This is a genomic window from Bradyrhizobium lablabi (genome assembly GCF_018129385.1).
Lineage (GTDB): Bacteria > Pseudomonadota > Alphaproteobacteria > Rhizobiales > Xanthobacteraceae > Bradyrhizobium > Bradyrhizobium lablabi_C.
On sequence record NZ_JAFCLN010000003.1, the window covers coordinates 501,626 to 559,136 of the forward strand.

Annotated in this window: 50 protein-coding genes and 1 pseudogene (1 of these 51 only partly in view); 20 read left to right on the plus strand and 31 right to left on the minus strand. The window is 63.9% G+C overall.

Features of this window, described 5'->3' with window-relative positions; genetic code table 11:
• Positions 1-417 carry the 5' portion of a response regulator transcription factor gene (locus tag JQ628_RS09125; RefSeq protein WP_212222246.1) on the minus strand. 228 nt of this gene lie to the left of the window's left edge, so only the first 417 of its 645 coding nucleotides appear in the window; it begins with the start codon at positions 415-417; the stop codon falls past the left edge of the window.
• An 83-nt stretch (positions 418-500) separates the two neighbouring features.
• Here JQ628_RS09125 and JQ628_RS09130 point away from each other — a divergent pair, with 83 nt between their 5' ends.
• Both JQ628_RS09130 and JQ628_RS09135 read left to right on the plus strand, forming a co-directional pair.
• Positions 501-1,838 (plus strand): histidine kinase, encoded by a 1,338-nt coding sequence (locus tag JQ628_RS09130; RefSeq protein WP_212222040.1) that lies wholly within the window; start codon positions 501-503, stop codon positions 1,836-1,838.
• 187 nt (positions 1,839-2,025) lie between these two features.
• Positions 2,026-2,277, plus strand: a complete 252-nt coding sequence (locus tag JQ628_RS09135; protein ID WP_212222042.1) for a hypothetical protein — start codon at positions 2,026-2,028, stop codon at positions 2,275-2,277.
• Here the strand turns inward: JQ628_RS09135 and JQ628_RS09140 are convergent.
• The 9 genes from JQ628_RS09140 to coxB form a co-directional block, all read right to left on the minus strand.
• Positions 2,237-2,620, minus strand: coding sequence for a nuclear transport factor 2 family protein (locus tag JQ628_RS09140; protein ID WP_249127627.1), 384 nt, complete (start codon positions 2,618-2,620; stop codon positions 2,237-2,239). The genes JQ628_RS09135 and JQ628_RS09140 overlap by 41 nt on opposite strands.
• 146 nt (positions 2,621-2,766) lie before the next feature.
• The gene (locus JQ628_RS09145) at positions 2,767-3,516 is read right to left on the minus strand and encodes an SURF1 family protein (protein WP_212222046.1); all 750 of its coding nucleotides are present in this window, start codon (positions 3,514-3,516) and stop codon (positions 2,767-2,769) included.
• A complete protein-coding gene (locus JQ628_RS09150; protein ID WP_212222048.1) occupies positions 3,513-3,902 on the minus strand; it encodes a DUF983 domain-containing protein in 390 nt (129 codons plus the stop codon). Before JQ628_RS09150 ends, JQ628_RS09145 begins: the two co-directional genes overlap by 4 nt.
• A gap of 202 nt (positions 3,903-4,104) precedes the next feature.
• Entirely contained in the window at positions 4,105-4,998 is an 894-nt protein-coding gene (locus tag JQ628_RS09155) for a cytochrome c oxidase subunit 3 (RefSeq protein ID WP_212222050.1), read from the minus strand.
• Between the two features lie 138 nt (positions 4,999-5,136).
• On the minus strand, positions 5,137-5,760 hold the full coding sequence (locus JQ628_RS09160; protein WP_212222052.1) for a cytochrome c oxidase assembly protein: 624 nt from the start codon (positions 5,758-5,760) through the stop codon (positions 5,137-5,139).
• A gap of 18 nt (positions 5,761-5,778) precedes the next feature.
• A complete protein-coding gene (locus tag JQ628_RS09165; protein WP_212222054.1) occupies positions 5,779-5,940 on the minus strand; it encodes a CoxF protein in 162 nt (53 codons plus the stop codon).
• A gap of 20 nt (positions 5,941-5,960) precedes the next feature.
• Positions 5,961-6,899, minus strand: a complete 939-nt coding sequence (locus tag JQ628_RS09170; RefSeq protein ID WP_212222056.1) for a heme o synthase — start codon at positions 6,897-6,899, stop codon at positions 5,961-5,963.
• Between the two features lie 73 nt (positions 6,900-6,972).
• Positions 6,973-8,598 carry a cytochrome c oxidase subunit I gene (gene ctaD, locus JQ628_RS09175; protein WP_212222058.1) on the minus strand — a complete coding sequence of 542 codons (1,626 nt, stop codon included), beginning with the start codon at positions 8,596-8,598 and terminating at the stop codon, positions 6,973-6,975.
• 81 nt (positions 8,599-8,679) lie between these two features.
• Positions 8,680-9,516: a cytochrome c oxidase subunit II gene (coxB, locus tag JQ628_RS09180; protein WP_212222060.1), complete on the minus strand. Its 837-nt coding sequence runs from the start codon at positions 9,514-9,516 to the stop codon at positions 8,680-8,682.
• 513 nt (positions 9,517-10,029) lie between these two features.
• Here coxB and JQ628_RS09185 point away from each other — a divergent pair.
• Positions 10,030-10,578: an invasion associated locus B family protein gene (locus JQ628_RS09185; RefSeq protein WP_212222062.1), complete on the plus strand. Its 549-nt coding sequence runs from the start codon at positions 10,030-10,032 to the stop codon at positions 10,576-10,578.
• Between the two features lie 170 nt (positions 10,579-10,748).
• Here the strand turns inward: JQ628_RS09185 and JQ628_RS09190 are convergent, their stop codons facing one another.
• Positions 10,749-11,267, minus strand: a complete 519-nt coding sequence (locus JQ628_RS09190; protein WP_212222064.1) for a GNAT family N-acetyltransferase — start codon at positions 11,265-11,267, stop codon at positions 10,749-10,751.
• An 87-nt stretch (positions 11,268-11,354) separates the two neighbouring features.
• Between JQ628_RS09190 and tldD the strand changes: the two genes are divergently transcribed.
• Positions 11,355-12,779, plus strand: a complete 1,425-nt coding sequence (gene tldD, locus JQ628_RS09195) for a metalloprotease TldD (RefSeq protein WP_212222066.1) — start codon at positions 11,355-11,357, stop codon at positions 12,777-12,779.
• Here the strand turns inward: tldD and JQ628_RS34470 are convergent.
• Both JQ628_RS34470 and JQ628_RS09200 read right to left on the minus strand, forming a co-directional pair.
• A complete protein-coding gene (locus JQ628_RS34470; protein WP_349628037.1) occupies positions 12,757-15,054 on the minus strand; it encodes an AAA-like domain-containing protein in 2,298 nt (765 codons plus the stop codon). The genes tldD and JQ628_RS34470 overlap by 23 nt on opposite strands.
• 7 nt (positions 15,055-15,061) lie before the next feature.
• Positions 15,062-16,543: pseudogene (locus JQ628_RS09200) on the minus strand (AAA-like domain-containing protein); the annotation flags it as partial.
• Positions 16,544-16,703: 160 nt separating this feature from the next.
• Here JQ628_RS09200 and lepB point away from each other — a divergent pair.
• The 3 genes from lepB to JQ628_RS09215 all read left to right on the plus strand — a co-directional run bounded on the left by lepB (position 16,704) and on the right by JQ628_RS09215 (position 18,626).
• Positions 16,704-17,477: a signal peptidase I gene (gene lepB / locus JQ628_RS09205; protein WP_212222070.1), complete on the plus strand. Its 774-nt coding sequence runs from the start codon at positions 16,704-16,706 to the stop codon at positions 17,475-17,477.
• A 126-nt stretch (positions 17,478-17,603) separates the two neighbouring features.
• A complete protein-coding gene (locus tag JQ628_RS09210) occupies positions 17,604-17,939 on the plus strand; it encodes an MmcQ/YjbR family DNA-binding protein (protein WP_212222248.1) in 336 nt (111 codons plus the stop codon).
• 123 nt (positions 17,940-18,062) lie between these two features.
• Positions 18,063-18,626, plus strand: a complete 564-nt coding sequence (locus JQ628_RS09215) for a nucleotidyltransferase family protein (protein WP_212222072.1) — start codon at positions 18,063-18,065, stop codon at positions 18,624-18,626.
• Positions 18,627-18,782: 156 nt separating this feature from the next.
• On the opposite strand, the gene JQ628_RS09220 is transcribed toward JQ628_RS09215, so the two are convergent.
• The 3 genes from JQ628_RS09220 to JQ628_RS09230 all read right to left on the minus strand — a co-directional run bounded on the left by JQ628_RS09220 (position 18,783) and on the right by JQ628_RS09230 (position 21,573).
• Complete coding sequence (locus tag JQ628_RS09220) at positions 18,783-19,337, minus strand: PAN domain-containing protein (protein ID WP_212222074.1); 555 nt, start codon at positions 19,335-19,337, stop codon at positions 18,783-18,785.
• A 277-nt stretch (positions 19,338-19,614) separates the two neighbouring features.
• Positions 19,615-20,985 carry a glutamate--cysteine ligase gene (locus JQ628_RS09225; RefSeq protein WP_212222076.1) on the minus strand — a complete coding sequence of 457 codons (1,371 nt, stop codon included), beginning with the start codon at positions 20,983-20,985 and terminating at the stop codon, positions 19,615-19,617.
• Positions 20,986-21,081: 96 nt separating this feature from the next.
• Positions 21,082-21,573 carry a MarR family winged helix-turn-helix transcriptional regulator gene (locus tag JQ628_RS09230; protein ID WP_212222079.1) on the minus strand — a complete coding sequence of 164 codons (492 nt, stop codon included), beginning with the start codon at positions 21,571-21,573 and terminating at the stop codon, positions 21,082-21,084.
• 131 nt (positions 21,574-21,704) lie between these two features.
• Here JQ628_RS09230 and gstA point away from each other — a divergent pair, with 131 nt between their 5' ends.
• Positions 21,705-22,319 carry a glutathione transferase GstA gene (gene gstA, locus JQ628_RS09235; protein WP_212222081.1) on the plus strand — a complete coding sequence of 205 codons (615 nt, stop codon included), beginning with the start codon at positions 21,705-21,707 and terminating at the stop codon, positions 22,317-22,319.
• A 216-nt stretch (positions 22,320-22,535) separates the two neighbouring features.
• On the opposite strand, the gene JQ628_RS09240 is transcribed toward gstA, so the two are convergent.
• From JQ628_RS09240 to JQ628_RS09255, 4 genes are all read right to left on the minus strand, one after another.
• Positions 22,536-24,764: an FAD-dependent oxidoreductase gene (locus tag JQ628_RS09240; protein WP_212222083.1), complete on the minus strand. Its 2,229-nt coding sequence runs from the start codon at positions 24,762-24,764 to the stop codon at positions 22,536-22,538.
• Between the two features lie 149 nt (positions 24,765-24,913).
• A complete protein-coding gene (locus JQ628_RS09245; RefSeq protein WP_212222085.1) occupies positions 24,914-26,122 on the minus strand; it encodes an acetyl-CoA C-acetyltransferase in 1,209 nt (402 codons plus the stop codon).
• Positions 26,123-26,186: 64 nt separating this feature from the next.
• The gene (locus JQ628_RS09250) at positions 26,187-27,977 is read right to left on the minus strand and encodes an acyl-CoA dehydrogenase C-terminal domain-containing protein (protein ID WP_212222087.1); all 1,791 of its coding nucleotides are present in this window, start codon (positions 27,975-27,977) and stop codon (positions 26,187-26,189) included.
• Between the two features lie 152 nt (positions 27,978-28,129).
• Positions 28,130-28,522, minus strand: coding sequence for a nuclear transport factor 2 family protein (locus JQ628_RS09255; RefSeq protein ID WP_212222089.1), 393 nt, complete (start codon positions 28,520-28,522; stop codon positions 28,130-28,132).
• A gap of 138 nt (positions 28,523-28,660) precedes the next feature.
• Here JQ628_RS09255 and JQ628_RS09260 point away from each other — a divergent pair, with 138 nt between their 5' ends.
• From JQ628_RS09260 to JQ628_RS09280, 5 genes are all read left to right on the plus strand, one after another.
• Positions 28,661-29,248, plus strand: a complete 588-nt coding sequence (locus tag JQ628_RS09260; protein ID WP_212222091.1) for a PadR family transcriptional regulator — start codon at positions 28,661-28,663, stop codon at positions 29,246-29,248.
• Positions 29,249-29,576: 328 nt separating this feature from the next.
• Positions 29,577-33,161, plus strand: coding sequence for a tetratricopeptide repeat protein (locus tag JQ628_RS09265; protein ID WP_212222093.1), 3,585 nt, complete (start codon positions 29,577-29,579; stop codon positions 33,159-33,161).
• A 394-nt stretch (positions 33,162-33,555) separates the two neighbouring features.
• On the plus strand, positions 33,556-34,209 hold the full coding sequence (locus JQ628_RS09270; RefSeq protein WP_212222095.1) for a hypothetical protein: 654 nt from the start codon (positions 33,556-33,558) through the stop codon (positions 34,207-34,209).
• 314 nt (positions 34,210-34,523) lie between these two features.
• Entirely contained in the window at positions 34,524-35,456 is a 933-nt protein-coding gene (locus tag JQ628_RS09275; protein ID WP_212222097.1) for a sulfite exporter TauE/SafE family protein, read from the plus strand.
• Entirely contained in the window at positions 35,453-36,232 is a 780-nt protein-coding gene (locus tag JQ628_RS09280) for a TIGR02186 family protein (RefSeq protein ID WP_212222099.1), read from the plus strand. Before JQ628_RS09275 ends, JQ628_RS09280 begins: the two co-directional genes overlap by 4 nt.
• On the opposite strand, the gene JQ628_RS09285 is transcribed toward JQ628_RS09280, so the two are convergent.
• From JQ628_RS09285 to JQ628_RS09295, 3 genes are all read right to left on the minus strand, one after another.
• Positions 36,229-37,587 carry an NRAMP family divalent metal transporter gene (locus JQ628_RS09285; protein WP_212222101.1) on the minus strand — a complete coding sequence of 453 codons (1,359 nt, stop codon included), beginning with the start codon at positions 37,585-37,587 and terminating at the stop codon, positions 36,229-36,231. The genes JQ628_RS09280 and JQ628_RS09285 overlap by 4 nt on opposite strands.
• Positions 37,588-37,667: 80 nt before the next feature.
• Positions 37,668-38,441, minus strand: a complete 774-nt coding sequence (locus JQ628_RS09290; RefSeq protein ID WP_212222103.1) for an MBL fold metallo-hydrolase — start codon at positions 38,439-38,441, stop codon at positions 37,668-37,670.
• Entirely contained in the window at positions 38,438-39,355 is a 918-nt protein-coding gene (locus JQ628_RS09295) for a DMT family transporter (protein ID WP_212222105.1), read from the minus strand. Before JQ628_RS09295 ends, JQ628_RS09290 begins: the two co-directional genes overlap by 4 nt.
• A gap of 96 nt (positions 39,356-39,451) precedes the next feature.
• Between JQ628_RS09295 and JQ628_RS09300 the strand changes: the two genes are divergently transcribed.
• Positions 39,452-40,315 (plus strand): LysR family transcriptional regulator, encoded by an 864-nt coding sequence (locus JQ628_RS09300; RefSeq protein WP_212222107.1) that lies wholly within the window; start codon positions 39,452-39,454, stop codon positions 40,313-40,315.
• 160 nt (positions 40,316-40,475) lie between these two features.
• On the opposite strand, the gene pdeM is transcribed toward JQ628_RS09300, so the two are convergent.
• The 4 genes from pdeM to JQ628_RS09320 all read right to left on the minus strand — a co-directional run bounded on the left by pdeM (position 40,476) and on the right by JQ628_RS09320 (position 46,215).
• Positions 40,476-41,165, minus strand: a complete 690-nt coding sequence (pdeM, locus tag JQ628_RS09305) for a ligase-associated DNA damage response endonuclease PdeM (RefSeq protein ID WP_212222250.1) — start codon at positions 41,163-41,165, stop codon at positions 40,476-40,478.
• A gap of 21 nt (positions 41,166-41,186) precedes the next feature.
• Positions 41,187-43,721 carry a ligase-associated DNA damage response DEXH box helicase gene (locus tag JQ628_RS09310; protein WP_349628038.1) on the minus strand — a complete coding sequence of 845 codons (2,535 nt, stop codon included), beginning with the start codon at positions 43,719-43,721 and terminating at the stop codon, positions 41,187-41,189.
• A 233-nt stretch (positions 43,722-43,954) separates the two neighbouring features.
• Positions 43,955-45,181 (minus strand): ABC transporter substrate-binding protein, encoded by a 1,227-nt coding sequence (locus JQ628_RS09315; RefSeq protein ID WP_212222110.1) that lies wholly within the window; start codon positions 45,179-45,181, stop codon positions 43,955-43,957.
• Positions 45,182-45,288: 107 nt separating this feature from the next.
• Positions 45,289-46,215, minus strand: a complete 927-nt coding sequence (locus JQ628_RS09320) for a class I SAM-dependent DNA methyltransferase (RefSeq protein WP_212222112.1) — start codon at positions 46,213-46,215, stop codon at positions 45,289-45,291.
• 131 nt (positions 46,216-46,346) lie between these two features.
• On the opposite strand from JQ628_RS09320, the gene JQ628_RS09325 reads away from it, so the two are divergent.
• From JQ628_RS09325 to JQ628_RS09345, 5 genes are all read left to right on the plus strand, one after another.
• Positions 46,347-47,387, plus strand: a complete 1,041-nt coding sequence (locus JQ628_RS09325; RefSeq protein WP_212222252.1) for a ligase-associated DNA damage response exonuclease — start codon at positions 46,347-46,349, stop codon at positions 47,385-47,387.
• A complete protein-coding gene (locus JQ628_RS09330; RefSeq protein WP_212222114.1) occupies positions 47,384-49,039 on the plus strand; it encodes a cisplatin damage response ATP-dependent DNA ligase in 1,656 nt (551 codons plus the stop codon). Before JQ628_RS09325 ends, JQ628_RS09330 begins: the two co-directional genes overlap by 4 nt.
• 93 nt (positions 49,040-49,132) lie before the next feature.
• Complete coding sequence (locus JQ628_RS09335) at positions 49,133-49,438, plus strand: DUF6460 domain-containing protein (protein WP_212222116.1); 306 nt, start codon at positions 49,133-49,135, stop codon at positions 49,436-49,438.
• A gap of 25 nt (positions 49,439-49,463) precedes the next feature.
• Positions 49,464-50,198 carry an MBL fold metallo-hydrolase gene (locus tag JQ628_RS09340; RefSeq protein ID WP_212222118.1) on the plus strand — a complete coding sequence of 245 codons (735 nt, stop codon included), beginning with the start codon at positions 49,464-49,466 and terminating at the stop codon, positions 50,196-50,198.
• A 73-nt stretch (positions 50,199-50,271) separates the two neighbouring features.
• A complete protein-coding gene (locus JQ628_RS09345) occupies positions 50,272-51,531 on the plus strand; it encodes an MATE family efflux transporter (protein WP_212222254.1) in 1,260 nt (419 codons plus the stop codon).
• Positions 51,532-51,669: 138 nt separating this feature from the next.
• Here the strand turns inward: JQ628_RS09345 and JQ628_RS09350 are convergent, their stop codons facing one another.
• The 3 genes from JQ628_RS09350 to JQ628_RS09360 all read right to left on the minus strand — a co-directional run bounded on the left by JQ628_RS09350 (position 51,670) and on the right by JQ628_RS09360 (position 54,661).
• Positions 51,670-52,767 carry a quinone-dependent dihydroorotate dehydrogenase gene (locus tag JQ628_RS09350; RefSeq protein WP_212222120.1) on the minus strand — a complete coding sequence of 366 codons (1,098 nt, stop codon included), beginning with the start codon at positions 52,765-52,767 and terminating at the stop codon, positions 51,670-51,672.
• Positions 52,764-53,108 (minus strand): DUF952 domain-containing protein, encoded by a 345-nt coding sequence (locus JQ628_RS09355; protein ID WP_212222256.1) that lies wholly within the window; start codon positions 53,106-53,108, stop codon positions 52,764-52,766. Before JQ628_RS09355 ends, JQ628_RS09350 begins: the two co-directional genes overlap by 4 nt.
• A 188-nt stretch (positions 53,109-53,296) precedes the next feature.
• Positions 53,297-54,661 (minus strand): NAD(P)H-dependent oxidoreductase, encoded by a 1,365-nt coding sequence (locus JQ628_RS09360; RefSeq protein ID WP_212222122.1) that lies wholly within the window; start codon positions 54,659-54,661, stop codon positions 53,297-53,299.
• A 158-nt stretch (positions 54,662-54,819) separates the two neighbouring features.
• On the opposite strand from JQ628_RS09360, the gene JQ628_RS09365 reads away from it, so the two are divergent.
• Positions 54,820-55,959: a DJ-1/PfpI family protein gene (locus JQ628_RS09365; RefSeq protein WP_212222124.1), complete on the plus strand. Its 1,140-nt coding sequence runs from the start codon at positions 54,820-54,822 to the stop codon at positions 55,957-55,959.
• 3 nt (positions 55,960-55,962) lie between these two features.
• Here the strand turns inward: JQ628_RS09365 and JQ628_RS09370 are convergent, their stop codons facing one another.
• Complete coding sequence (locus JQ628_RS09370) at positions 55,963-57,387, minus strand: FAD-binding protein (RefSeq protein WP_212222126.1); 1,425 nt, start codon at positions 57,385-57,387, stop codon at positions 55,963-55,965.
• Positions 57,388-57,511 lie beyond the last annotated feature (124 nt).

Below are 57,511 nucleotides of genomic sequence, written 5' to 3' on the forward strand. Positions count from 1 at the left end.
CACGGCTTCGGCGAGATCAGGCGAAATGAAATTGTCGCCCGCCGCCACCTTGCGCACCGCCTTCACCAGGACGCGCGGATCGTCCGCCTTCGAGACGTAGCCCTGCGCGCCCATGTCGACCGCGCGCACCACGAAGGCGGGATCGTTGTTCATGCTGAACATGATGATGCGGGCATCCGGATCGTCTTTCCGGATCCGCCGCATCAGTTCGAAGCCGGAAACATCCGGGAGATTGATGTCGATAATGGTGACGTCGGGCTTCTTCTGCACGAAGGCGCGATGACCCGATTTGGCGTCATTGGCTTCCTCGATCCTGACTGAGGCATCGCCCGCAAACAGCGCCCGGCAGCCCGACAGCACCACGGGGTGGTCGTCGACAATCAGTACCTTCGTGGAAGATTTGACGGTATCCTGCATCATTCCGCTGCCTCATCAACAAGATAGGAAATCCTGGCAGCCGCCAGAAGAGAGAATTCCACGTGCAACTTAGAATCTTCCAAATGTGGAACGGCCTCTCCCTGCGAATGCGGTTGTTCCTGCCGCTGGGAATCATGTTCCTGGCGGCGCTGATCCTCGGCGGGGTTGCGCTGCAACTTTTTGCCACCGAGCAATTGGCCGATGAAACCGTGCAGGCGACAAGATCCGCCAAAGTGGTGGCCGATGCCCTGAACAGCGCGCTGGCATCGGCCGACAATCCGAAAGCGGTGCTGGACACGTTCGCGCAAGGCCTCGGTACGTCCGAGGCCATTCGCTTTCGCCCCTCCGGAACCGCCGCCGATGCCGCGCCGGTCGAGGTTCGCACGCCGCTCGGCCGCGTGCCGCAATGGTTCATTCACCTGCTCACGATTCCCGAGATCGGCGCCGCCTTTCCGATCATGCTGGACGGCAAGCACGCCGGCGATATCGTGTTCTCACCGGATCTTACGGCGGACATTTTCGAGAAATGGGTAGGCTTCCTTGCGATCGTCGGCTCCGGCCTCGTGCTGACGCTGCTGACCGGATTGATCGCCTATGTCACCGCCGGCTCGACGCTGGGTCCTTTGCAGGCCCTGAGCGCCGGCCTGACGCGGATGCGGCAGGGGCACTATCACAGCCCCATCCCGCCGTCGGGGCCGCCGGAAATCCGCAGGAGCTGCGAAGCGGCCAATGAACTTGCCAGTACGCTCGATGCGCTGAGCCGCGACAACCGCGGCCTGCTGCGCAAGATGGTGTCGCTACAGGACGACGAGCGCCGCGACCTCGCGCGCGAGCTGCATGACGAGCTCGGACCGCTGCTGTTCGGCATTCGCGCCAACAGCGTGGCGGTGCTGGAATCGATCCGGTCCGGCGATGAAAGGCTGGCAGCTTCCACGCAAGCCATACTGCAATCGGTCGAGGCGTTGCAGCAGGCCAACCGGCGCATTCTCGATCATTTGCGGCCGCTCTACATCCGGGAGCTGGGACTGGAGAAGAGCGTCCAGACGCTGATCAATAATGCCCGCTCGCAGGCGCCGGAAATCAGGCTGGAGGCGCGGATCGATCCCCGGCTAAACGATGTCGATGGCCTGCTCTCGCAAACCGTCTATCGCGTGATCCAGGAAGGCACCACCAATGCGCTGCGGCACGCCAATGCCTCATCGGTCAACGTCGAGGCGGCGATCCATGGCGATGAAGTGTCGATCGGGATTTCCGACAACGGAATAGGTTTTCCGGCCGATAGTCCTTTCGGGCGGGGCCTGACCGGCATGCACGAGCGCATCAGGGCACTGAGCGGGACTTTCGAGCTGCTGCGGGAAGGCGGCAGGACCGTCGTCCGTTGCCGTCTGCCGATCAACGACCCGTCGCTGCGCCGCGGCTGACGGACCATCGACAGAGGCGCAACGAAGGGCCGGACCGAACCTGAGAGATCCGGCACCGGCTCATCGCCACCCGCATCCCTCAATGCAGGTGAACCACCGGGCGCTGGCGCGCCCTCTCCTCCTCCATGCAGCGCGGAGACAACAGACGGCATGGCCTGCTGTTCCAGCCATCCGGGAAAAAGTTGCAATGAAGGGGATCGCCGCTAACATGGATCCGCTGGATCGCCTGGGGGACAGAGCCGGAATGCCTGAGTACCGTGCCTACGCAGTCGGCCATGATGGCCACATCTTCGATTCCGCGGCGCTGATCTGCAAGGACGACCAGGAGGCCATCGCGCAGGCAAAAGCGGCATTCGTCAATTGCACGATCGAGGTGTGGAGCGGCGCGCGCTTTGTCGTCAGGCTGGAACGCCCGGACCAGCCGAATCGTCCCCGGTGACATCGGGCGCAGGGCTGCAAACCGTCTGGCGTATCTTGCCTTCCGGAGAGAAGGCGAACGAAATCCGGACCGGTTCGCCTTCAAAGCTCAGATAGTCGAGCACGACGCCGTCGGCAGCCGGCGTGATTTCCTCGAGCCCGAAGGCGTTCGGCACGAAGGCAATGAGCCGCGGCCGCCAATAGGCTTCCAGCGCGGCGCGGCCCTGGATCAGCGTGGTGCCGCCGCAGGAGCATTCCAGGCCGGCATCGTCGGCATACAGATCGAGAAGACCTGCGAGATCGCGCCTGCGACAGGCGTCGAGCCAGTCCACGACGACAGCTACGGGATCAAAGTTTCCAGGCATGTTCGACATATCGTCCGCATGGTTGCATCTACCGGAGTTTTGGGGGAAGGCCGACGGAATATCGAAAAAATCGTGAATGGACCCTGAAGAGGCGCGTCAGAAAGGGTTCAGGGAGGAACCGTCAATTGCCATGCCCGGAGCGGACATCAGCTCCTGCGCTGGGCGCGCCACCACACGCCGAAGGCGATCACGACCGCGGCTGCCAGCGTGAACCAGGTGATGGCGTATTGCAGGTGGTCGTCTTTCAGATGCACCTTCAGCGGGCCGGGCTTTGGAATGCCGCTGTCATGGACCGGCGATTCCAGGTCGATGTAGAACGGCGCGACGGTCTTGCCGCCCTCGCCCCAACCGAGCGCGCGCGCCATGGCCAGATGATCGCGCACGAACCACAGGCGCTTTGCCGGATTTTCCGCCGGCGTCATCGTGCCGGCGCGCTCGGGAAACCGGATGTAGCCGGTCAAGGTCACCGGCTGGCCGGTGACCAGCCTGGCCACCGCACGGTCCTGCTGGGCACGATCCTGCATGGTGTTCTGGACGAAGCCGGCATTGACCGCGATGGTCTCGCCACCGGCAAGCCTTGCGGGCAGGAACGCCCAGGTGCCGGGGCCGGAGACATCCTCACGCACCGCCGAGCCGGAGCTATAGACCATCGCATCCGGCAGCCTTGCATAGGTAGCCGCGAAGGTGACGCGGCGGAATTCGTCCGTTGAGGGGGTGAGCGTGCTCCAGCTTGAGGCCGATGGCAGCGGCACCGGCGCAGCGGCGAGCCGCTCGTCGAGCGCAGCGATCAGCGCATGTTTTTCGACCCGGCGCTGCAACTGCCAGAAGCCGAGGCCGAGGAGGACCGCCAGCATCACCACCGTGAACAGCGAGAAGCCGATATGCCGTTTGCTCATTTCGGCGTGCGATCGATCAGCCGGCCCTCGGCAGCCTTGTGATGGAATTGCAGCGCGATCAGCAGCGACTTCATCGAGCGCAAAGGCAGCAGCGTGGTGGCGAGAATCAGCGGCAGCCACAGCACGGCGTGCAGCCAGAACGGCGGCTGATACTTGATCTCCACGATCAGGGCGGCACCGACCACGATGGCGCCCGCCAGCATGATGATGAAGACCGCCGGACCGTCGCCGGAATCGATGAAGGCGTAGTCGAGCCCGCAGGCTTCGCAATTCGGCCGCAGCGTCAGGAAGCCGGCATAGAGCTTTCCCTTGCCGCAGCGCGGGCAGCGGCAGGCGAGGCCGCGCAGCGCGCTTTCGGTGACGGTGGGCGGGGTCTGGTCGGACATGCGGCGGCTCCTCTTACCCTCTCCCCTTGTGGGAGAGGGTGGACACGATGCGTCAGCATCGTGGACGGGTGAGGGGTCTGTCTCCGCGGATAGAGACCCCTCATCCGTCGCGGACTGCGTCCGCGACACCTTCTCCCACAAGGGGAGAAGGAAAAGCAAAAGGGCGGCCTTTCGGCCGCCCTTTCTAACACGATGACGGCATCTAGTGCGCGGCGTGGCCGGCGACTTCCGCGCCGCGGCCCCAGACATAGATGCAGACGAACAGGAACAGCCAGACCACGTCGACGAAATGCCAGTACCAGGCGGCGAATTCGAAGCCGAGGTGTTGCTTGGGCGTGAAGTGGCCGGCATAGGCGCGGAACAGGCAAACCAGCAGGAAGATGGTGCCGACCAGCACGTGGAAGCCGTGGAAGCCGGTCGCCATGAAGAAGGTCGCGCCGTAGATGTTGCCGGAGAAGCCGAATGTGGCGTGGGCGTACTCATAGGCCTGCACGCAGGTGAAGAGGGCGCCGAGCACCACGGTGAGGATCAGGCCGTATTTCAGGCCCTGGCGGTCGTTCTCCAGCAGCGCATGGTGCGCCCAGGTGACCGTGGTGCCCGACGTGAGCAGCAGCAGCGTGTTGAGCAGCGGCAGGTGCCAGGGGTCGAAGGTCTCGATGCCCTTCGGCGGCCAGGTGCCGGGCACGGCGCAGGCGCCCGCGGCGGTGCCGGGGCCGCAGCCGAAGATGGCGTCGCGGGTGGCGTGGACGGCATCGGCCGGGAACAGCGCGGAATTGAAGAAGGCCCAGAACCAGGCGACGAAGAACATCACTTCGGAAGCGATGAACAGGATCATGCCGTAGCGGTGGCTGATCTGCACCACGCGGGTGTGGTCGCCCTTGTACTGGGCTTCCTTGATCACGTCGGCCCACCAGCTCGCCATGGTGTAGAGCACGCCCACCGCGCCGGCGCCGAAGATGATCGGAGCGGCGGCGAACATGTGGTGCATCCAGGCGATGGCGCCGACCGCCATCACGAAGGCCGAAACCGAGCCGACGACCGGCCACGGGCTCGGATCAACCAGATGGTAGTCGTGATGCTTCGCTTGCGCCGCCATTGCAGTGTCTCCGTTAGTGCCGTGCCCTCGGCACGTATGTCTCAAGAATCAAATTCCGTCTGAGCATGATCTCCGCGCAAACGCTTCGCGTTTGTCGCAGGGAAAGCCGGTACCCGTTTTTCCGGATCATGCCGTGGTTCACAAGGCACCCTTGCGCTTGTCCGTCTCGGTGGAAGCTTGCGGCTTCGGCGTCGGTTCGCGCACGGGGTAGAAGGTGTAGGATAGCGTAATGGTGTTGAGGCCGTCGTTCTCGCTATCCGCCGCAAGGGCCGGATCGACATAGAACACGACCGGCATCTCGCGCTTTTCGCCCGGGCCCAAGGTCTGGTCGGTGAAGCAGAAGCAGTTGATCTTCTGGAAGTAGGCCCCGACGGTGAGCGGCGCGACATTGTAGGCGGCCTGCCCGGTCGTCGTGCGCGCCGACTGGTTGATGACGTTGTAGAAGACGGTGACGACCTGGCCGATCGGGATCTCGATCTCGGTCTGCTCCGGCTCGAACTTCCAGGGCAGGCCCGGGCCGACATTGGCGTCGAAGCGCACCGCAATCTTGCGTGCCAGCGGGCCGCCGCTCGGTGCGGAGGTCGCGACCTGCGTGGTGCCGTTGAAACCGGTGGCGCGGCAGAACCAGTTGTAGAAGGGAACGGCGGCGTAGGACGCGCCGACCATCAGCACCACGACGAAACCGCAAATCGCCGCCACTGCCGCATCGCGGCCGAGGCGCAGCGGCTTGGAGGATTTTGGCGGGGCGGCTTTCTGGTCCATCGCGCTCACATCATACCGTCACATCGGCCGGACCAACACGGCCGGGCCCTTGACCAGAGTAACGGCGAAAAACAACAGGACGAGGACGCCAAGCGCCAGAGCGATCGCGATTGAGCGCTGGCGACGGCTTTTCTTCTGCGCCTCGGTGAGGACGATTCCTGGCTGCTTGTTGTCGTCCATGCCTGTTCCATGCGCCCCCTCTACCAGACCATAGGAGCAATGGCGCGGACGACGACCTCGAGCAGGAGGACGGCAAACAGCGCGAACAGATAAAGAATGGAGAAAGCAAACAGCCGGCGGGTGGCGCGCGAAGCCTCGATACCCTCGCGGTGGCGATAGACGTTGATCGAAAGCCACAGCATGCCGGCGCCGAGCACCAGCGAGGTGACGCCGTAGGCTGCGCCAAAATAGCCGAGCGGCCACGGCGCCAGTGCAATCGCGACCAGCACGATGGTGTAGAGCAGGATCTGCAACCGTGTCGCGTCGGGACCGGCGACGACGGGGAGCATCGGCACGCCGGCGCGGGCATAGTCGTCGCTGCGGAACAGCGCCAGCGCCCAGAAATGCGGCGGGGTCCAGAAGAAGATGATGAGGAACAGCAGCAGCGGCTCGACCGACAGCGAGCCGGTCGCCGCCGCCCAGGCCACCACCGGCGGCAGCGCGCCGGCGGCGCCGCCGATCACGATGTTCTGCGCGGTCCAGCGCTTCAGCCAGATCGTATAGACCACGGCATAGAAGAAGATGGTGAAGGCGAGCAGCGCGCCGGCGACCCAGTTCACCAAAATGCCGAGCGTCATCACCGAGAAGAAGGCGAGCGTGATGCCGAAAGCGGCCGCCTCCCCTTGCGTGATCTTGCCGCGCGGAATCGGCCGGTTGGCGGTGCGCGTCATCAGCGCGTCGATGTCGTGCTCATAGGCCATGTTCAGCGCACCGGAGGCGCCGGCGCCAACGGCGATGCAGAGGATCGACGTGAAGGCCAGCACCGGGTGCACATGCACCGGAGCGATCATCAGGCCGACCAGCGCGGTGAAGATCACGAGCGACATCACCCGCGGCTTCAACAGCGCGATGTAGTCGCCGACCTCGGCCTCGGAAATCCGGGGGCTCAGATCGATGGCGTTGTGATCGACAACCGACAAGACAGGTCTCGCTAGCTAATTACGCTTGGGAAACGAGCGAGCCGCGCTTTTGGGGCGCGGCTCGCGGATTTGATTACTGCACCCGCGGCAGCACTTCGAACTGGTGGAACGGCGGCGGCGACGTCAGCGTCCATTCCAGCGTGGTGGCGCCGGCGCCCCACGGATTGTTCGCCGCCTGCTGCTTGCGCACGAAGGCATCGATCACACCGTAGAGGAAGATCAGCACGCCGAAGCCGGAGATGTAGGAGCCGATCGAGGAGACCAGGTTCCAGCCCGCGAACGCATCGGGATAGTCGACGTAGCGGCGCGGCATGCCGGACAGCCCGAGGAAGTGCTGCGGGAAGAACACGAGATTCACGCCGATGAAGGTGAACCAGAAGTGCGCCTTGCCGATCGCTTCCGAATACATGTAGCCGCTCATCTTCGGGAACCAGTAGTACCAGCCCGCGAAGATACCGAACACCGCGCCGAGCGACAGCACGTAGTGGAAGTGCGCGACGACGTAGTAGGTATCCTGGAGCACGCGGTCGACGCCGGCATTGGCCAGCACGACGCCGGTGACGCCGCCGACGGTGAACAGGAAGATGAAGCCGATCGCCCACAGCATCGGCGTCCTGAACTCGATCGAGCCGCCCCACATGGTGGCGACCCACGAGAAGATCTTCACGCCGGTCGGCACCGCGATCACCATGGTGGCGGCGACGAAATAGGCCTGCGTCGCCGACGACATGCCGACGGTGTACATGTGGTGCGCCCACACCACGAAGCCGATACCGCCGATCGCGACCATGGCGTAGGCCATGCCGAGATAGCCGAACACCGGCTTGCGCGAGAAGGTGGAGACGATCTGGCTGATCATGCCGAACGCCGGCAGGATCAGGATGTACACTTCGGGGTGACCGAAGAACCAGAACAGGTGCTGGAACAGCACCGGATCGCCGCCGCCGTCGGCGGCGAAGAAGGTAGTACCGAAATTGCGGTCGGTAAGCAGCATGGTGATCGCACCGGCGAGAACCGGCAGCGACAGCAAGAGCAGGAACACCGTCACCAGGATCGACCACACGAACAGCGGCATCTTGTGCAGGGTCATGCCCGGCGCGCGCATGTTGAAGATCGTGGTGATGAAGTTGATGGCGCCGAGGATCGACGAGGCACCGGCAAGATGGAGCGAGAGAATCGCGAAATCGACCGCCGGTCCCGGATGGCCCGAGGTCGACAGCGGCGCGTAGATGGTCCAGCCCGCGCCGACGCCGTTGGCGCCGGGCTCACCCTCGACGAAGGTCGACATCAAGAGCAGCGCGAACGAGGCCGGCAGCAGCCAGAACGAGATGTTGTTCATGCGCGGGAACGCCATGTCGGGCGCGCCGATCATCAGCGGCACAAACCAGTTGCCGAAGCCGCCGATCATCGCCGGCATCACCATGAAGAAGATCATGATCAGGCCGTGCGAGGTCACGAACACGTTGTAGGTATGGCTCTCGTGGAAGAGCTGGACGCCGGGATACATCAGCTCGACGCGAATCGCGATCGACATCGCAGCACCGATGATGCCGGCGAAGATCGCGAACACCAGGTACATCGTGCCGATGTCCTTGTGGTTGGTCGAATAGACCCAGCGCCGCCATCCGGTCGGATGGGCATGCGCATGATCGTCATGAGCGTGGGCGTGATCGTCGTGTGTGGTTGCGCTCGTTGCCATCTCTGTAATCCTTAGCAGTCCCAGTTGGGACCCTTTCGGTCCCGTCGCCCGTTCCCTTTAGCTGCGCGAAGCCTTGAAGGCTTACTGCGCAACCGCGCCGCCAGCCGAGGCAAACGTGCTGCCCGGGTTGGTCGCAAATTTCTTCTTCGCCCCTTCGACCCATTCGGCGAATTCCTGGTCAGAGACCACGCGCACCGCGATCGGCATGAAGGCGTGGTCCTTGCCGCACAGTTCCGAGCACTGGCCGTAATACATGCCGGTCCTGGTGGCCTTGAACCAGGTCTCGTTCAGGCGGCCGGGGATCGAGTCGATCTTGATGCCGAAGGCCGGCACCGCAAAAGCGTGAATCACGTCGGCGCCGGTGGTCTGGACGCGGATGATCTTGTTGACCGGAACGACCATCTCATTGTCGACGCCGAGCAGGCGCGGCTGCTTGTCGGCCACCAGCAGCGAATCGAACTCGAACTTGCCGTTATCCGGGTACGAATAGCTCCAGTACCACTGCTTGCCGGTGACCTTCACGGTGAGGTCCGCCTTCGGTATGTCGAGCTGGAGAAACAGGAGGCGGAACGAGGGCACCGCGATGCCGACCAGGATAAGCACCGGAATCAGCGTCCAGGCCACTTCGATCAGGGTGTTATGCGTGGTCCTGGAGGGAACCGGGTTGGTCCGCGCATTGAACTTGACCACCACGATGACCAGCAGCGCCAGCACGAACAGCGTGATGACGGTGATCAGCACCAGCAGGAAGTTATGGAACCAGACGATGTTCTCCATCACCGGGGTCGCCGCTTCCTGTAGCGTCATCTCCCACGGCTTCGGCTGACCTGCAAAAGCCGCCCCGCCGGCGATCAGCGCGGCGCCAGCCGCCGCCAAACCCAGCAAACCCCGGCCAATGTGGCCCATCGACATCTTCATGCCGTTCGCTCTCCCATCAAAAATCCCCAAAGCATGGCGCCGGATGGCTGCCTGCTGCCCGACCCGCTCCTGACAAACGGCCTTGGGGGAGTACTTTGGGAAGTACCTTAGAACCACCGGGGCCTGATCGCTAGAATGCGTCCAAATCCAGCCTCTCAAACCATAATTCCGGGGCTCTCGCAATGCAGTAGTAGAGCGTATTCGGAAGCCCTGCCCGCCGTCATGCGGATGTCAGAAATTCCCGAGAAATCAGGCATAATCGCCGCTACGGCTTGCGTGCGGCGCTTGACAGCGGGATTGGCCACGCTACCCACAGGCAAGGCGTTCCACAGGAAGATGATTCGCCTGACGGAGCGGGGTGACCGGCGCGGGAATTGCTTGACGTCCGCAGGGAGAACGGCCTTCAAGGTGCCGTCATTTCGGTACTCAGTGGCCGTGTTGTGACGGATTATTGACCGGTTTTGCCGCCGGAATCCGGCAGCGAGGCCCGGAAAAATCAGAGGATCGACCCGGATGGGTTTCTTTCATCGTCAGGTGACATCGACCGCGAGCCGCGCGAGCGCCTTTGGCCGCCTCGCCGGCGGCCTTCTGGCCGCTGTCCTGTGGGCCGCCCTGCCCCAAGCCGCCCACGCGCAAGGCGCAGTCAAGTCAGTGCATGGCGACTGGCAGATCCGCTGCGACACCCCGCCGGGCGCCCAGGCCGAGCAATGCGCCCTGATCCAGAGCGTGGTGGCCGAGGACCGCTCCAACGCGGGTCTCACCGTGATCCTGCTGAAAACCGCCGACCAGAAAAGCAAGCTGATGCGTGTGGTCGCCCCGCTCGGGGTGCTGCTGCCGTCCGGCCTTGGCCTCAAGCTCGACAATCAGGACGTCGGCCGCGCCGGGTTCGTGCGCTGCCTGCCGAACGGCTGCGTCGCGGAGGTCGTGATGGACGACAAGCTGCTCGGGCAGCTCCGCAACGCCAAGACCGCGACGTTCATCATCTTCGAGACACCGGAAGAGGGAATCGGGTTTCCGCTGAGCCTGAACGGGATCGGCGAAGGGTATGACAAGCTGCCGTGAGGCTGCCTCGTCCGGATGCCTGCGTATTGATGGGGCGCAGCTCTATCCCCGTCATTGCGAGGAGCACTTGCGACGAAGCAATCCAGCTTTTTTGTTGCGACAAAGGAAGCTGGATTGCTTCGCTTCGCTCGCAATGATGGGTCGGCAACAGGGGCGCAACTCTCTTACCGTCAGCACGCGGAGCGAAGCGTCTGCATGAGCGTCGCCATCAGGACCACGTTCTCAAAGGCGCCGTCGATCTGAACCGCGTCGCGCAATAGACCCTCGATCTCAAACCCAGCCTTCTTGTACAGCTCGATCGCGTTCTTGTTGTTTTCGCGGACCGTCAATTCGATCCGATGAAAGCCAAAGGTGCGGGCGGCCACGAGGGTTCGGTCAAGCAATTGCCTGCCGATACGCCTGCTTCGAAATTCCGGCAGCAAAGCGATTCCGAGAACGCCGCTGTGGGCATAGATCGGCCGCGCCTTGCGCGTCACGTCGCACCAGCCGACCACTTCGCCGGCCGACAAGGCGACCAATTGCGGATAGCCCTGTTCGATGTTGCCGAGGACGAAGCTCCGGGTCGCCTCGAGTGGCGGGGCTTCCAGAAATGCCAGATAACGCCGCTCACGCGCGACGAAATCCAGGGCACGATGAAAGCTCTCGATATGGTCTTGCCTTATCGGAACTATTTCGACCGCGTCATCCATCGTCTCGGCAACGTGTTGATTCCGCCCCTCGCAGAATGGCCCGGGAACAACTATCTTGCATTAACTCCTCAGACAACGGACCGATTGATGACCAGCCCCGCTACAACCTCCCTGCTCGACCGCGCCCAGCTTGACCGCGATGCCGTCCGCCGCGAACTCGCGCGGGGGCTGGCGGGGGCTGATGATGGCGAACTGTTCCTGGAGTACGGGCAGACCGAAGCGCTGATGTTCGACAATGGGCGGCTGAAGCAGGCCACTTATGACACCTCGCAGGGGTTTGGCCTGCGCGCGGTGAAGGACGACGCGGTGGGGTATGCGCATTCCTCCGACGTGTCGCTGCCGGCGCTGATCCGGGCGGCGGATGCGGTGGCGGCGGTGCGCGGCGGCTATGCCGGTTCCTTTGCGGCGGCGCCGGCGCATACCAATGTGAAGCTGTATGGCGATGACAATCCGCTGGATGCGCCGGGGTTCGAATCCAAGGTGAAACTGCTGGCGGAGATCGACGCCTATGTGCGTGACCGGGATCCGCGGGTGCGGCAGGTTACGGTAAGTTTAGGTGCGACCTGGCAGGTGGTGGAGATCGTCCGTCCCGACGGCGAGAGCTATCGCGACATCCGCCCGCTGGTGCGCGTCAACATTTCGGTGGTGGCCGGGCAAGGCGACCGGCAGGAGAGCGGCAGCCGCGGCTATGGCGGGCGCGAACCTTACGCGCGCTTCATCGAGACAAAAGCCTGGCGCGAGGCGGCCGACGGCGCGCTGCGCGAGGCGCTGATCAACCTGGAATCGGTTCCCGCTCCGGCCGGCGAGATGGACGTGGTGCTCGGCGCCGGCTGGCCCGGCGTGATGCTGCACGAGGCGGTCGGCCATGGGCTGGAGGGCGATTTCAACCGCAAGAAGACTTCTGCGTTTGCCGGGCTGATGGGCCAGCAGGTCGCGGCCAAGGGCGTCACCGTGGTGGATGACGGCACCATGGCGTCGCGGCGTGGTTCTCTTTCCATCGACGACGAGGGCACGCCGACCAACCGCACCGTGCTGATCGAGGACGGCATTCTGGTCGGCTACATGCAGGACCGGCAGAACGCGCGGCTGATGAACATGAAGCCGACCGGCAACGGCCGCCGCCAGGGCTATGCCCATGTGCCGATGCCGCGCATGACCAACACCTACATGCTGGCGGGCCAGCGCGATCCCGCCGAGATCATCGCCTCCGTCAAGAAGGGCGTCTATGCCGCCAATTTCGGCGGCGGCCAGGTCGACATCACCTCGGGCAAATATGTGTTCCAGTGCACCGAGGCTTACAAGATCGAGAACGGCAAGCTGGGCGCGCCGCTGAAGGGCGCGATGCTGATCGGCAACGGGCCGACCGATTTGCACCGCATCACCATGATCGGCAACGATCTGGCGCTCGACACCGGCATCGGCACCTGCGGCAAGAACGGCCAGGGCGTGCCGGTCGGCGTCGGCCAGCCGACGCTGCGGATGGAGCGCATCACCGTGGGAGGGACGGGTTAGGTCTTCCAGGATCGCCGGGAGTGATTGAAGTTTTATTTAGAATTTTCCGGAGCGCGCTCAACTGCTCCGGCGGAACCTTCGTCCTGCGGAGGTTGAGAATCTCAAGATACCGGAGGGACTGGAGCGGTTGCACATCGCGGACCTGCGTGTCGCTCAAATTGAGGTCCGTTAAATTTGTGAGATGCGCGAGCGGCGTGACATCCATGACCTGGGTCCCTTCGAGCCAAAGGATTCGCAAGTTCGCTAGATTGATGAGCGGTTTCAGGTCGGAAACCTGCGTTCCATCTAAATAGAGGTACTTCAAGTCAATGAGTCCTGAAAGTACTGACAAATCCGCGATACTTGTATTCGTAGCATCAAGCGTGCTGAGATTGCTAATGCCCGACAACGGCGAAAAGTTACTTACCTTTGTCCCTTGAAGGTCAAGCATGAACAGCGAAGTATTGCCTGATAACGGTTCCAGACTTTGAAGGGGCGTGTCAGCAGCATACAGGATTTCAAGTTGCTGTATTTTGGCAAGCGGCCTCAAATCGGAGACTTTCGTACGTGAGATGTCGAGTTTTCGGAGCTGAGCGAGAGTCTCGAGCGGCGCAAGATCGGAAATGTCCGCGTTCCCTATCGTGAGCTCGGTCAAAGATTTCAGCTTCTGAAGCGCGGCAATGCTTGTCAATGGTATCCGGTCGCGTTCCCAATTGAACCGCGCGTATCCGATCTGTAGCTCTGTCAATAATGAGAGCCGTGCCAACGGATCGATATTGCTTATTTTCAAGCCCCGAATGTCGAGAAGACGCAATTGATTTAACTCCCCAATCGGCGAAAGATCCGTCATTTCACCCCGAAAACCAAAGATTGGGCGATTATCCAAGTCCCTAGCGACCCTAGCGGGATCATCTTGCCCTATCTCGGTGACGGGGCGATCTAGCTGTTTCAGAATGGGCACGGCGCTTCTTATGAGATCCGGGGTCGCGCCATTGGGAAATGTTGCGCGCAGTCCTCCCGCTGTGCCGTCGGTTATCGATATCTTCAGGGCCGCAAGCTGCTCCAGCCGCTCGAGCTGGATCTGGTTCGGCTGAACGACAGTGACGTAGTACACCACGCCTCCGCCCAGCAGCAGTAAGAACGCGACCGAAGCGGCAATGGCAAAATTCCTCGCGCGGCTCAGCGCGCGCTTCGGGCGCGTCCGCTGGACCCAGACATTATCGAACAAGCGACAGTAAATCGGATTTCGGACGACAAGATTACCACTGTTGTCACGCTTGACGAGCCCGGAAAGCTTCAGTTCGGCACTTGCCAGTGTCGTCCGGTCGGGCACTTTCTCGCCGTTCAGGACCCTCGCGTACAAATCGATTGTCGCTGCCCCGTCCGACAGGCGATCTTCCAGAAATCGAAGGATTTGCTGGAAATGAACGTCGCTGCCCGCCTGTCCGAGATTTTCGTAAGCTTGCGTCACAAATCGATCGAAGGCATCGACATCGTCGATCCGTCGCTCCATCACGTCCAGGCAAAATTTCTGCGTGAGGTAAGGCTGTCCGCCGCTCCAATGCAGAATGCGATCGAGCAATCGGCTTGCTACTTTCTCAGTGGGGTTCAATACCGCGGTAAACGGCGAAAGATTATCGACCTTGCGGTCAAAGTCACGCAGCGTCAGCGGCGTGCCGACATTGTAAGCGGTGGTGCGGCGGTCCTGAATTAACTCGTTCGGCGTCGCGACGCCAAGCAGACAGAACGTGATGCGCCGATAAACCTCCACAATAGGCCGGTCGTTATACATGCCTCGGATAGCAGTGAAGAGGTCATCGGTGTACGACAGCTTCAAGGTACTGTCGATTTCGTCCAGGAAGATGACGACGGGTTGCGTCGCCACTTGGCCGACGACGTCGCGGAAGAAGCGCATCAATCGCTGATTGACCGTCTCCGTATCGTGGCGTTCCCACCAAGACTTCAAGTCCAGTTGCAATTCGAGTACGCGCGCGATCTTGCTCAGCAGGCCAAGACAAAAGACGTCGAGATTGGGCGGGGTGCCCAGCTCGGCCGCAAGATCGATCGTGACCGACTTGATACCTTTCTCGCTCAGCCGCTGGACGGCCCGCATCATCAGGCTCGACTTGCCCATCTGGCGCGAGCTCAGAACATTCACATACTCCGCCTGCTCCAGCAGCTCGAAGAATTTCTCGTCCTCGCGCCGCTCGATATAGAGATGCCGGCGCGAGTTCAGCGTACCGCCAGCCTGAAGCTGAAGCTCCTCGTTCATTGAACCTGCCTGAAGAAGCGGCATAGAGCATGTTCGAGGGTGCGGCGTTCTTTCCCCTCCGCACGACAAGGCCCGCGGCGTGGAGCCGATAGAAAGTATCCATGTCCAGCTCGGTTGCCCTCGAAGCGACACTCCGCATCTTGCCGAGGAGCTCAGGCTGCCGCTGCAGCATGAATATTCTCGACCGCAAATGCTCGCCGAAGGGACCGTCCCCATTGGACGATTCCTCCATCAGCGTCTCAAACGTGAGATCGGAGGAAACCAGTTTGTAGAAGGCAAGCCTCGTTAGGTACGGATGCCCTGACAGCAGTTCATGCAATTGATCCTGTTGGTCATCACTCAGCGGCCCACCATAGGCAATATTGATCTCGCGGACGTTCTGCTGCTCAAAGGGCTCTATTTCGATAGCGGGCGTCACGTTGAAAGGCGAGCGATCGGCCGCGGCGATTAGCATGAAAGGCTCGGTCGCGATTACCATTGCCAGGTCCACGTTCTCCCAAGCGGACATCGGCTGCGCACGCTCGTTGTGCCAGTGGCGCAGCATGCTGAAGAAATCGGCCTGGTAGGGGCGACCAAGAAGGCGGTCCACTTCGTCCATCGCGACGACCACCGGTACGCCCAGCGCCCTCAATATCCTGTCTTCGACGAAGTAGGTGAAGTCGAGCTGGGTGGCGAAGGCGCCTGGAAGATCGACGTTCAGCCTGAAGGCACGGAGCATGATTTGGGCGATCCGCCGCAGCAGCGCCGGAAGCTCGGCAAGCTCGGCCTCCGAGAATGATTGAAAGTCAATGAAGGCAAACTGCTTGTCGGCTTGCTTGCAAGCGGCGAGGTACCGGATCAGCAGGCTGGATTTGCCCATCTGGCGAGCAGCCTTGATGACGATGGTTTGTCCGTTACCGGCCGCAATCTTGGCGATATTGTTGTCGGCGTCCCGGCGAACATAGAACGCATCGTCAATCTTGATTGTGCCACCAGGCGGCAACAGCACGCGGGGATCCTCCGATGCCCGGGGGCGTGCAGGTGAAACGCCGGCATCCGGCAGTGACGGCAATTCATCAAGACTGGGCGAACGCTTGGGATGGCCGGCGCCCGCCTCTTCTATGCCGACCTGAAGACCGGCCAAGACTTTCGCGGTGTCGACCTCGCCTTTCCAGCTCAGATACTGAATGCGGCTGAGATAGGCATCGAGCTCGTAGCCGAGCTCACCTGTGTAGTTCACACGGACCGGCAGAATGACCGGGCGGCCATCGCGCCGGCGCGCCTGACGGGCGAGCCGCACCTCTGCCTGCACCATCTCACTTTCGGCAGCAGCCTCCGAAAGCAGCACGATCAGGAAGTCGCACCAGCGAATGCGCTTGTCGATTTCGGCAACCCAGTCTGTGCCAACCCTCATATTGACGTCAATGAAGACATCATGGCCGGACGCAACGAGTGCATCGCGCAGCGCATGAGCAAGCCTCTCGTCCGCAGGAATGCTTCGCTTGTACGAAATAAAGAGCTTGGCGCCTGCCATCTCGCCCTCAAAAAGTGCAGTCACCCAAAAATGAACTTATAGCAAATACAACCGTTTGGTGAACATATTGCCACCCGAAACCACTTTGACGCAATGGTGTTCTGGACCTTGAGCCTCCCACTTACTATCTGCAAAGCGACTGCAGGAAAGGAGCCCGCCCTTGAGCACGAAGAACGAAGCAGCCCCGGCGGCGAAATCATCCACGAGCTGGCGCGGCCAGGCCGCCCAGCTCGTCGCCATCGTTGCCGCGGTGTTCATCGCCAAGGGCGCGATCGCAGAACCCTTTTATGTGCCGTCGGGCTCGATGGAGCCGACGCTCTTGATCGGCGATGCGCTGGTGGCCTCGAAATTCCCCTATGGCTATGGCGCGGCCTCGCTGCCGATCCAGATCACGCTGCCGGAAACCGGCCGCCTGTTCGGCGAGACGCCCAAGCGCGGCGACGTCGTCGTGTTCCGCTGGCCGGGCGACCGCTCGCAGGCCTGGGTCAAGCGCGTGGTGGGGCTGCCGGGCGACCGCATCCAGATGCGGCAGGGCCAGCTCTTCATCAACGATCACGCCGCGCAGTTGCGCCCCGACGGCATCGGCCAGGCCGAGGACGACCGCGGCGGCAGCGAAATGGCGTACCGCTACATCGAGACGCTGCCTGGTGGCGTCGAGCATGCGATCTTCAAGATGCGCGAAAATCGCCTCGACAACACGCCCGAGGTGACGGTGCCGCCCGGAAACCTGTTCGTGCTGGGCGACAACCGCGACAATTCCGCCGACAGCCGTGTCCCGGTACGCGACGGCGGCGTCGGCCTGTTGCCGATCGACAATCTGATCGGGCGCGCAGATGCCGTGGTCGGCTCGTGGGACATGGGCATCCGCAGCCAGCCGGTGTGGACGTGGCTGTCGGGTTTCCGGCTGAGCCGGTTTTTCACCAGCGTGCATTGATTTTGCTCCGTCATGCCCGGGCTTGTCCCGGGCATCCACGTACTTGCGTGGGGCCGCAGCCAGGAAAGACGTGGATGGCCGGGACAAGCCCGGCCATGACAAGGGGATAGAGGGTTGCTCCACCTCATGACCTTCGACGACGTCAGAAAGATCGCCCTTCGCTGGCCCGAGGTCGAGGACGGCACCTCCTACGGCACGCCGGCGCTGAAGGTGCGCAAGAAGATGCTGGTGCGGCTGAAGGAGGACGGCGATTCGCTTGTCATGCCAGGCGTGCCGCAGGACGAGCGCGAGATGCTGGTGGAGAGCCAGCCGAAGGTTTTCTATTTCACCGATCATTATCGCGATTATCCGATGGTGCTGATCCGCCTGTCGAAGGCGAAGCGTGCGACGGTGGAGCCGCTGCTGCGGCGGCACTGGCGGGCGCTGGCCTCGAAGAGGGCGCTGGCGGCCGAATCGGAATAGAATCGTAGGGCGCAGGAAGACGCAAAACCGTCATTGCGAGCGAAGCGAAGCAATCCATGTCGCCGCAACAAAGATGGATTGCTTCGTCGCTTTGCTCCTCGCAATGACGTGGAGAGAGCGTCGATGACCCAAAACGAATTCCTGGACCTCGCGCTTCGCAATCCCGTCAACGCTGATATCGCGGATGAATTGTTCCGCCTCGCGCTGCCGGATGCATGGGTCGTGTCGGGGTGCCTGGTGCAGACAGTGTGGAATGTGCTGACCGGCCGCGCGGTGGACTACGGCATTGCCGATTACGACGTGTTCTATTTCGATTCCGACACCTCGTGGGAGGCCGAGGATGCGGTGATCCGGGAACTGCGCGGCGCGCTAAAAGGACACGGCGTGGAAATCGAGCCGCGCAACCAGGCGCGGGTTCATCTCTGGTATGGCGAGAAGCACGGCCTGCCCTATCCGCCGCTGCGGTCGTCGGCCGAGGGGATTGACCGGTTCCTGACGAAAAACACGCGGGTGGGGATTCGGCGGACGCGGGATGGCTATGATGTGTATGCGCCGGATGGATTTGATGATGTGGCCGGCATGATCGTGCGGCCGAATCCGGGACCGAATTTTTCAGCGGCGAATTACGCGAGGAAGGCGGCGCGGTGGAAGCAGATGTGGCCGGAGGTGACGGTGGTGGCGCCTTAAAACTTCGCTGTCGTCCCTGCGAAAGCAGGGACCCATAATCACCGATGTCTGTTGTGACGACGCTACTAACTCCAGCGCATCATGGAGAAGCCGCGGCGTATGGGTCCCGGATCAGCGCTCCCTGCGGTCGCTTGTCCGGGACGACGGAAGATAGAGCTACCGCACCACGCCCGACGTAAATCCGGCCTTCCGCCTTGGCGGCTTGATGTCCTTTTTCAGGAAGCAGTGCGCATCCTTTCCGGCATAGCCGGGCCTGGCATAGGTCCAGGCGCGGCATTGCTTGTCGGCGGTGCAGGCGGCCTTGCAGGCATCGTCGCCGTCGCGGGCGTTGAGCTCGAAACTCTTGTAGTCGCCGCCGAAGCGGTCGATCGAGGTTTCGACCGCCGTGTTGCGCGGCTCGACCACGCCGGCGCCGCGCACGCCGGAGACACAGCAATTATCCTGCGTGCGCGCCGGCACGCTGTTCTTGAGCCAGCACACCGACCCCCGCATCACGTCGCTCGGGTAATTGAAGCTCCAGGCGCGGCAGCGGCGGTCGCGCTCGCAGGCCAGCGCGCAATCGGCGGGATCGCCCGAGACGACCGGCGCGCTCAGATAATCGCCGCCGGGCCGATCGAAATTGGCCTGCGCCTGCGCCGGCCGCACATGCATCGCGGCCGCCAGCAGGGCAAACGTCACCACACACGCCCCGAGCAGGCCGTTCATCCTCATTTTTGGTTGCTTTCGAGCAGTCTGCACCCGCGTTCCGCGGGCTGCTCATTTGATCGGCAGCAACCTGTACGGTGGATGAACGGCGGCTATTGGGCTGATCAGGAAGGCGATTTTCCCGTTGGCAGCAGCGGGACCTGCATCCTTCGAGACGCCGCTTCGCGGCTCCTCAGGATGAGGGGAGAGATCGCGCGTTAGGGAGGATTTTTGACCCTCATGGTGAGGAGCGCGGCGATGCCGCGCGTCTCGAACCATGCGGCCCAGCTGTCCACCGGATCACCTAGAACGCGTATTCCTGATAGACCGGCTCGATCGAGCCGGCCCAGGCGCCGTTGTATTTATCCAGCATTTCTTCGGCCGGCGTGCGGCCGCACTCCAGGATGCGCTCAAGTGGCTCAAGGTGGCGACTTTCGTCGCGGCCGAGGTGATCGACCCGGCCGCGGCGGCGCAGGCCGGAATGCGCCAGCGTCACGCATTCCTTCGCGATCTCGAACAGATAACGATCCCTGATCCGGGCCTTGAAGCCGAAGCGCGGCACGTCGTCGCGCAGCGCCTGCCGTTCATGCGCACTCCAGTGCTTTACGATGTCCCAGGCCGCATCCAGGCTCTGGTTGTCATAGAGCAGCCCGACCCAGAACGCCGGCAGCGCCGGCAGCCGGCCCCACGGCACGCCGTCGGCGCCGCGCATTTCCAGGTAACGCTTCAGCCGCACCTCCGGGAAAATCGTCGAGAGGTGGTTGGCCCAGTCCGACAGCGTCGGCCGCTCGCCCGGCAGCGAATTATTGCGCCCGTCGAAGAAAGCGCGGAACGAGGAGCCGGCGACGTCGATGTAGGCATCGCCCCGCTTCACGAAATACATGGGAACGTCGAGTGCATAATCGACATAGCGCTCGAACCCCATGCCGTCCTCGAACGCCCAGGGCAGCATGCCCGACCGCGCATTGTCGGTGTCGCGCCAGATTTCCGAGCGGAAGGAGAGGAAGCCGTTGGGCTTGCCTTCGGTAAAAGGCGAATTGGCGAACAGCGCGGTGGCCACCGGCTGTAGCGCCAGCGAGACGCGCAGCTTCTTGACCATGTCGGCTTCTGAGGAGAAATCGAGATTGGTCTGCACAGTGCAGGTTCGGTACATCATGTCGAGGCCGTACTGGCCGACCTTCGGCATGTAATTGGTCATGATCTTGTAGCGGCCCTTCGGCATGACCGGGATCTGCGCGCGCGACCAGGACGGCGTCATGCCGAGCCCGAGGAAGCCGATGCCCAAGGGCGTAGCGATCTCGCGCACCTGCGCCAGATGCGCCATCAGCTCTGCCTGGGTCTGGTGTACGTTCTCGACCGGCGCGCCGGATAGCTCAAACTGCCCGCCTGGCTCGAGCGAGATCGCCCCGCCCCCGGTGACATCGTAGAGCCCGATGATGTTGCCGCGCTCCACGATCGGCTCCCAGCCGAGCAGCAGCTTCATCCCTTCCAGCAGCGCGCCGATGCCCTTTGCGCCCTCGTAAGGCACGGGATGGCGCCCATCGAGCGTGAACGGCGTCTTTTCGTGCTCGGTGCCGATGCGGAATTCGGACGGCGGCTTTACGCCCGCCGCCAGCCAGGCCACGAGTTCGTCGCGCGATTGCAGCGGCGTCATATCGATCTGGTCACGCGCCATGGAAATTCCGGATCAAGGGCGCTGCGACCGAACGCGCGCGGGTGGCAAGGCATCCGCAGCCCGAAGGGGATGCGGAGGTAACGGGACAAAGCGATGTCATCGGGCGGGCACGCCCTCTTTGGCGACGGCGGCCGGTCTTGCATCGCTACAGGAGCAGCCGAGCCGGTCGAGCAGACCGCAGAGTTTCAGGGCATCGGTATCGGACAGTTTCGAGCCGACATGTTTTTCGATCGCGGCCGAATAGGCGCCCCACATCTTCTTCTGCAACTCGCGCCCGGCCTCGGTGATCTCGACGAACTGGCCGCGCTTGTCGATCTTGCATTCGCGGCGCACGGCAAGCCCCTCGTCGACCAGACGGTCGATCAGGCGCGAGGTCGAGTATTGCGGGATCAGCATCTGCTTCTCCAGCTCGACCGGGCGCATCTCGCCGCTCGGGGCGCGCGACAATTCCAAGAGCGCGTCATACCAGGCGAGCGGCGGAAAGCCGGCCTTCTTCAAATCCTGCTCGACGCAGTCCAGCACCCGGCTCTGCACCCGCATCAGGCGGATCCAGGCGGCGGTCGCCTCGGTCGATGGTTTGCGTTTCATGTCCTATTCCATATCTCTCACGGCTGAGTGTACCTACTGAATGCACCTGCATCAATCTTGACTATTTCATGCAAATGCATTTAGTCACGCCTGCGTCTCGGCCAATAATCCCCAAGGGAAGGAAAAATCCGATGAAACTGTATTATTCCCCCGGCGCCTGCTCGCTTTCCCCCCACATCGCCCTGTTAGAGGCGGGCCTGCCCTACGACCTGGAGAAGGTCGATCTGCGCGCCAAGAAGACCGAAAACGGCGACGACTATCTCACGGTCAATCCGAAGGGCCAGGTTCCGGCGCTAAGGCTCGAGTCGGGCGAACTCGTGACCGAAGGTCCCGTCATCGTGCAGATGATCGCGGACAGGGCCGCCGACAAGGGCCTGGCGCCGGCGCGCGACAGCGCCGAGCGCTACAAGCTGCTCGAATGGCTGAACTTCATCACGACCGAACTGCACAAGAATTTCGGCCCGATCTTCTCGCCGGTGCTGGCCGATGAGGCCAAGGCCTTCTTCAAGGATCGCGTGATGGGCAAGTTCAGGTATATCGACAGCCAGCTCGCGGGCCGCGACTACCTGATGGGCAAGCAGTTCACGGTGGCCGACGGCTATCTCTTCACCATGCTGAGCTGGGCCGACCGCATGAAGTTCGACCTGTCGGCGATGCCGAACCTCGTCGCCTACAAGACCCGCGTCGCCGCGCGTCCGAAGGTGCAGGAAGCGCTGAGCAAGGAAGGGCTGCTAAAGGCAGCGTGAGGTTTTTGTGTATCACAATGAGCGAAGGGCCGGATCGTTAGTCCGGCCCTTCCTTGTTTTGCGGTGAACTCTTGCCACACGACGTCCCTGCGAACGCAGGGACCCATACCGCGTGATCTATCGATGGGGCAGAATAGCTGACACCATCTGCAACAATTGCCGTCGGTGGCTATGGGTCCCTGCGTTCGCAGGGACGACGATCCATTTTGCCTCGCCCTACTCCGCCGCCTGCGCAGTAGGCTGCTTCTTCGGCGGGAAGCGGCCGTAGAAGGTCTCGCCCTTGGCGGCCATTTCCACCAGCAGCTTCGGCGGGGTGAAGCGCGAGCCGTATTTGGCTTCCAGCTTGTGGCAGAGCTCGACGAACTTCTTCGTGCCCATGAAGTCGATATAGGACAGCGTACCGCCGGTGAACGGAGCAAAGCCAAAGCCGAGGATCGAGCCGACATCCGCCTCGCGCATGTCGGTGATGACATGGTCTTCCACCGTGCGCGCGGCTTCCACCGCCTGCACCACGAGGAAGCGCTGCTTCAGTTCCTCGACGCTGAGCGTATCCGGATCGAGCTTCTTCGGCTGCAAATCGGCCAGCCCGGGCCACAGGCTCTTCTGGCCCTTGCCCTTCTCGGGATAGTCGTAAAAACCCTTGCCGTTCTTGCGGCCGAGGCGGTTCTGCTTCTCCACCATTTCGACCATCAGCTTCTTCTGGTCCGGGTTGATGGCATTGGGCCCGAGGTCGACCTCTGTCGCCTTCATCACCTTGAGCCCGAGATCGAGCGCGACTTCATCCGACAGCGAGAGCGGGCCGACCGGCATGCCGGCCATCTTGGCGGCGTTCTCGATCATCGCCGGCGGTACGCCTTCGAGGAACATCTCGTTGCCCTCGGCGATGTAGCGGCCGACGCAGCGGTTGGCGTAGAAGCCTCTGCTGTCGTTCACCACGATCGGCGTCTTGCCGATCATGCGGGTGTAGTCGAGCGCGGTGGCGAGCGCGGCGTCGCCGGTGTTCTTGCCGAGGATGATCTCGACCAGCATCATCTTGTCGACCGGCGAGAAGAAGTGGATGCCGATGAAGCGGTCCTGGTCCTTGAAGGATTCGGCGAGCGAGGTGATCGGCAGGGTCGAGGTGTTGGAAGCGAAGATCACGTCCGGCTTGAGATATTGCTGCGCCTTGGTGAAAGTGTCCGCCTTGACCTTGCGATCCTCGAACACGGCCTCGATCACGAGATCGCAGTCCCCAAGCGCGGCATAGTCCGACGTGGCCGTGATGCGCGACATGATCTTGTCGCCTTCTTCCGGCTTGGCGCGGCCCTTGGCGATCAGGCCGTCGATTACGCTCTTCGCATGGCCCTTGCCCTTGTCGGCGCTCTCCTGGTCGCGGTCGATCAGCACCACGTCGATGCCGGCTCGCGCGGAGACGTAGCCGACGCTGGCGCCCATAAACCCGGCGCCGATCACGGCAAGCTTCTTCACCTTGGTCGGCGGCACGCCCGCCGGACGGCGCGCGCCCTTGTTCAGCTCCTGCATCGACAGGAACAGGCTGCGGATCATGGCTGCGGCTTCCTTCGAGCGCAGGATCTGCGTGAAGTAGCGCGACTCCACACGCAGCGCGGCGTCGATCGGCAACTGGAGGCCTTCATAGACGCAGCTCATGATGGCGCGCGCGGCCGGATAATTGTCAAAAGTTTCGCGGCGATAGATGGCGTTGCCGGCGGGGAACATCTGCATGCCGGCCTTGGAGAACACCGGACCGCCCGGGAGCTTGAAACCCTTCTCGTCCCACGGCGCGACCGGCTTGCCGCCGCCCTTGATCCAGTCTTTGGCGGCCTTGATCATGTCGGCGGCCGGCACGATGGCATGGATCAAATTCAGCGACTTCGCTTTTGCGAGATTGACTGCCTCGCCCTTGAGCAGCAACTGCATCGCGTCCTGCGGCTGCACGATGCGCGGCACGCGCTGGGTGCCGCCGGCGCCGGGGAACAGGCCGACCTTGATCTCGGGAAGGCCAAGCCGCGTCTTGGGATTTTCCGCGGCGACGCGGTAGTGGCAGGACAGCGTCAGCTCAAAGCCGCCGCCGAGCGCGAGCCCGTTGATCGCGGCGACCCACGGCTTGCCTGAAATTTCGATGTTGCGGAACACCTGCGAGAAGCGGCGGCTCTGCTCGAACAGCGTCTGGTTCGCGGCCTCCTCGCCCTTCGCCTTCATCAGGTCGGCGTAGGTCTTGCTCATGCCTTCGAGCATGGAGAGATCGGCGCCGGCGCAGAACGCATCCTTGCTGGAGGTAATGACGACGCCCTTGATCGCGGCGTCCTCGGTGGTTTGCTTGACGATCGCTTCGAGCTCGTCGACCGAGGTCTCGTCCAGCACGTTCATCGAACGTCCCGGAATATCCCAGGTGACGAGCGCGATGCCGTCGGCGTCGGTTTCGAATTTGAAATTCTTGTAAGCCATGGGGTGCTCCCTCAATGCCGGCTGCCGCACAAGGCGCCGCGGTTGTTGCTGATCGTAGGGTGGGTTAGCCGAAGGCGTAACCCACCGATATCGAAGTCGTGGCGAGAATGGTGGGTTACGCTTTGCTAACCCACCCTACGGATTGCGAATTACACCCGCTCGATGATGGTCGCGGTGCCCATGCCGCCGCCGATGCACAGCGTCACCAGCGCGGTCGACTTGTTGGTGCGCTCGAGTTCATCGAGCACGGTGCCGAGGATCATCGCGCCGGTCGCGCCGAGGGGATGGCCGAGCGCGATCGCGCCGCCATTGACGTTGATTTTTGCATTGTCGATGTCGAACGCCTGGATGTAGCGCAGCACGACGGACGCGAAGGCCTCATTGAGCTCGAACAGGTCGATGTCCGACTTCTTCATGCCGGAACGCTCGAACAGCTTTTCGGTGACGTCGACCGGACCGGTCAGCATCATCGCGGGCTCCGAGCCGATATTGGCGAAAGCACGGATTTTTGCGCGCGGCTTGAGGCCGTGCTTGGCGCCAGCTTCCTTGCTGCCGAGCAGGACCGCGCCGGCGCCGTCGACGATGCCGGAGGAGTTGCCGGCGTGGTGCACGTAATTGATCTTCTCGATTTCCGGATGCGACTGGATCGCGACCGCATCGAAGCCGCCCATTGCGCCGATTACTTCGAACGAGGCCTTCAACTGACCGAGCGACTGCATCGTCGTGGTCGGGCGCATGTGCTCATCCTTGGCGAGGATGGTCAGGCAGTTCTGGTCCTTCACCGGCACCACCGAATTCTTGAAGCGACCCTCGTCCCAGGCTTTTGCAGCGCGCTGCTGGCTTTGCACGGCGTAGGCATCGACGTCATCGCGCGAGAAACCGTATTTGGTCGCGATCAGATCGGCCGACACACCCTGCGGCATGAAGTAGGACGGCACCGCCATCGAGGGGTCCATCGGCCAGGCGCCGCCGGAGGCGCCAATGCCGACGCGGCTCATGGATTCGGCGCCGCCGCCGATCACCAATTCATGCTGCCCGCTCATGATCTGGGCGGCGGCAAAGTTCACGGCATCGAGGCCGGAGGCGCAGAAGCGGCTGATCTGTACGCCGGGCACGGCCTGGCCGAGACCCGCCTTCAGCGCGGCAAAGCGCGCGAGGTCGGAGCCGGCTTCACCGACCGGATCGACCACGCCGAGCACGACGTCATCGACGACGTCTTCGCCGAGGTTGTTGCGGTCCTTCAGTGCTTTCAGCGGCACGGTCGCCAGCGCCAGCGCGGTGACTTCGTGCAGCGAGCCGTCCGACTTGCCGCGTCCACGCGGGGTGCGGACGTGGTCGTAGATGAATGCCTCGGGCATGACTGCCTCCCTAGATATGATGGTCGTAATTTATAGCCGGTTTTGCCGGCGAAGCGAAGATCGTTCAGAACGCTTCCGCGGCCAGTTCCATGGTGGTGACGCTTCCAGTCTGGAGGCGCGCAAGATGAGCCGCGGTTTCCGGCAACATGCGTTCCATGAAGAAACGGCCGGTCACCAGCTTGGTGTTCAGGTAAGGCGTGGCGCCGGAGGCGGCGATCTTGTCCTGCGCCACCTTCGCCATCCGCGCCCACATATAGGCGAAGGTGACGAGGCCGAACAAATGCATGTAGTCGGTGGCGGCAGCGCCGGCATTGTCGGGCTTGCCCATGGCGTTCTGCATCAGCCAGCCGGTGGCCTGCTGGAGATGGCCGAGCGCATTGGAGAGCGGGGCCACAAAAGGCTTCATGGCTTCGTCGCCGCCATATTCCTTGGCGAAGGCGCCTACCTCGCCGAAGAAGGACATGATGGCACGGCCGCCGTCGCGCGGCAGTTTTCTGCCGACGAGATCGAGCGCCTGGATGCCGTTGGCGCCTTCATAGAGCATCGCGATACGCGCATCGCGCACGAACTGCTCCATGCCGTGCTCGGCGATGTAGCCGTGGCCGCCATACATCTGCTGCGCCATAACAGCGTTGGCAAAGCCGGTGTCGGTCATCACGCCCTTCATGACCGGGGTCATCAGGCCCATATGGTCGTCGGCCTCCTGGCGATCCTTGGGATCGTTGGAGCGATGCGCGATGTCGCTCTTCAGCGCGGTCCACACCACCATCGCGCGCGCAGCTTCGTTGAAGGCGCGGATAGTGAGCAGCACGCGGCGCACATCGGGATGCACGATGATTGGATCGGCCGGCTTGTCCGCGGCCTTCACGCCAGTCAGCGCGCGGCCCTGCAAACGCTCGCGCGCATAATTGACCGCGTTCTGATAGGCGACCTCGGACTGCGCGAGACCCTGCACGGCAACGCCGAGCCGGGCCTCATTCATCATCACGAACATGCCCTGCATGCCCTTGTTCTCTTCGCCGATAAGCCAGCCGGTGGCGTTGTCGTAATTCATCACGCAGGTGGAATTGCCGTGAATGCCCATCTTGTGCTCGATCGAGCCGCAGGTCACGCCGTTACGTGCGCCGAGCGAGCCATCGGCATTGACCAGCACTTTCGGGACCACGAACAGCGACACGCCCTTGATGCCGGCGGGCGCGCCTTCGATACGCGCCAGCACGAGGTGGATGATGTTCTCGGTCATGTCGTGCTCGCCGGCCGAGATGAAGATCTTCGTGCCGGTGATCTTGTAGCTGCCGTCGGCCTGCTTCACCGCCTTGGTGCGCAAGAGGCCCAGATCCGTGCCGCATTGCGGCTCGGTGAGGTTCATGGTGCCGGTCCACTCGCCCGCCACCATCTTCGGCACATAGGTCTTCTTCTGCTCGGCGTTGCCGTGCACCAGCAGCGCCGCGGTCGCGCCCATCGTCAGGCCGCCATACATCGAGAAGGCCATGTTGGCCGCGCTCTGGAATTCGGTAACGACCTGGCTCAGCGTCACCGGCAGGCCCTGCCCGCCATATTCAGTCGGCGCCGACAGGCCGAGCCAGCCGCCTTCGGCGACCTGCTTGAAGGCCTCCTTAAAACCTTTCGGCGTGGTGACGCGGCCGTCGTCATGGCGCTTGCAGCCTTCGAGATCGCCGACGCGATTGAGCGGCTGAATCACTTCTTCGCTGAGCTTGGCCGCCTCGCCGAGGATCGCTTCGCGAACGTCGGCGGAAGCGTCGGTAAAGCCGGGAAGATTGTCGTAGCGGTCGATCTGGAACACGTCGTTGAGCAGGAAGCTCACATCTTCGACGGGGGCTTTGTAGGTCGGCATCGGATTCTCCCGGCAGGCGACAGAAATTAGATGGAGGCGTTAGAGCAAATCGCGCGCGGCAGGTGCGGGCTTCCGGGACAGAACCTTATCTGGTTCCGCACGCAGGTTGCAGCACCAATCGCGATCAACTTTGCGGCTTTGGGGTGCAGGCATCAGCCGGCCGCCGCGGCAAGCTGCTCGCCCATCAGGCGGTGCAGCAGGTTGATGGCCTTGAGCGGGCGCACCATCACCTTGAAATGAGTGATGCGACCGTCACGATCGAAGGTGATGATGTCGACGCCGTTGATGGTGATGCCGTCGATCTCGGTGGCGAATTCGAGCACCGCGCCATCATCGCTGCGCCACTCGCCGAGATACCGGAAGCTGTCGCCATTGAGCACCTTCAGCGCGCTCACCAGATATTTGAAGGTGATGTCGCGGCCGCGCTGCGGTGTATGCACGACAGGGCTTTCGAACACCGCGTCGGGATGAAGCAGTTCCCAGAGCTCGGCGCGGTCATGGGATTTGATATAGCCGTACCACTTGTCGAGACCGGTCATCGTCATCGGACGTCTCCAGGGTAATCGAGCATTGCGATTGCGGGCCGGGCGGCGGCCGGACAGGGGCCGACGGTCCGTCATATGCACATTGACGCATATGCACCTTTGTGCATATTGTCAAAGGAAATCGACGGAGGGTGCTGCTTGGCGCTCGGCGACGCAATTTTGGCATGCCTGACCGAACAGCCGATGACGGGCTACGAGCTCGCCAAGACCTTTGACGTCTCGATCGGCTTCTACTGGAAAGCCAACCACCAGCAGATCTACCGCGAGCTGACCAAGCTCAAGGACCGCGGTTACGTCGAAGCCAATGAAGTGGTGCAAACCGGCAAGCCGAACAAGCTGGTCTATACGCTGACGCCGGCCGGCCGCTCCGCGCTGCGGCACTGGGCGGCGCGGCCCTCCACGCCGGCCTCGATGAAGGATGAGCTGCTGGTAAAATTGTACGCACTCGATGCCGTGGACATCGAGCCGCTCCGCGACGACCTGATGGCGCGGCTGGAACACCACCGCGACCGGTGCGCCCGCTATGAGCGGATCCTCGCCAAGCGATTCCCGGACGGCACGTCCCCGCTCGCCGATCTCGGCAAGCTATTGGCGGTCCGCCTCGGCATCCGCCATGAGCGCGCCGTGGTGGAGTGGTGCGAGGAGGCACTGGAGGCCCTGCCCGCCGGCGCCGGGAAGGCGAAGGTCACGCCGGTCAAGGACGGGCAAGGCAAGGCCAAAGCCTGAATTCCCTCCCACCGTCATTCCGGGCGAGCAAAGCGAGAGCCCGGAATCCATAACCACGATCAGGAGTATGATTCCCGGGCCCGCGCCAAGTGACGCGCCCCGGAATGACGCGTGGAGAGGTGTGGGCCCTCCGAAAAACTGCGCAGTTCGGCCCGTCTTTAACTTTACGGCACGGCGGCCGCATTCCTTAACCCGTTATTTACCGTGACGGGAAAAAGTCAGGTTCTGAGGCAGACGACCTGCGCGAAATTCGATTGTCTCTTCAGTGGGACGCGCGGGGAGGGCTGTAGGCACCAGGACGGTGCCGGAGTTCGAACCGGACGAGAGCATGAATTCGCGGGTATCGTGGAGTGTCGACGGCATCGATCCATCCGTCCGCGAGAGGGCCGAGGCGGCCGCGCGGCGTGCCGGCATGTCGCTCAACGACTGGCTCAACTCCACCGTCGGCGAAGCCATCCCACCGAATTTCCGCGAGCCTTATGGGCAGCCGCAAGGTCATCAGGGCCATTTTGCGCAGGAAGCTCGCGCGGTCGACGATATCCACCAGCGGCTGGACGCCATCACCCGCCAGATCGAGCAGATTGCAAAGCCCTCGCCGCGCCAGGACGCGCCGCGCGGCGAGGCGCGGAGCGCGCCGGCGGTTGCCCGGCAATTGAACGACGCGATCTCGCGGCTGGACGCGCGACTGTCGCAGATTTCCAATCCGGCCCCGCGTCAGACCCAGCAGGACAAGCAGCGCCAGGCCGAGATGGTCGAGCGCGCCGCGGCGCAGGTCTATCGGCCCTCGCCGCCGCTCAGCCCCGCCTCGTTCGATTCGGCGATCGCCGAGATCGCCGCGCGCCAGAACGAGTTGGATGCGCCGCTGCCGCCGCCGCGCCGGCCGATTCCGTCACGCAATGCGCCGCCGGTGCAGCAATACGCGCCGCAGCCGGCGCCGCAATACACGCCGCCGCCACAGATGCCGGCCTATGCGCCGCCGCCGATGGCCGCGCCCGCGCCTCCTCCGCCGGCGCCGGGCCCGGATTTTTCCGCGCTGGAACGGCACCTGATCAAGATCACCAGCCAGATCGAGTCGCTACAGCGGCCCGATCACATCGAGCAATCGATCGCGGCGTTCCGCAACGAGCTGGCCGAAATCCGCCACGCCATCACCGAGGCGATGCCGCGCCGGGCGATCGAATCGATCGAGAACGAAATCCGCTCGCTGCACCGGCGGATCGACGAGAGCCGCCAGAACGGCACCGACGGCCAGGCGCTCGCCAGCATCGAACGCGCGCTCTCCGACATCCGCGAGGTGCTGCGCACGCTGACGCCGGCCGAACAGCTCGCCGGCTATGACGATGCCATCCGCAATCTCGGCGCCAAGCTCGATCTGATCCTGCGCGCCAATGACGATCCCTCGACCGTCCATCAGCTCGAAGGGGCGATCGCAGCGCTGCGCTCGATCGTCTCCAATGTCGCCTCCAACGACGCGCTGGCGCGGCTTTCCGACGACGTGCAGATGCTGTCGTCGAAGGTCGACCAGATCGGCCGCACCGGTGGCAATAGCGATGCCTTCGCGATGCTGGAGCAGCGCATCGCCGCGCTGGCTTCATCGATCGAGACGCGCGAGCGGCCGGCGCCGAGCAATACCGAATACATCGAGAACGCGCTGCAAGCACTGTCCGAGCGCATCGACCGCCTGCCGGTCGGCAACGACAATACGTCCGCGATCGCGCATCTCGAGCAGCGGGTGTCGTATCTGATCGAGCGCATCGAGGCTTCGACGGATTCGCACGCCAACTCGAACAACAATCTCGGCCGCGTCGAGGATGCGCTACAGGACATTTTGCGCCATCTCGAGCGCCAGCACGCGAACCTGGCCTCGCTCGCCGACACCAGCCGTCATTTCAGCGCGGCGCCGGTTCAGCCGCAGATGGATCCGGCGATCGTCGACATGGTGAAGCGGGAGCTGTCCGATATCCGCTTCAGCCAGTCGGAGACCGACCGCCGCACGCAGGACTCGCTCGAAACCGTTCACTCCACGCTCGGCCATGTGGTCGATCGCCTTGCGATGATCGAGGGCGATCTGCGCGCCGTACGCGCGGCGCCCGTCGCAGCACCGGCCCCGCCGCCGACCGCCCCTGCCTTTGTGCCGCCGGCCGCAGCCGCCTTTGTGCCGCCCCCTGCCCCGGTCATTGCCGAGGCGCCGGTCGAGGCACCGCGCGCGGCCATGCCGCTGCCGCCGAAACCGGAATTGCCGAATCCGGCCGCCTCGCAGGCGTTTGCCCAAGGAAATATTCAGGCTGCGGCCCCGGCACCAAAAGAGCATTTCGTCGCCGCCCCACGCAATTTCGGCGCCGTGGAGCCGGCCGCGGCGACCCCGCCGCCCATCCCGCCGCGTGCGATCAGCGACATCCTGATCCCGCACTCGGCGGCAGCGGCGCGTGCCGCGATCGAGCCGGACCTGCCGCCCGATCATCCGCTGGAGCCCGGCACCCGGCCGACCGCGCGGGCATCCTCGTCGACCGAGCGCATCGCGGCTTCCGAAGACGCCTTGAGCGAAATTCCCAAGGGACCGAAAGAGCCGGTCTCTACATCGAGCTTCATCGCCGCCGCCCGCCGCGCCGCGCAAGCCGCCGCGGCCAACGCGGCCAATGAAAAGACGGCGCGTGCCGCTCCGAAGAAAACGGCGGCCGACAAGGCCAAGGAAAAAGCCAAGGCCAAGATCGAGGCGAAAGTCGAGGCCAAGGCGGCTGCCGCCAAGGCCGCCGACGACAAGGAGCCCTCGACCATCACCTCGAAGATCCGCTCGCTGCTGGTCGGCGCGAGCGTGGTCGTGATCGTGCTCGGCACCTTCAAGATGGCGATGACGCTGCTCGACACCGGGACCGCGCCGCCGATGCCGGCGATGGAAGAGCCGGCTGCCGCTCCGGCGCCCGCCGCAAAAGACTCCAATGCCGCGCCTGCATCGCCCGCGCCCGCCGCGCCGTCGATGATAACTTCGCCGACGCCGATCGGCCGGCAATCCAACCATACGCCGGCGCCGAACCTGCTCGACAGTGCGCAGGTCCCGATCCCGCCGGCGCAAGTCCCGGCTGCGCCGGCACCAGCCAGCGACGTGACCGGCGCGATTCCCGCCACGCCGCCGGCACCGGCCGCGATGACGACGCCTGGCAAGATCGGCGTCGTGCAGGTGCCGCCATCAGAACAATTGCCGGAGGGCATTGCCGGTCCGAAACTGCGCGCCGCCGTCATGAAGGGCGATGCGGCCGCGGCCTACGAAATCGGCACGCGCTTTGCCGAGGGCAAGGGCGTGGCGGTCAACCTGGATGAAGCCGCAAAGTGGTATGACCGCGCGGCACAGGCCGGCCTGATACCCGCGATCTTCCGGCTCGGCACCTTCTACGAGAAGGGCCTGAGCGTGAAGCGAGACCCCGAGATCGCGCGGCGCTATTACACGCAGGCGGCCGAGCGCGGCAACGCCAAGGCGATGCATAACCTCGCCGTGCTGGACGCCGACGGCGGCGGCAAGGGCGCGAACTACAAGAGTGCAGCGCAGTGGTTCCGCAAAGCCGCCGATCGCGGCGTCGCCGACAGCCAGTTCAACCTCGGCATCCTCTATGCCCGCGGCATCGGCGTCGACCAGAACCTTGCCGAATCCTTCAAATGGTTCAGCCTCGCCGCCGCCCAGGGTGATGCCGATTCAGCGCGCAAGCGCGACGACGTTGCAAAGCGACTCGATCCGCAATCGCTGGCCGCGGCCAAGCTCGCGATCCAGACCTTTACGCCCGAGCCGCAGCCGGAGGACTCCGTCAACGTCGCGGTCCCGGCCGGAGGCTGGGACAGCGCACCGACCCAGGCCAGCGCTGCCAAGCCTGCGGCCAAGCCCGCCAGACGCGCCGCGGCTCCGGCTACCACTACCGCCCGCTAAAGTTTTTCCAGGCCTTCATGGTTCGAGACGCGCGGCGTTGCCGCGCTCCTCACCATGAGGTCCGACATCTTGCGCGACTCCCAGACCTCATCCCCAGGCACGGCTACTTGGCCGCGTCCCGAAGGATGAAGCCACCGAGCCGAACATTACAGATGAGTTAAGTGCGGCGCCGCGAACCTGTATTTGTTAGAACGACACTATATAGACAGGCAGCGTCGGCGCCGCTGACGCCTTTGCGCCCTGAGGATTCGACTTGTCCACCGACGATCGCCAGCAAAGAGGAAGTGGCCTGCCGGTGCCGCCCGCGCGGCCCTGGGACCCGCCGCCTGCACCGCGACCGGTCAATCGGCCCGCCGCGCAGCCACAAGCGGCTGCGCGTTCTGGCCGCAGCTTTATGTCGGCCCTGATTCCTTTGCTCGTCATTCTCGGCGTCGTTATCCAGGCCTATCGCGAGCTGTCGGAGCCGGGCGCCTGGGACTATTGGAGCGACCGCTATTTTTCGCCCAGCATGACCTCTTCGGTGGCGGACGTCGATCTCGGCGGCCGCCGCGTTCAGGCACTGGTGCTGCACGGGAAAATCGGTGCCGCCAGCGCGAGCTGGTTTCGCGAGCGGCTGGATGAAGCGAGGCTCAAGGCGGGCGACGCCGTAGTGATCTCCTCGCTCGGCGGCGATGTGGGGCAATCCCTCATCATGGGCGAAGTGATCCGCGCACGCGGGCTGGTAACGGCTGTCGGTACCGTCGATACGTCCAGCCGGATCCGGCCGGCTTCGTGCGCCAGCGCCTGCGTGTTCGTGTTCGCCGGCGGCAAGACCCGCTTTGGCGTCGAAGGCTCGCGGCTGGGGATCCATCGCTTTACATCGAGAACAGCCAGCGCCGATCCGCTGGCCGACGCCCAGCGCGTCACCGGCACGATCCTCGGCTATCTCACCAAGATGGGCATCTCGTCCTCGGTGTTCGTCGAGGCCATGTCGCGCACCGGCGATATCCGCTGGCTGAGCAAGCAGGAAGCGGTGACGATGAACCTCATCACCGATCCATCAAAGTAGGCATGATCTTTCCGGAAAACCGGTGCCCATTTTTCCGGATCATGCCCCTAGGCCAAACCAGCGCACCTTGCCGTTAATGTGAATTTTTCACCACGCCCGCAAATGCATCCCAGCGTCCGGCAAATAATTGCCGCAGGGCGGATTCTTTAGTCCCTCCCTCCGTCAAATTCGGTTATGCAGGACCACGGCAACCGGTCCACACCAGCTTCCCGCCCCCGTGCGACAACCGGATTTCCTGCCGGTAAATGCTCGAACCCACGCTGCCGCGAGCGGCCCTTCGGCTGGCCCGCGGCGCATTAACAAAAGCAAACCGCGTGCAGCTCTACCTTCCCATCGCCGACCTTCCGGTCAATGTTTTGCTCATCCTGGCGATGGGCGCGGCGGTGGGGTTCGTATCCGGCATGTTCGGGATCGGAGGCGGCTTTCTGATGACGCCGCTCCTGATCTTCGTCGGCATCTCACCGGCGGTCGCGGTTGCCTCTGTCGCAAGCCACATCGCGGCATCGTCCTTTTCGGGTGCAATATCCTACTGGCGAAGGCGCGCCATCGACCCATCACTGGCGCTGGTATTGTTGACCGGCGGCACGATAGGGACTGCGCTCGGCGTGTGGACCTTCACGCTGCTGCGCTCGCTGGGCCAACTCGATCTCCTGATCGCACTGTCCTACGTGATCCTGCTCACCACCGTCGGCGGGCTGATGTTCTGGGAAGGGCTGCGCGCGATGCTGCGCGCCCGCGGCGGCAACCCGGTGCCGGTACGCCGATCCGGCGGCCACGGCTGGATCCACGGCTTGCCGTTGAAGATGCGCTTCAAGCGCTCCAAGATCTACCTTTCCGTCATCCCCGTCATCGTAATCGGGCTGATCATCGGTTTCATCGGTGCCGTGATGGGTATCGGTGGCGGCTTCATCCTGGTGCCGCTGATGATCTACGTCCTGCGGGTGCCGACCTCGACCGTGATCGGTACCTCGATGGTGCTCACCCTCGTCACCATGGTGTTCGCCACCATGCTGCATGCGGTCACCAATCATCTGGTCGACGCCGTGCTGGCGCTGATCCTGATGGTGGGCGGCGTGACCGGCGCCCAGTTCGGCGCGCGCGCGGGCCAAAAAATCCGCGGCGAACATCTGCGGCTGCTGCTCGGGCTATTGGTGCTCGCCGTCGGCATCCGCTTTGCGGTCGAGCTTGTGATCAAGCCGGCCGATCTCTTCACGGTTCGCGAGACCTCCACCGGAGGCCCCGCATGAGGCTTGCCGCCGCTATCGCCGCCTGTGTGCTCGGGGCCGCGCTCGCAGCACCCCCTGCGCGCGCCGATCGGCTGATCGTGTCGGTGTCGAACCATCGCGTGACGGTGACGCCGAACTATTCCGGCGAGGAGCTGGTGCTGTTCGGCTCGGTGGAAAAGGACGGGAATACGCCGCCCGGCCGCAACGCATACGATCTCGTCGTCACCGTCTCCGGCCCGCGCATGGACCTGGTGACGCGGCGCAAGGAGCGCAAATTCGGAATCTGGATCAACACCGATTCCCGGCAGTTCTTGAAGGTGCCGAGCTACCTTGCCGTGTTCTCCAACCGCCCGCTGGAGCAGATCGCCTCGCCCGAGGTGCAGCGGCGGCAGCAGGTCGGGCTGAACAACGTATTGCTCACCCAGCGGGTCGGACCCGACTACGCCGACGTGGTGCCCGAGGACGCATTCCGCAGCGCCTTCGTGCGGCTGCGCAAGCAGCACGGGCTTTATCGTCAGGAAACCTCCGCGGTGACGTTCCTGACGCCGACGCTGTTCCGCACCGGCATCCCGCTGCCGGCAGAGGTGCCGATCGGCACCTACAATGTGGATATCAAATTGTTCGCCGACGGCGTTCTGGTGACGCGCACCGAGACCGCATTCGAAATCGTCAAGGTCGGATTCGAGCAGTTCGTCGCCAACGCCGCGCGCAACAACGGTTTTGTCTATGGCCTCGTCACCGCGATGATGGCGCTGATGACGGGCTGGATGGCCTCGATCGTGTTCCGGAAGGATTAGGTTTTCCCGAGGAAGAATCCCACGCCCATCGCGATGACGCTCAGCGCCATCGCTGATGTCGAGAGCCAGCCCAGCCAGTACAGCGGCCCGCCGATGACGAAGCGGCCCATGACGTTCCGGTGGCGCGCCATCAGCATCAGCAGCACCATCACGGGGACCGCGAGCACGCCGTTGATGACCGCGCTCCAGTACAGCGCCGAGATCGGATTGATCGAGGTGAAGTTGAGCGCGATGCCAAAACCGCCCGAGATCGCCAGCACCGAATAGAAGGCGATGGCCTCCTTTGGCTTGCGCGCGAGCCCTACGGCCCACTGCCATCCTTCGCCGACGGCATAGGCGGTGGCGCCGGCCAGCACCGGAATCGCAAGCAGCCCCGTGCCGACGATGCCGAGCGCAAAGATCCATTCTGCCAGCGGCCCCGCGATCGGGCGCAGCGCTTCGGCGGCCTGCGCCGAACTCTGGATATCGGTCCTGCCCGACGCATGCAGCGTCGCGGCTGCCGTGGTGATGATCGCGAGCGCGATCAGGTTGGAGAAGGCCATGCCGACCATGGTGTCGGCGCGGATGCGGGAGAATTCCCGCCGCGCGCCGTAATGCTTTTCGATCAGCGGCCGCTTTGTGACGTCGACGCGCTGGTCCTCCGCCTCCTGCGAGGCTTGCCAGAAGAACAGATAGGGCGAGATCGTGGTGCCGAGGATCGCCACGATGGTGGTGAAATAATCGGCGTTCCAGCTCATCTTCGGAAGCAGCAGGCCCGGCAGCGCCTCGCTCCAGGAGACGTTAGCAAACACCAGCGCGGCGACATAGGCGAACAGGCTGAGCGTCAGCCATTTCAGCACGGCGACATAGCGCTTGTAGTTGAGAAAGATTTGCGCCGCGATCGATATCACGCCGAAACAGACGACATAGAGGATGGTGTGCCCTCCGATCAGCAGCTTTGTGGCATCGGCCATCGCGCCAAGGTCGGCGGCGATGTTGATGGTGTTGGCTACGAACAGCATCGTCACCACGATGACGAGCAGCCAGCGCGGATAATGCCGGCAGACATTGCCCGAGATGCCGTGCCCGGTGACGCGGCCGACGCGGGCGGAAATCTCCTGGATCGCGACCATCAGCGGAAACGTCAGCAGCATGGTCCAGCCGATGCCGTAACCGAGCTGCGCGCCGGCCTGGCTGTAGGTGCCGATGCCCGAGGGATCGTCGTCGGAAGCGCCGGTGATCAGGCCGGGACCGAGCGTCTTGAGGAAGTCGCGGATGCTGAAGGACTTGCGATGCTTCGGCGACGGCTTTGCGCTGTCCGCCTTGTGGTGATGCTCCCCGCCGCCGTTGCGCCTGTTCTGCCTGCGATCTGTCATGTCCGGTCCAGCCGGTCCAACAACGAACCGGCTACCGTTCGGTTCCTACCGGAAGACCTGGCGCGGGACCCAGACCTGGATCAGCACGGCTCGATGATCGTGGCGACTCCGGGTTCGAGGATGCGCAACCGCGTACCGAAGCCGAGCGTATCGAAGGTCACGCGCAAATCGCCTGAAGTCTGCCGGAAATGCTTCCAGCCTTCGGTATGCACGGGCACGATCACGGCGTCGGGGAAAGCGCGCGCGGTCTCGATCGTGTCGTTGGTGTCCATGGTGAGATGGAAGGGCCCACGGGTCTGGGCCGCGCCGGCAAAGGGCAGCACAATGCCGGCGTTGAAGCGTCTTGCGACCTCGGCGACGCCGTCGAACCAGACCGTGTCGCCGCTGACATAGATCGGGCGTGTCGCGGTGTTGCTCGATGCGACGACGAAGCCGATGACGTCGCCGGAGAGCGGCTCGATCCCGGCCGGCCCGTGGCGCGCGGGCGTGGCGGTGATCGTCAGCGAGTTTCCATTCTTGCCCTTGAGCTCCGTCGAAGCCCATGGCGCGAAACCCTCGGCATGTCCGCCGAGCCGCTTGGCGCCGGCCTCCGTCGTCAGCACGCGCCTTGCTTTCTTGAGAAATTCGCGGCCGGAATTGTCGAGATTGTCGGAGTGCTGGTCATGGCTGAGCAGCACGGCGTCGATCTCACCGACCCTGTCAGCGCCGAATGCCGGTCCGGTCACCTTCTCCAGCTTCACATGCGGCAGCTCGTAGGCGCCAGGCCCATCAAAGGTGGGATCGGTGAGCAGGCGAAAGCCGTCGACTTCGATCAGTGCGGTGGGACCGCCGATCAGTGTGATTTTTGTCGTCATGATTTGCTCCTTGGCGCCGCCGGACGCGTTACCAGATAGATGCCGAGCGCCACCGGGATGATCCCGAGCAGGTCGCGGGCCTCGATATGCTCGCCGAGCACGAGGAAGGCGAACAGCATGCCGAGCGGTGGCATCAGGAAATGATAGGCACTCGCGGCGGTCGCGCCACACACTTTCAGGAGATGAAACCAGAGCAGATAAGCGAGGATCGAGCCGCCGAGCACCAGGAACGCGAACGCGCCGAGCAGCCGTGCGCTGGGGACGATGTCACTGATGCTCGACAGCGTGAATGCGAAGGGCAGCAGCGCGAGGCCACCGGCGATGTTCTGGATACCGTTGCCGATCCAGAGCGAGCCCTTCGGCGACAGCAGCTTGAACAGGATGGTGCCGGCAACGATCGAGGCAAGCGATGCCAGCGTGAACACGATGCCGTCGAAATGGTCGGTACCGATCTTGAGCCGATGCCAGACGATAAAGTTGACGCCGGCAATGCCGAGCAGCAGCCCACTTACCTTGCGCCAGTTCAGCGTCTCGCCGAGGAAGACAGCGGCGAGCACCGCGGTAAAAACAGGATTGGCGCTGACGACGAGGCCGCCGAGGCCAGCGGAGACGGTTTGCAGGCCGGTGTAGCCGAATCCCAGATAGAGCGCGTTATTGGCGACGCCCAGAACCGAAAACACCGCGACGTCGCGCCAGCCGAGATTCCAGCTCTCGCTTCGCAGCGCCGAAATGCCGAGGACGAGGATTCCGGCGAGCGAGAAACGTGCCGTGAGCAGGATCAGCGGCGGGCAATCGGTGACGCCGATCTTGCCCGCGACAAAGGCGAAGCTCCACAGCAGGCAGAACAGGCCGATCAGGAGCGGCAGCCAGTTGAATTGGGCGCGGGAGACCGCGAGCGAGGGCGCGAGCGACATGGGATGCTCCTTTGCCCTTGATCTAGGCCCGCGCGTTGATATTTGGAAATTAAATGATAAACTGATATCCAGTGGATTTATAAATGGAGCATTCAGATGCTCGATCTCGAACTCCTGCGCAGCTTCGTGTCGGTGGTCGATTCCGGCGGATTCACCCGCGCGGGCGCGCGCGTCCACCGCACGCAATCGACCGTCAGCCAGCAGATCAAGCGGCTGGAGGAGGACGTCGGCCAGCCCTTGCTCCACCGTAACGGCAAGGACGTGACGCCGACGGAAGCCGGCGAGCGGCTGTTGTCCTATGCGCGGCGGCTGCTGGCGCTGGCGGAGGAAGCGCGCGACGTGCTGGCGCAGCCGGGCCATGGCGGCGCGATCCGGCTCGGCGTTCCCGAGGATTTTGCCGCCTATCGCCTCGCCAAATTGCTGGCGGCGTTTTCGCGCTCGCACCCGGGCCTGCGGCTCGACGTGCGCGCCGACCAGAGCGCCAATCTCAAGCGCGAGCTGGAGCGCGGCGAACTGGATCTCGCGCTGTTCAAGCGCACGGCCGGCGAAAAGGGCGCCATCGCGGTGTGGCCGGAGCGCGTGCACTGGGTCACCAGCAAAAGCCACCCGCGCGATACGCGCACCGGCTCGGTGCCGCTGATCGGATTTCCCACCGGCTGCCTGTACCGCGCCGGCGCCATCCATGCGCTGGAGAGCGCGGGGCGAAGCTGGCACATGGCGTACACGTCTTCAAATCTCTCCGGCATTCAGGCCGCGATTGCCGCCGGCATGGGGTTGAGCATTTTGTCCGAGATCGCGATCCAGGCCGAGCATCGCGTGCTCACGGCGAAAGACGGCTTTGCGCCGATCGACAGGACGGAGGTGGCGCTGGTCGCAGCGCCCGGTGCGAGCCCCGCAACGCTGCGGCTGGCGGATCGGCTGGCGGAATTTTGCGGGACGGTGCAGGCGAAGGCGGCGTGAGACCAGCGCTGCGACAACTTCAGCTGTCGTCCCTGCGAAAGTAGGGACCTATAACCACAGGCAGCAGTTGTTGACGCAAAGCCGGCGACCAGTTCGCTGTCACAACAGCGGCCGGGCGTATGGGTCCCGGCTCGCGCTTCGCTTGGCCGGGACGACGGATTCAATAACACCTGGCCGCGGCAAACGTATGCACGCGGTTGTCGCCGAGGACGTGGGCCATGAAGCCCGGCGTTCCAAATATTCTCGCAAACGCCTTGTCGCGGATGCTCAGGCCCCCCGTGTAGGCGCCGAAGGACGGCATCACAGCGCGTTCGCCGTCGCAGGCGAAACATCGCCGCTCCACCGTGCGGCCGCGGGTCGGCACGCGGGCCTTGGGATGCAGATGGCCGGCGATCTCGCCAATCGCGCCGGTCGGCTCATGGCGGAAGGCGATGGGGCCGATGCAGACTTCGGTCGCGACCACGCCGCCGAGATTCGAGGGCAGCGCGGGATCGTGATTGCCCGAAATCCAGATCCAGTCGCGCCGCACCTGGAGCGCCGCGATGGCGTCGCGGTCGGCGCCGCACAGCCGCTCATGGGCGGTGCGGTCGTGAAAACTGTCGCCGAGCGCGATCACCATGCGCGGGTCGTGGCGCGCGATCACGGCAGCAAGCCGGCCCAGCGTCGCCGCGGTGTCATAGGGCGGCAGCAGCACGCCGCGCGCGGCAAAGCTCGAGCCTTTTTCCAGATGCAGGTCGGAAACCACGAGCAGGCTCTGCTCTTCCCAGAACAGCGCGCCGGAGAAATCGGCGAGCAGCGTGATGCCGGAAATGTCGAGAACCGAGGCGCGCAATGTCCGGCCATTCTGCAACAATTGCGCTGACGTCACGTTCTATTCCATCGCCTCTTTGACGAGCTCTTCGGCAGCTTCCGCCAACAGCTCGTCGGATGCTTCGCCATAGACCGACTCGCGGCCGATTTCCAGCATGACGGGCACCGCGAGCGGCGAAACGTGGTCGAGTTCCCGGTGGGTGATTCGCCCCTGGATTCGCGCGAGCATATCACCAAGACGGCGAAGATCGAGCAAGCCCGAAGCGGCATCGGCGCGAGCGGCGCGCAGCAGCACATGGTCGGCCTGATGTTTGCGCAGCACGTCGTAGACGAGGTCGGTCGAAAACAACACCTGGCGGCGGCTCTTTTCCTCGCCGGTGAAGCGGCGCGGGATCAGGCCGGAGATCAGCGCGCAGTTGCGGAAGGTGCGCTTCATTAGCGCCGATTCGGCGAGCCAGGCCTCGAGATCGTCGCCCAGCATGTCCGGATTGAACAGCGCGTTGAGATCGAGATTGCCGTGGCGAACCAGATGCGAGATGTCGCCGACGCCCCAGATTGCGAGCGCATATTCATTGGCGACAAAGCCGAGCGGCCGGGCCCGGGCGCGCTCCAGCCGGCGCGTCAAAAGCATGCCGAGCGTCTGGTGCGCGAGGCGGCCCTCGAAGGGGTAGCAGACGAAATAATGCTTTCCCCCGCGTGGAAAGGTTTCGATCAACAGTTCGCGCACCGCCGGCACGCGGGAAAAGGCGCGCTGTAGCGAGAGCCAGTCGCGCACCTGTTCGGGCAGCGCGTTCCACTGGCGGCGATCGTCCAGTAGTTTCCTGACGCGTTCGGCGAGATAGGTGGAGAGCGGAAATTTGCCGCCCGCATAGGCCGGCACCTTGGCGTCCTTGTCGTTGGCCCGCGAGACATAGACCTGGTCCTCGACCAGCGCCTCGTAGCGCACCACCTCGCCGCTGAACACGAAGGTGTCGCCGACCACGAGGCCTTCGATAAAATATTCCTCGATTTCGCCGAGGATTTTTCCGCCGCGGGCGATCATGCCGGTATGGCCGGAGCCGCCGCCACGCGAGCGCACCAGCTTTACCTTGAGCATGGCCTCCTCGACGATGGTGCCGACATTAAGGCGGTAGCTCTGCCGCACCCGCGGATTCGCGACGCGCCATTTTCCCTGCTTGTCCTGCTTGATGCGCGCAAATCGCTCGTAGGTTTTCAGCGCGTAGCCGCCGGTGGCGACGAAATCGACGATGTCGTCGAAATCGGTCCGGGCGAGATTTGAGTAAGGCGCCGCGGTCAGCACTTCTTGATAGAGTTCATCCGACAAAAACGGCTCGCCGCAGGCGCGGCCGAGCACATGCTGGGCCAGCACGTCGAGCGCGCCGGTGCGCAGCGGCGGGGTGTCCTGCGCGTTTTCTGCGACGGCGTCGATCGCGACCGTGCATTCCAGCACCTCAAAGCGGTTGGCTGGCACCAGCACGGCGCGCGAGGGCTCGTCGAGCCGGTGGTTGGCGCGGCCGATCCGCTGCATCAGCCGGGAAGCCCCCTTGGGCGCGCCGACATTGATGACGAGATCGATGTCGCCCCAGTCGATGCCGAGGTCGAGCGAGGAGGTGCAGACCACGCCGCGCAGCTTGCCGGCCGCCATCGCATCCTCGACCTTGCGGCGCTGGGCGACGTCGAGCGAGCCGTGATGCAGCGCGATGGCAAGGCCATCGTCGTTCATGCGCCAAAAATCCTGGAACAGCATTTCGGCCTGGCTGCGGGTGTTGACGAAGATCAGCGTGGTCTTGTTGAGCTTGATGAGGTCGTACATCTCGCCGAGCGCGTGGCGCGCGGTGTGGCCGGCCCAGGGCAACCGCTCCCTGGTGTCGAGCATCTCGACGATCGGCGCCGCGGCGCCGCCCGCCACGACGATGTCGGCGGAGACTTCCCGCCCCAGCGGCTGCGGCATCAGGAAACGCGCCAGCGATTCCGGCTCGGCCACCGTCGCGGACAGTCCGATCGCGCGCATCTCGGGTGCGATGCGCCAGAGACGCGCGAGGCCAAGCGAGAGCAGATCGCCGCGCTTGGAGGTGACCAGCGCATGCAATTCGTCGAGCACGATGCGCTTGAGTGAGCCGAACAGGAACGGCGCATCGTCGGAGGCAAGCAGCAGCGCGAGCTGCTCAGGTGTGGTCAGCAAGATGTCCGGCGGATAGCGCCGCTGCCGCTGGCGGCGCGACACCGGCGTGTCGCCGGTGCGGGTCTCGACCTTGATCGGCAGGCCCATCTCGGCGATCGGAGTTTCCAGATTGCGCGCGATGTCGACGGCGAGCGCCTTCAGCGGCGAGATGTAGAGGGTATGCAGGCCGCCGATTCGTTTGACGCTGCGGCCGGTGGAAACGACGCTCTTGCCATCTGCCGCCATCGGCGAGGAAAGCTCCACCAGACTCGGCAAAAATCCCGCGAGCGTCTTGCCGGCGCCGGTGGGCGCGATCAGCAGTGCGGAGCGGTCATCCCGCGCCTTCGCCAGCAGAGCCAACTGATGCTCGCGCGCCGACCAGCCGCGTGCGGCGAACCATTTCTGGAAACGGTCCGGCAGCAGCGCTGTGGGCACGTAGGTAAAGAGGTCGGGCGATTGCACGCCCCAAGAGGTAAGCGGTTGAGGTGGGTTCGTCGAGGGTGGCGGCTGCGCTTACTTCACCTCGCCCCGCTTGCGGGGAGAGGTCGGATCGCATCGCCAGATGCGATCCGGGTGAGGGGGTACAGGTCTGACGGTTAGCACCACCCGTGCGGAGAGAGCCCCTCACCCCTGCCCTCTCCCCGCGAAGAGCGGGGAGAGGGGGAAGATCACTCCGTCACCGGCTTGTCCGAAATGTCCCAGTCCTTGCCATTGAAGATCGAAATGTAGAGCGTCTTCATCGGCGTGTAATCCTCCGGCGTGTAGCTGAAATTGATGCCGTCGAGGAAATAGGGCGAGTGGAAGCCGGCGAGCGTGGTGGCGTGCTTGAGCACGTTGGCGCGGGTGAGCTCATCGCCGCAGCGGCGCAGGATTTCCGCCATGCTCGCGACCTGGCCATAGCCGGCAAAAGCGATGGTGTTGTCGGGGTCGACGGTCGGCAGATATTTGGCGCGCAACGCCTCGAACGCCATCACGTCGGGATCCTTTTCCCAGCGCGGCACGCCGACTTCCTTGGCGTAGCGGATGGCGACGATGTCCTTGGCGTTCTCGAACCCGGCGGCGGACAGGATCGAGCGGCCGGTCGAGCCCGCAGAGAGAAGCTGTAGCGGCTTCCAGCCTAGTTCGGCGACTTTCCGGATCGACTGCGAGGTCGCCTTGCCGGTGGTGATGTTGTAGAAAACGTCCGCGCCCGATTTCGAGAGATTGATGATCTGCGAGTCGATGGTCGGCTCGGTGAGATCATAGGTCTGCTCCATGATCACCTTTGCCGTGCCGCCGGCATCGGCGAGCACCTTCTTGAACGGGCCGAGGAAGTCGCGGCCAAAGTCGTCGTTCTGATAGAGGATGCCGACCTTGGCGTTCGGCTTGGTCGCCACCACGTGCTTGGCGAGGATGCGCGCTTCGGTCGGATAGAGCGGCAGGCCCGCCATGGTCCATTTGAAATTCTTCGGGTCGTTCCACTTCGAGGCGCCGGTGTTGAGCAGGAGTTGCGGCACGCCCTTGGAATTGAGGTACTTGTGCACGGCGGTCTGCGGGGCGGTGCCGAGCGAACCATACAGCGCGAGCACCTCTTCCTGTTCGACCAGGCGACGCGTCGCCTCCACGCATTTCGGCGCGCTGTAGGCGTCGTCCATGGTGAAGAATTTTACCTTGCGGCCGTTGATGCCGCCCTTCTCGTTCAGCATCTGGAAATAGGCTTCGCCGACGCGGCCGAGCACGCCATAGAGCGAGCCGGGGCCGGAATGCGGCACGGTCTGGCCGAGCTTGATCTCGGTATCGCTGGCGCCGGGATCGTATTGCTTGGCTGCCCACACGGCGGGCGCCGGCAGGACGGAGGCGGCGATGGCGGAAAGCGTCGTCGCGCCGAATTCGCGCCGGCTCAGTTTGTTCTTCATTGTTGTTTCTCCCTTTGTGGGAGACTTGATCGAACATTTAATAAAGAGCGGCAATGGCTGACATGTCGCAGCAATGCCGCCATTCGCGAAGCGGATAGCGTCTAGACTCAAGTTCTGGTCGCGACGACCACGAGCCCCGGCACTGGAGCATTACCCTCGTTGCGCGGCGAGGCCTCTTGCAAAAGCGCCAGTCTCAGGCCTGCGGCCGCGACCGCCGCGCGCACGTGGCTGGCGGCATGGGCGTAGCGCAGCCCGCCGCCGATGATTACGCCCTCGCCCGGATGGGTCTCGGTGGTGAAGGCGATGAGTCCGCCGGGCATGAGCACGCGGTGGGCTTGCGCAAGCACCGGTGCAAGGTCGGCGACATAGACCATCGCGTCCGCTGCAAGGACAAAGTCGAAACTGGCATCGGGTTTGGTGGCGAGGCCGGCCACCATGTCGGCGATTTCGAGCTCGGCGTAGACGCCGGAAGCGCGCGCCTGCTCGATCATGCCCGGCGACAGATCGACGCCGGTGAAGCGGTCGACGTGTTTGGCAAAAGCTGCCGCGCCGAGGCCAGTGCCGCAGCCAAGATCTATGGCGCGCTTGAAGAAGGCCGGCTTCTTCGCGGCATTGCGCACCGCCAGCACCGCCTTGAACAGCAGCGATGGGCCGCGATAGCCGAGATCGTTGAGCAGCGCATGCTCGAAGCGCGGCGCGTACTGGTCGAACAGCGACTGCACATAGCCGGCGGGCATTGCCGACAACGGCTCGGCGCCGAGCTGCATCAGGTGCACGGCCGCGCCGTGGCGATCCTGCGGATCGGCGTCGCGCGCCTTGCGGAAGGCCTCGGCCGCCGCCTCGCGCTCGCCGAGCTGCTGTCGGATTTCGCCGAGCGTGAACCAGGCCGAGGCAAAGCCCGGCGCGAGCTCCACCGCCTGCTGCAAGAGGTCGGCTGCCGCGGGCAGGTCGCCACGCATCTGCAGGTCGCGCGCGAAATCAAAGCGACGGTCGGCAATCAAATCGCCGGAGGACAGGAAAAGGCGGGCAGGCATGGAATTCTTCTCGTCATTGCCGGGCCCACCCGGCAATCCATCAAAGAAATAACTTTTCCGGAACATGGATGCGCGGGTCAAGCCCGCGCATGACGGCTAAACATCGCGGGAAAAGCGCTTATATGCGGCATATGCGCCCGCAAGACATCCTGCTGCCAACTGCCGCCGGCCTGTGCTGCAAGCCTGGCGGCTTTCATATCGACCCGGTGCGCCCGGTCGAGCGCGCCGTGATCACCCACGGCCATTCCGACCATGCGAGGCCCGGCCACGGCGCGGTGCTGGCGACGCAGGAAACGCTCGACATGATGCGGCTGCGCTATGGCGACAATTTCGCCGGCAGCACGCAGGCCATCTCTTACGGAGAAGAGATCAGGCTCGGCGACGTCAAGGTGAAATTCCATCCCGCCGGGCATGTGCTGGGCTCGGCGCAAATCGCCGTCTCCTGCAAGGACACCTGCATCGTCGCATCGGGCGATTACAAGGACGCGCGGGATCCAACCTGCGCACCATTTGAGCTCGTACCCTGCGACGTCTTCATCACCGAGGCGACATTCGGACTGCCGGTGTTCCGGCATGGCGACGCGGCGGAGGAAGTGAAGAAGCTGCTGGCGTCGGCAAGACTGTTTCCGGAGCGGGCGCATCTGGTCGGCGCCTATTCGCTCGGCAAGGCGCAGCGCGTGATCGCGCTGCTGCGCGAGGCCGGCTATGACGCGCCGATCTATCTGCACGGCGCGATGGAGAAGATCACCTACTACTATCAAAGCCGAGGCATAAACCTTGGCGAGCTGCGCCCGGTGCGCGGCGAGAAGAAGGGCGATCTGGCCGGCACCATCACGCTGGCGCCGCCTTCGGCGACGTCAGACATCTGGACTCGGCGCTTTCCCGATCCGGTCACCGCCTTTGCCTCGGGCTGGATGCGGGTGCGCGCGCGGGCACGGCAGGGCGGCGTCGAGCTGCCGCTGGCAATCTCGGACCACGCCGACTGGGACGGCCTGACGTCCACGATCGCGGCGACCGGCGCCGGCGAAATCTGGGTGACGCACGGCCAGGAAGACGCGCTGGTGCATTGGTGCAAGACGAAAGGTCTCGCCGCGCAGCCGCTCGACCTCGTCGGCTACGGCGATGAAGACGAGGGCGAAGCAGCGGTAGCCCCCGGCGAGGCCGAGGCATGAACCGCTTCGCCGAGTTGCTCGATCGCCTCGCCTATGAGCCCGGCCGCAACAACAAGCTGCGGCTGATCACGGCCTATTTTCGCGAAGTGCCAGATCCCGACCGCGGCTACGCGCTGGCGGCGATCACCGGCGCGCTGTCGTTCAAGCACGCAAAACCCGGCCTGATCCGGGACCTGATCGCGGAGCGCACCGATCCCGTGCTGTTCGGACTCTCCTACGACTATGTCGGCGATCTCTCGGAGACCGTAGCCCTGATGTGGCCGAAGGCGGTCCCGCTGGCCGGCCATAACAATCCCCCTCCCCCGACGCTGGTCGAGGTCGTCACCACGCTGCGCACGCTCGGCAAGACCGAACTGCCAAAACAGCTTTCGCGCTGGCTGGATGAACTCGACGAGACCGGCCGCTGGGCGCTGCTGAAACTCGTGACCGGAGCGATGCGGATTGGCGTTTCGGCGCGGCTGGCGAAGACGGCGGCAGCGGCGCTCGGCGACAAGGACCCGCATGACATCGAGCTGATGTGGCCCGGACTTTCGCCGCCCTATCTCGATCTGTTTGCGTGGCTGGAAGGCCGCGCCGACAAACCCGTCAATCGCGATCCGGCACCGTTCCGCCCGGTGATGCTGGCGCATGCGATCGAGGATGCGGATTTCAAAAATCTCGACGCTGCCGATTTCATCGCGGAATGGAAATGGGACGGCATCCGCGTGCAGGCGGTGAGCGGCCGCGACGCGCGCGGCAACATGCAGGCGCGGCTTTATTCACGCACCGGCGAGGACATCACCAACAGCTTTCCGGACCTCGTGCCATCGCTGCACCTGCCCGGCGCCATCGACGGCGAACTGCTGGTGCTGCGTGACGGGCGCGTGCAGACCTTCAACGTGCTCCAGCAGCGGCTCAACCGCAAAGTGGTTTCGCCAAAACTGATGAAGGATTTTCCGATCCACCTGCGCGCCTACGACCTGCTCGGCGATGACGAGAATGATCTGCGTGAGCTGCCGTTTGTCGAGCGTCGGACACATTTGGAAGCATTCGTCAAAAAGCTGGGCGATCCCCGCATCGACCTATCGCCAACCATTCCCTTCGACAGTTGGGAGGCACTGACGGCGGCACGCGCCGATCCCGCGAGCGCCGGCGCGGGCGAGGATGCGGACGCGGTCGAGGGCGTGATGCTCAAGCGGCGTGATGCACCCTATCTACCGGGCCGGCCGAAGGGACAGTGGTGGAAATGGAAGCGCGATCCGCATCTGATCGACGCCGTGCTGATGTACGCGCAGCGCGGGCACGGCAAGCGCTCATCGTTCTACTCCGACTACACCTTTGGTGTCTGGACCAACGGCGAAGACGGCGAGCAGCTCGTACCTGTTGGAAAGGCCTATTTCGGCTTCACCGACGAAGAACTGTTGCAGATCGACCGCTTCGTCCGCCGCAACACCACGGAAAAATTCGGCCCCGTGCGCCATGTCGTGCACGAGCCCGACCAGGGGCTGGTGCTGGAAGTCGCGTTCGAGGGGCTGCAACGCTCACCGCGTCACAAATCCGGTGTCGCGATGCGCTTTCCCCGCATCAACCGGCTCCGCTGGGACAAGCCGCCGCGCGAGGCCGACCGGCTGGAGACACTTGAACGGATGTTAACGAGCGTGACAGGAAATTAAAGTTCCTCCACTTCCGCGCGCCATTGACGGCAACTGGCGGGTTCCCCATGTGCCCCGCCGTGCCCTATAATGCGGGCGAACAAGGAGATCACGATGCCCCAAGACGTCAGGGATTTGCCGGCCGGAAACCATGACGGCCTGTATCGCTTTCTCGGCGGCTCGCCGCTCGCGGTGGCGTTCCGGCTGATCCTGCTGTCGATCCTGGTCGGCGTCGTGCTCGCCGCCATCGGGTTCGATCCCTGGAACATCCTCAACAGCATCCGCCTGTTGTTCCAGCGGCTGTGGGACCTCGGCTTCGATGCCATCAACTGGCTGTGGCGCTACTTCCTGCTCGGCGCCGTGATCGTGATCCCGGTTTGGCTGCTGATGCGGATTTTTGGCGCGCCGCGCGGCCGCTAGTTCCTTCCCAAGAGGGCGGCAGCCGATGCAACTGCAATTCATCGGCTGCGGCGATGCGTTCGGCTCCGGCGGCCGGGCAAACACCTGCTTTCACGTCACAGGCCAGCAAAGCAACTTCCTGATCGATTGCGGCGCCTCCGCGCTGCCGGCGATGAAGCGGCTCGGCGTGGCGCGCGAGCCTGTTGACCTCATCCTGATCACGCATTTCCACGGCGATCATTTTGCGGGCCTGCCGTTCTTCCTGCTCGATGCGCAGTTTTCGCGCCGCAGCCGGCCGCTGGTGATCGCCGGGCCAGCCGGGATCGAGACGCGGCTCGCACAGGGGATGGAGGTGATGTTCGAGCACTCTTCGAAAACGCGGCAGCGTTTCGATCTCTCGGTCGTAACGCTGGAGCCGGAGCAAACCCGCACGTTCGGTGCGGTAGCCGTGACGCCGTATCCGGTCGTGCATGGCGAATCCGGCGGGCCGTTCCTCGCTTACAGGATCGAGACCGAGGGCCGCGTGATCGCCTACAGCGCCGACACCGAATGGACGGAGACGCTGATCCCAGCCGCGCGCGGCGCCGACCTCTTCATCGCCGAAGCCTATTACTACGAGAAGATCGTCAAGAACCATCTCAGCCTGAAGACGCTCGAAGCGCATCTCGGCAAGATCAATGCCAAGAAGCTCATCCTGACGCACATGAGCGACGACATGCTCGGGCGGCTGGACTCGCTGCCCTATCCTGCGGCAAACGATGGCATGATCGTCGAAATATAACAACGGGCCCTCTTCCTTGAACGCCACAGCCAAGGTCACCTCGGCGCAGGTCTTTGCCATCGCCGGGCCCGCGATGGTCGCGAACCTGACGACGCCGCTGATCGGCATCGTCTCGACCACGGCGATAGGCCGGCTCGGCGATGCCACGCTGCTCGGCGGCGTTGCGATGGCCTCGGTAATTTTCGACTGCATGTTCTGGCTGTTCGCCTTCCTGCGCATGAGCACGGTGGCGTTCACCGCGCAGTCGCTCGGCGCCGGCGAGACCAGGGAACTGCACGCGATCCTGGTGCGCGGGCTGATCGTGGCCGGCATCGTCGGCGTTGCGCTGATCACGCTACAGGTGCCGCTGGCCGCGATCCTGCTTGGCGCGATGGGCGGCAGCGAGGGCGTCACGCGCGCGGCAAAGACCTATTTTGTGATCCGCATCTGGTCGGCGCCGCTGGCGCTGGCGAACTATGTCGTGCTCGGCTGGCTGATCGGGCAGGCGCGCGCCACGCTGGCGCTCTCGGTGCAGATCGCGATCAATGTCATCAACATGATCGCGACGATCCTGCTGGTGCTGGTCGCCGATCTCGGCATATCAGGCGCGGCGATCGCCGCCGTGATTGCGGAAGCGGCCGGCCTTGCCATCGGCGGCGCCATCGCCAGGCGCCTGACATCGGGCCATCCGCCGCTGGCACGCGCCCATCTGTTCGATCGTGACAGCTTGATGCGGATGCTGACCGTCAACCGCGACATCATGATCCGCACGGCATCGCTGATCGCGGCGTTCCTGTTCTTCACCGCACAGGGGGCGCGGGCCGGCGACGTTACGCTGGCGGCCAATGCCGTGCTCAACAATTTCCTGTTGATCAGCGCGTTCTTCCTCGATGGGCTGGCGAATGCCGCCGAGCAGCTCTGCGGCCGCGCCTATGGCGCCCGCTCACGCGATGAATTTTCCGGCGCGGTGAAGCTGGTGGTGTCCTGGGGCTTTGGCTTCGCGCTTGTCGTCATGGCGGTATTCGCGCTGTTCGGGCCCGCGCTGATCGACATGATGACCGCGAGCCCGGAGGTGCGCCGTGTCGCGCGCGATTTCATGATCTTCGTGATCGCCTCGCCGGTGCTGGCCGTGTTCGCCTTTGCCTTCGACGGCGTCTATATCGGCGCGACCTGGGCGCGTGACATGCGCAATCTGATGGTGGCTTCGCTGGTGATCTTTCTCACCGCGTGGTTCGCCCTGCGCTCGTTCGGGAATTACGGACTGTGGGGCGCGCTATTGGTGCACTACGCCGCGCGCGGCGGACTGGAGGCGGCGCGATACCCGGCGCTGCTGCGGAAGTCGTTTGGAGGGTGAGAGGCCTCTTCTCCTTCTCCCCGTTCTTACGGGGAGAAGGTCGGGATGAGGGGCTGTTTCGACGCATTTGGACTCGCGGAGAGAGCCCCTCACCCCGACCCTCTCCCCGCGAAGAGCGGGGAGAGGGGGAGAGAACTCTCACACTACCGGCCAATCCTCCGCCGTAATCGTCGCGGCATCCGCGCCGACGATTTCGGACAGCGAGTCGCGTCCCGTTCGCAGCAGCGTCGAGGAAAGGTCGCTCTTGATGGCCTCGATGAGGCCGATTCCCTTGTAGACCAGCGAGGAATACAACTGGATCAGGCTGGCGCCGGCGCGGATCTTTGTCAGCGCGGCGCCGCCGCTGTCGATGCCGCCGACGCCGATCAGGGGGAATGCGCCTTCCACGCGCACATAGGTTTCCGCCACCATCCGCGTCGACAGGCGGAACAGCGGCCGGCCGGAGAGACCGCCCTGCTCCTGCGCGCGATTGGTTTCGCGCAAGGTGGAGGGGCGGGCCAGCGTGGTGTTGGCGACGATCATGCCGTCGACACGGCGTGAGCGCGCGATATGCACGACATCATCGAGTTCGGCGAGGCTGAGGTCCGGCGCGATCTTCAGCAGCACCGGCGAGTCGCCGGCCTGCTTGCGCACCCGTTCGCGCACGTCGATTACGCGGGCGAGCAGATCATCGAGAGCGGCGGATTGCTGTAGATTGCGCAGGCCCGGCGTGTTCGGCGAGGAGATGTTGACGGTAAAATAGCTCGCGACCGGCGCGAAGATTTCGATCTGTTTGACGTAATCTTCCGTACGATCGGCCGAATCCCTGTTGGCCCCGACATTGACGCCGACGATGCCGGAAAGATGCGCGCGCGAGGCAAGCCGCCGCAGCACGGCTTCTGCGCCGTCATTGTTGAAACCCATGCGGTTGATGACGGCTTCATCCCGCTCCAGGCGAAACACCCGCGGCCGCGGATTGCCGCCCTGCGGCTTCGGTGTCACCGAGCCGATCTCGACAAAGCCAAAGCCGAGCCGCAGCAGCGCGTCCGGCACCTCGCCGCTCTTGTCGAAGCCGGCCGCCATGCCGACGGGATTTGGAAAGTTCAGACCGAACGCCCGCACCGCCAGCTTTGGATCGTCGGGCTTCAGCCGCACCGGCGGCAGCAGTCGCAGGCCCTGGATCGCCATCCGGTGGGCGTCCTCCGGATCGAACCAGCGCAGCAGCGGCAGCGAGAACGCATCGAAAGCGCGGATCACGGCGCAAGCTCCGGAACGTCATGATAACCGTCGGAGCGCGCGCGCAGGTCCAAAATTTTGGTGACGGCACCGAGATCGAGCTCGCCATACAGATGCGGAAACAACTCGTCGTTGCGCGAAGGCTCCCAGCGCAACGCATCGCCAAGCGCATCGGCATCGACCGCGATCAGGAACAGCCCGGTCTGGCCGAAAAAATGCTTTCGCGCGGTTTCGGCAACCTGGGCGGCGGTGGAGAAATGAATGAAGCCGTCGCGCGCATCATCGGCGCTACCGCGAAAAACCCCCTGCCGTTCGGCCTCGCGCCAGGCCGAAGCGGGGCAGATTTTATAAATGGTACGCAATCCGGCGTTCCCTGCTTGTTGTTGAGTCTCTTGGGAGATTTGCGGGTTCCCTGAAGCTGGGGCGACCGTATCGGCGCGCCGGGCGCACTTCAAGCGCCGCCCGGGCCGATCATCACACAGAATCGCAGCCGCGGGCGATTGGAGGCCAATAATTCCTGAATCGGGACGGATTTTCGGGATATGCCGGGCTACGCGGCGGTCACCATTCTGCTGCCGGGGGCAAACATCGCTTCCATCTCCTTCCGGGCCTGAAATGCCAGAAGGCTTTCGTCGATGGCGACATCCTTCCAGGTCAAGAGCTGATCCTTCCGGACCGGACGCTCAAGTTTCAACTGATGCGCGAGCCCGAGCGGCAGACCGCCCAGGGCGAGGGATCGCTGCGCGGGAACGAGCTTGCCGAACACGGTATAGCCGCCCTCGCCATCCAGCATCTCGCCGGGCGCGAGGTCGCGCTTGGCGGTCGCCACCACGTCGGCGTTGAAACAGGTGGCTACGCCCGTCGGCTCGCCGCGCAAGCCCACCGAGGCGACGGAGATGCCGAGCTCCAGCCCGATCATGTGCCAGCGGCGGTACATGCTCATGTAGCGGCCGCTCGGATCGGTGACGACGCCGTATTCGGTAAAGCAGCGCTTGATGTAGTCGGTATCTGCCTCGATGCAGACCCAGACGCCCTTGCGGATGTCGTAGCGGATCTGCGCGCCCTCTGGGGTGAGACAAGAGACAACTTCCACCAGCCCCTTGCGATCGAGAATGCCGCCTTCGGATTTCGGCCGCATCAACGTGGGGATGTCGTCGATCGAGCCGGGCGGAAAGGCAAGGCCTTCATCCGGCGCCTCGAGACCGGTGGCGTTGGCGATCGCCGCGCTCTCGATCGCCGGCTTCGATCCGTCGAGGAAGGCGTTGAACATTTTTGGATTGAGCCCTCCTTCCCTCGCTTGCTCCGCCGTAAGTCCCCAATGCTTCCACACCGTGTCGGGCGTCGATTCGCGATAATGCGGCAGCCATTTGTGGCCGCGGCCGGCGGCGACGACGGGGAAGCCAGATGTGCGCGCCCAATCGACGAGCTCGCAGGCAAGGCCGGGCTGGTCGCCATAAGCGAGGCTGTAGATCACGCCGGCCTCGCGCGCCTTTCGCGCCAGCAGCGGACCGCAGAAGGCATCGGCCTCGACGGTGACATTGATAACGCGCTTGCCGTGGCGAAAGGCGGACAGCGCATGCTCCACCGCCGCCGGAGGATTGCCGGTGCACTCGATGATGATCTCGATATCGGGATGCGCGACCAGCGCTTGCCAGTCGTCTCCGACATGCGTTCGTCCGGTTTTCAGGGCGTCACTCAGCGAAGCTGCCGAGAACCGCTCTTTCGGCCAGCCGACCCGGGCGAGATTGGCTTGTGCGTTAGCCGGAGAGAGATCGACTATTCCGGCAAGATGGACGCCGGGTACGCGCGGTACCTGCGCCAGATACATCGACCCGAACTTGCCGGCGCCGATCAATCCGACCCGCAACGGTTTTCCGGATGACTCGCGTTCGCGCAATTTGCTGAAGAGGTTCACGATCGGTCTCCGGGTTCCCGTTTCTCTGACTGTTTTGCCGGGACACTAGCGGAAATGTTCCGGCGGGGCATGACCGTTTTTGCGGGATTTGCGCCATTTCGAACGGATGACGCGCGCAGTAGTTTCGCTGCCAGTGCACAGCAATTCATTGGACCGGCATGAAGTGGCGACTTGCAGCATGGAGCGGACTGGGGGTCATCGCCCTCCTCGCAGTGGGCGGCGGAGGCTGGCTTTTCTCGCTGCCGCCGGCGCCGGCGCACCACACGTCGCCGCAAATCTCCAGGGAGGAGGCCGATGCCACCATCGCGGCGCTGAAGCCGCCGAAGCGGCAGCGTCCGCTGATCGCCATTGTCGGCATTAATGACCAGAGCGAGACCACGGATTATCTGATGCCCTACGGCGTCCTGAAGCGCGCCGACGTTGCGGACGTGATGACGCTGGCGACCAAGCCGGGGCCGGTGACGCTGTTCCCGGTGCTGAAGGTCGAGCCGGATGCGACCATTGCCGAATTCGACGCTACATATCCGGACGGCGCCGACTACGTCATCGTTCCCGCCATGAGCCGCGACGATGATCCGGATGTGCTGCAATGGATCAAGAGTCAGTCGACGAAGGGAGCGATCATCGTCGGCGTCTGCGCCGGCGCAAAGGTCGTTGCCAGCACGGGCCTGCTCGACGGCAGGCGGGCGACGACGCACTGGTTCTATCTGAAGGAAATTCGGAACGAGCATCCCGCGATCAACTACGTGGCCGACCGGCGGCTGGTGGTGGACCGCGGGGTGGCGACGACGACCGGCATCAGCGCGTCGATGCCGATGTCGCTCACCCTGATCGAGGCCATCGCCGGCCGGGACAAGGCCGAGGCGGTGGCGCGGGATATCGGCCTCACTTCCTGGGATACGCGTCACGACAGCGGCGCGTTCAAGTTCACGCGGCCGTTCGCGCTGACCGCAATTGGCAATACGCTGGTGCCGAAGGAAGAGCTCGGGATCGCACTTTCGCCCGGCGTCGACGAAGTATCGCTGGCGCTGGTCGCGGATGCGTGGTCGCGCACCTATCGCTCGCGCGCCGTCACCTTTGCCGATTCCGGCGGCGCGCAGCAGACCCGCTACGGCATGCGTATCCTGCCCGAACAGGCCGCCGCGAACTGGCCGGCGGAACGGTTGCTGCCGGCGGTCGGAGATCAACCGCCGGCAAAGGCGCTGGACAAAGCCCTTGAGGATATCGAGGCCCGCTACGGAATGCCCACCGCCGATTTCGTCGCGATGCAGCTCGAATATCCTCGGCAGAGGCGCTGAACTTCAGAACATCTCATAGCCGGGCGTCAGCAAGTGCTCGGGATCGTAGCGTCGCTTCGCTTCGGCGAATTGCGGCCACCGCGATCCAAAGTGCTGCTTCCAACCGTCCGATGACATCGGAAACGCGCTGACAGGATATAGCACGCCGCCGGCCTCGCGAACCCGGTCGTAAAGCGCATGATTCTGCGCGACCATCTGCCCGACCTTTTCCTTGTCGGCCGCGACGCGAACGACGTTGAACGGGAAGGCAGTACTGTCGTCCGGCAATCGCACCAACGGCGAGCCGAACGCCTTTGTCAGCATCGGATAGAAGGTAACGCGCCCGAACGTGCCGACGTCATCGCCGCTCAGTCCCCGCATCAGTTCCCCCGCTGCGCGTTCCGCTTTGCTGCCGGGGAGGAAGGTGAACAGCCATGGCTGCGGACGGTACCACAGTTCTTTCGATCTCAACAACGTTTCCAGCTTTTCGAACACCCGCGCGTCGTCGTGATACGTCAGGTCCGTGATGACGGCGGCGTCGCGAATATCAGACAAGCCGGCAAGAACGGTCCGGTTGTCGGGTATCGAGCCGCTGTAGTGAACGGCGCCCTCGAGCTGGTAGCGCCAGCCGCGCTTGCCATCGGGAATGATCGCGCCCTGCAACTGGTCGAAACGATCCGCGGCCAGCACACTCCGCTGATCCGCGACGAGCGAGGCCAGATCGCGGTAGAAGAGCTGATAGCGGCGCACCCGCTCCGGCGCGCGCACCAGCGCCAGCGTCGCGCGGGTGATGATGCCGCATTGGGCCAGTCCGCCGCGCATGGCATCGAACAAGTCCGGATTGGACTCGCGCGAGCACTTCAGCTCCCGTCCATCGCCGGTCACGACGTCAAGCTCGATCAATTGATCGCTCTGCATGCCGAAGCGCGACGATGTTCCGCCGATGCCGCCGACCGCCAGCGTGCCACCGACGGAAAGGCCGAGATAGTTGGTGAGCACCGGCGGCGTCAGTCCTTGCGCCAGCGTTGCCTCGAGCACGCTCTTCCAGGTGGCGCCGGCGTCGACCACGATGCGATCGGTGCCGATCGCACGGATCGCGTTCAGCGAACCCATATCGACCACGACGCCATCCGAAGCCATCGACCGGCCATAGGTGGAATGACCCTGTCCGCGCGCCGCGATCTTCAGCTTCTGCGCGGCCGCCCATCGGATCGCCTCGGCAATGTCGGCAGTTCCGGCGGGCTTGAGTACGGCCCGCGGCAATCTGTGAACGATATTTCCAAAATCATGGGAGGCTTCGGCGCAAACATCGGTCTCGCAATTAAAGCGCGCGGCGGCCGACAGCCCGTCGCATTGACAGGGAACAGTCGGGGTGTCGGCCTTGTTTGGACCGGAAGCCAGCGCCGTGGAGAGGCCGACGCCGGCACGCAGCAGCGTACGTCTGTTCATGGAGTCCTCCTCGAATTAACGCCTGCCCAGCCTGCTTCAAATTGAGATCGCCACCTGCTTCGGACAATCGGCGCCACGCAGGAAAGACATTCCCGATTTCCGGGAGAATTACGGCTACGCGTGG

Bases quoted from the DNA above. Each gene is read 5' to 3' on its own strand.
- JQ628_RS09130 (WP_212222040.1), top strand. From the start codon at position 501: ATGTGGAACGGCCTCTCCCTGCGAATGCGGTTGTTCCTGCCGCTGGGA.
- JQ628_RS09135 (WP_212222042.1), top strand. From the start codon at position 2,026: ATGAAGGGGATCGCCGCTAACATGGATCCGCTGGATCGCCTGGGGGAC.
- JQ628_RS09140 (WP_249127627.1), bottom strand. From the start codon at position 2,620: ATGCCTGGAAACTTTGATCCCGTAGCTGTCGTCGTGGACTGGCTCGAC.
- JQ628_RS09145 (WP_212222046.1), bottom strand. From the start codon at position 3,516: ATGAGCAAACGGCATATCGGCTTCTCGCTGTTCACGGTGGTGATGCTG.
- JQ628_RS09150 (WP_212222048.1), bottom strand. From the start codon at position 3,902: ATGTCCGACCAGACCCCGCCCACCGTCACCGAAAGCGCGCTGCGCGGC.
- JQ628_RS09155 (WP_212222050.1), bottom strand. From the start codon at position 4,998: ATGGCGGCGCAAGCGAAGCATCACGACTACCATCTGGTTGATCCGAGC.
- JQ628_RS09160 (WP_212222052.1), bottom strand. From the start codon at position 5,760: ATGGACCAGAAAGCCGCCCCGCCAAAATCCTCCAAGCCGCTGCGCCTC.
- JQ628_RS09165 (WP_212222054.1), bottom strand. From the start codon at position 5,940: ATGGACGACAACAAGCAGCCAGGAATCGTCCTCACCGAGGCGCAGAAG.
- ctaD (WP_212222058.1), bottom strand. From the start codon at position 8,598: ATGGCAACGAGCGCAACCACACACGACGATCACGCCCACGCTCATGAC.
- coxB (WP_212222060.1), bottom strand. From the start codon at position 9,516: ATGAAGATGTCGATGGGCCACATTGGCCGGGGTTTGCTGGGTTTGGCG.
- JQ628_RS09185 (WP_212222062.1), top strand. From the start codon at position 10,030: ATGGGTTTCTTTCATCGTCAGGTGACATCGACCGCGAGCCGCGCGAGC.
- JQ628_RS09190 (WP_212222064.1), bottom strand. From the start codon at position 11,267: ATGGATGACGCGGTCGAAATAGTTCCGATAAGGCAAGACCATATCGAG.
- tldD (WP_212222066.1), top strand. From the start codon at position 11,355: ATGACCAGCCCCGCTACAACCTCCCTGCTCGACCGCGCCCAGCTTGAC.
- JQ628_RS34470 (WP_349628037.1), bottom strand. From the start codon at position 15,054: ATGCCGCTTCTTCAGGCAGGTTCAATGAACGAGGAGCTTCAGCTTCAG.
- JQ628_RS09210 (WP_212222248.1), top strand. From the start codon at position 17,604: ATGACCTTCGACGACGTCAGAAAGATCGCCCTTCGCTGGCCCGAGGTC.
- JQ628_RS09215 (WP_212222072.1), top strand. From the start codon at position 18,063: ATGACCCAAAACGAATTCCTGGACCTCGCGCTTCGCAATCCCGTCAAC.
- JQ628_RS09220 (WP_212222074.1), bottom strand. From the start codon at position 19,337: ATGAGGATGAACGGCCTGCTCGGGGCGTGTGTGGTGACGTTTGCCCTG.
- JQ628_RS09225 (WP_212222076.1), bottom strand. From the start codon at position 20,985: ATGGCGCGTGACCAGATCGATATGACGCCGCTGCAATCGCGCGACGAA.
- JQ628_RS09230 (WP_212222079.1), bottom strand. From the start codon at position 21,573: ATGAAACGCAAACCATCGACCGAGGCGACCGCCGCCTGGATCCGCCTG.
- gstA (WP_212222081.1), top strand. From the start codon at position 21,705: ATGAAACTGTATTATTCCCCCGGCGCCTGCTCGCTTTCCCCCCACATC.
- JQ628_RS09240 (WP_212222083.1), bottom strand. From the start codon at position 24,764: ATGGCTTACAAGAATTTCAAATTCGAAACCGACGCCGACGGCATCGCG.
- JQ628_RS09245 (WP_212222085.1), bottom strand. From the start codon at position 26,122: ATGCCCGAGGCATTCATCTACGACCACGTCCGCACCCCGCGTGGACGC.
- JQ628_RS09250 (WP_212222087.1), bottom strand. From the start codon at position 27,977: ATGCCGACCTACAAAGCCCCCGTCGAAGATGTGAGCTTCCTGCTCAAC.
- JQ628_RS09255 (WP_212222089.1), bottom strand. From the start codon at position 28,522: ATGACGATGACCGGTCTCGACAAGTGGTACGGCTATATCAAATCCCAT.
- JQ628_RS09265 (WP_212222093.1), top strand. From the start codon at position 29,577: ATGAATTCGCGGGTATCGTGGAGTGTCGACGGCATCGATCCATCCGTC.
- JQ628_RS09270 (WP_212222095.1), top strand. From the start codon at position 33,556: ATGTCGGCCCTGATTCCTTTGCTCGTCATTCTCGGCGTCGTTATCCAG.
- JQ628_RS09280 (WP_212222099.1), top strand. From the start codon at position 35,453: ATGAGGCTTGCCGCCGCTATCGCCGCCTGTGTGCTCGGGGCCGCGCTC.
- JQ628_RS09285 (WP_212222101.1), bottom strand. From the start codon at position 37,587: ATGACAGATCGCAGGCAGAACAGGCGCAACGGCGGCGGGGAGCATCAC.
- JQ628_RS09290 (WP_212222103.1), bottom strand. From the start codon at position 38,441: ATGACGACAAAAATCACACTGATCGGCGGTCCCACCGCACTGATCGAA.
- JQ628_RS09295 (WP_212222105.1), bottom strand. From the start codon at position 39,355: ATGTCGCTCGCGCCCTCGCTCGCGGTCTCCCGCGCCCAATTCAACTGG.
- JQ628_RS09300 (WP_212222107.1), top strand. From the start codon at position 39,452: ATGCTCGATCTCGAACTCCTGCGCAGCTTCGTGTCGGTGGTCGATTCC.
- JQ628_RS09315 (WP_212222110.1), bottom strand. From the start codon at position 45,181: ATGAAGAACAAACTGAGCCGGCGCGAATTCGGCGCGACGACGCTTTCC.
- JQ628_RS09320 (WP_212222112.1), bottom strand. From the start codon at position 46,215: ATGCCTGCCCGCCTTTTCCTGTCCTCCGGCGATTTGATTGCCGACCGT.
- JQ628_RS09325 (WP_212222252.1), top strand. From the start codon at position 46,347: ATGCGCCCGCAAGACATCCTGCTGCCAACTGCCGCCGGCCTGTGCTGC.
- JQ628_RS09330 (WP_212222114.1), top strand. From the start codon at position 47,384: ATGAACCGCTTCGCCGAGTTGCTCGATCGCCTCGCCTATGAGCCCGGC.
- JQ628_RS09335 (WP_212222116.1), top strand. From the start codon at position 49,133: ATGCCCCAAGACGTCAGGGATTTGCCGGCCGGAAACCATGACGGCCTG.
- JQ628_RS09340 (WP_212222118.1), top strand. From the start codon at position 49,464: ATGCAACTGCAATTCATCGGCTGCGGCGATGCGTTCGGCTCCGGCGGC.
- JQ628_RS09345 (WP_212222254.1), top strand. From the start codon at position 50,272: ATGGTCGCGAACCTGACGACGCCGCTGATCGGCATCGTCTCGACCACG.
- JQ628_RS09365 (WP_212222124.1), top strand. From the start codon at position 54,820: ATGAAGTGGCGACTTGCAGCATGGAGCGGACTGGGGGTCATCGCCCTC.
- JQ628_RS09370 (WP_212222126.1), bottom strand. From the start codon at position 57,387: ATGAACAGACGTACGCTGCTGCGTGCCGGCGTCGGCCTCTCCACGGCG.